The following is a 55,756-nucleotide window of genomic DNA, read 5'->3' on the forward strand; positions in this document are numbered from 1 at the left end:
TTCGGTTGCCAGGGCATGGGCCTCTCCTTGCGTTGATCGCAAGCAAGAAGTGTTTCCTATGTCCTCGCACACCTGTTTCCCATGTCTCCTGTCCATACAGCGACGCAAAAGAAAGTGAGTTGCCGCCGGGCAACCCCCGGCCAGCGAGCGCAGACGAACTAATGAAGCTTTAAAGAGAAACGCGTTCATATCTTCAACCACGGTCGGACCGCTCAGAACGACCTCGGCAACCCAAGCAGATGCTCCGCCACATAGGAGTAAATGAGGTTGGTGGAAATCGGCGCCACCTGGTACAACCGTGTCTCCCGGAACTTGCGCTCCACGTCATATTCACAGGCAAAGCCAAACCCGCCATGTGTCTGCAAGCACATGTTGGCCGCTTCCCACGAAGCCTTTGCGGCCAGGTACTTCGCCATGTTGGCTTCGGCGCCGCAGGGCTTGCCTGCATCAAACAGCTCGCAAGCCTTGAAGCGCATCAGGTTGGCCGCTTCGGTTTCTATGTAGGCGTCGGCCATCGGGAACTGCACGCCCTGGTTCTGGCCGATGGGCCGGTTGAAGACGACGCGGTCACTCGCGTAGCGGCGCGCCTTGTCGACAAACCAGTAGGCGTCGCCAATACATTCGGCGGCGATCAGCGTGCGTTCGGCATTCAGGCCGTCGAGGATGTACTTGAAACCCTTGCCTTCTTCGCCGATCAGGTTCTCCTCGGGGATCTCGAGGTTGTCGAAGAAAACTTCGTTGGTCTCGTGGTTCACCATGTTGAGGATGGGTTGCACCGTCATACCATGGCCGATGGCGTCTTTAAGATTGACGATGAAGATCGACATGCCTTCGGATTTTTTTTTCACGTCAGCCAGTGGCGTGGTGCGCGCCAGCAGGATCATCAGGTCCGAATGCTGGATGCGAGAAATCCAGACCTTCTGGCCGTTGACGATGTATTTACCGCCCTTCCTGACCGCAGTGGTCTTGAGTTGTGTGGTGTCGGTGCCGGTGGTCGGCTCGGTGACAGCCATGGATTGCAGACGCAATTCCCCTGTGGCTATCTTCGGCAAGTACAGTTTTTTCTGCGCGTCGGAGCCGTGGCGGAGCAGCGTGCCCATGTTGTACATCTGGCCGTGACAGGCACCGGCATTGCCGCCAGCGAAGTTGATCTCTTCCATGATGACGGACGCCTCGGCCAGGCCGAGGCCGGAGCCGCCGTACTCGGCAGGAATCAGCGCCGCCAGCCAGCCCGCTTCGGTCAGCGCGTTGACAAATGCCTCGGGGTAACCGCGCTCATGGTCGACTTTTTGCCAGTAGGCGGAATCGAAAGACGCGAGCATGCCGCGCAGGGCCTCGCGCATGTCCTGGTACGCGTCGGGAGTGGGGATTTGTGTTTTCATGAATGGTGTCTTTGGCAAACTTTAAAAGTTGTTGTCATCCCGAAGCGATTCCGGGCTCAGCGGGCGCTGAAAGGCTCAGGCCAGCGTGGCCGTGGCCTGCATGGTGAGCCAGCCTTCGTGATCTTCTGTCCAGAGGCTGATGGTCTTGCCATCGGCTGACGGCAGCCCGTGCAGCTTGAAGGGCCAGAGGTCGAACACCGGACGCACCGCGCGAAATTCGAACTTCAACAGGCGCGCGCCGGGCATGTTTCTGCGCAGCAGGTCGGCCAGCAATGTCGCAATCAGCGGGCCGTGCACGATCAGGCCGGGGTAGCCCTCGACCTCGGTCACATACTTGCGGTCATAGTGAATGCGGTGGCCGTTGAAGGTCAGCGCGGAATAACGGAACAGCAGCACGTCATCGGGCACGATCTCGCGGCTCCAGGCGGCGTTTTTGGCCGCGAGCTGCGGCGCCGGCACCGGGTCGCCGGGCTGGGGATTGGCGCGATAAACAATGTCGTGTTCTTCGGTCAGGGCCAAGCCCTGACGGCTGCGCACCGCATGCTTGACCAGCACAAACACCAGGTCACCGGTGCGTCCCGACTTGTGGGTGACTGACTCGATGCGCGAGGTGCGCGTCACTGCATCGCCGACCTGCAGCGGCTGCTGCTGCCACTGCAGGCGACCACCAGCCCACATTCGGCGCGGCAGCGGCACTGGCGGCAGGAAACCACCGCGTTGCGGATGCCCGTCGGGGCCCAGACCGGACTGCCGCGCGGCCGGCAAGAAATACAACCAGTGCCACAGCTCGGGAAGCGTGGTGCCCGGCACCGGATCGGCGTCGTCCCGGTCCAGCGTGGCGGACAGGGCGCGCACCGGAGCGGCGGTGACGCTGTCGCTGAAGGTTTCGGTCTTGCCGATCCAGCCCTGCAACGTTGTCAGCATGGCGGCATCCACAGTTCGACAGTCTGAATTCATGACGGCCATCGTCGGCCCATGCGCGCTGAAATGCAATCTGTCATTTCCACACCAAGACTTCTGAAATTTCGAAGGCTGAAAGCAGCTTCTTTGCAAGGGTTTATGGGTTCTCACCTCAGCAGCGAGTGGCGACAAGACTTCGTCAGGTCCGAAGACTCATGACTTTCGGTTAGCATGGTGCATGCAATTCGACCTGACGGACCTGCGCCTGTTCGTGGCCACCGCCGACGAGGGCAACATGACCCGGGCTGCCGGACGCCAGCACCTGTCGCTGGCGGCGGCAAGCGCGCGCATCAAGGCGCTGGAAACACAGTCTGGCCTGAGCCTGCTCTACCGCGAGGCCCGCGGCGTACGTTTGACGCCGCCGGGAGAAGCGTTTCTTTACCACGCTCGGGGTGTGTTGCGGCAGGCCGATCAGTTACGAACCGACCTGCAGGAGTACGGCGGCGGACTGCGCGGCCATTTGCGGGTGTTTGCCAACACCACGGCGGTGACCGACTTTCTACCCGAAATCCTGCCCGGCTTCCTGGCCGAAAACGCCCGAATCAACATCGACCTGCAGGAGAAACCCAACCCCGAAATTGCACGCGGCGTGCTGGACGGCAGGGCCGACATCGGCATCGTGGCCGGCAAGGTCGACACCCTGGGTCTGGAGTCCATCCACTTCAGCACCGACCGCCTGGTGCTGGCGACGGCGAAAAACCACCGCTTCGCACGCCGCAAAAAAATTACCTTTGCAGAAACCCTGGACGAGGACGCGGTAGGCATGCAGCCGGGCAGCACGCTGCAGACATTCCTGGGACAAGTGACCGATGCACTGGGCAAGCCGCTGAAACTGCGCATCCAGCTCTCCAGCTTCGATGCGATGTGCCGGATGATTGGCGCGGGGGTCGGGGTCGGCATCGTGCCGGAGTCGGCGGCGCGGCGCAACCAGGCCGCCATGGGTATCTCGTTGATTGAGCTGACCGATGCCTGGAGTGTGCGTGAGCGCTATATCCTGGTGCGCAACCGCGCAGCCCTGCCCCGCTACGCCGAGTCACTGATAGAGACGCTGTGTGCGCACTACCGCTGAGCTGAGGCGGGCTCTCGCGCCCGGCCTTCGTCCTCAGTTGCGCAGCTTGCCGTCGCGCGTGCCCCTGCCCAGCTCCACCTACTTGCGGCCATGGTGCCGGCTGGATGAATTGGCTACGGTGAAGCCGCCAGTGTCATAACTGCCCTCGGAATGTCACTGCTGCCACGCCGCGCGCACTTGCAAAAAATACATGGCCCGACTCTAGCCACCCTTCCAGAGAGGATGTCGTTTTTCAACAAAGGCCGATACGCCTTCATGAAAATCAGTACTGCCGTAACAGCGGCGAATTAGGTCCTCGTCCGGCGGCAGGTTGGCGCCCACCAGACGGCGCAGGCCTTCCTTGCTGACGCTTTGGGTCACCGGGGCCAGCGCGCTCAGTCGCTGGCAAAGCGCGCCCGCCAGCGCATCAATCTCGCTGGCGTCCACCCGCTCCAGCAGAAAGCCGCAGGCCAGCGCCTCATCGGCGGTCAGCACCTCGGCCAGCATCAACATGCGTTTGACACGCGGCGTGCCAAACACCGCGCAAAGCCGCGACAGATTGGCCACCGACAGGCAGTTGCCCAGGGTTTTGGCAATTGGCACGCCGAAACGCGAGCCGGCTGTGGCAATCCGGAAGTCGCAGGCGGTGGCAATCGCCAGGCCGCCGCCTATGGTCCAGCCCTCGATCACGGCGACCGTGGGCATGGGCAAGGACTCCAGCCGGGCGATGCACTGGTCGATCTGCTTTTCGTAAGCCACGCCGTCCTCGCCGCTGCTGAAGGTGGTGAACTGCTCAATGTCGGTGCCGGCCACAAAAGCCTGGCCACCGGCGCCGCGAAATGTCACGACCCGCACCGATACGTCGGCCTTGAGCTGCTCGCAGATGGCATTGAGTTGCTCGTACATGGCCCAGGTCATGGCGTTGCGCGCCGCAGGACGGTCAAACAGCACCGAGGCCACTCCGGCGCTGATGCTCAGGTGGACGCTACCCTTGGTGGCCGCCTCGGTCATGCTGCAAAAGCCCCCTGCTCGCCCAACGCGGCCTGCTCTTCGGCACTGATGCCCAGCTCGGCCAGCACCTCGGCCGTGTGTTCACCCAGGCGAGGCGGATGGCGCCGCACCTGCTGCGGCGTGCCGGACATCTTGACCGCAAAACCAATGTTGGGCACCTTGCCTTCGACCGGGTGGTCGATCTCCATGCGCATCTCGCGCGCCTTGGCATGGTCGCTCTCAAAGGCTTCGGGGTAGGTCAGGATCGGACCGGCAGGAATGCCGGCTTCCAGAAAAGTGCTGACCCAGTAGTCTTTGGGCTGGAGGCGAAAACTTTTCTCCAGCTCGACTTCCAGCGCATGGCGGTTGGCAAGCCGCAGCGAGATGGTAGAGAAGCGTTCATCGGCCAACAGCTCTTCGCGGCCCATCAGCTTGCACAACTGCAGCCAGAGCTTCTGGTTGTTGGCGCCCATCACAAAGTAGCCGTCGGAGCAGGCCATTGCCTGGTAAGGCGCGGTCATTTTGTTCGAGGTGCCCAGCGGCTCGGGCGGCTTGCCGGTGCCCCAGTAGTCGCAGATGTCCCAGACCGAAAACGCCAGCGCCGAGTCGAACAGCGACGCATCCACATGCTGTCCCTGCCCGCTGGTCTTCGCGCCGATGAACGCGGACAGCGTGGCATACACCGCGAACAGCGCGCAACCAATGTCGGCCACCGGCACGCCAGCCTTGACCGGTGGGCCACCCGGATACCCGGTGACACTCATCACGCCCGACATGGCCTGCGCCATCAGATCGAAACCGGGCCGGTCCGACCACGGCCCGGTCTGGCCGAAGCCCGAGATGCTGGTGTAGACCAGGCGCGGGTTGACTTCTTTCAGCACCTCGTAACCCAGCCCCAGTTTTTTCATCGCGCCGGGGCGGTAGTTCTCCAACAGGATGTCGGCATCTTTTGCCAGCCGCAGCAGCAAGGCCTTGCCTGCCGCCGACTTGAGGTTGAGCGCAACGCTGCGTTTGTTGCGGTTCATGTTCAGAAAGCCGAGGGAGTCCGGCCCCTTCATCTTGAAGCCCATGGCGCCGCGTGTCTGGTCGCCGCTGCCGGGCGGTTCGATCTTGATGACGTCGGCGCCCATGTCTGCCAGCAGCATGCAGGCATAGGGGCCAGCCATGACCTGACTGATGTCCAGCACGCGCACCCCCTCCAGGGGAAGTTCTCTCATGGTTGTCTGTGTCTTTCAAGGTCCAGGCCAGCGCGGAACCGGCTTAGCCGGGCCGCAGATGGCGCCCCCTGAGGGGGAAATGGCCGCCGGCCATATCGGGGGGGAGTCAAGACTCTGCCTTGACGCCGCCATCCTTGATGATCTTGGCCCACTTGATCTGCTCGGCGCGCATGAAGTCGCCGAACTTCTCGGTAGAGCCGCCGCCGTCCTGGGCGCCCGAGGCGGCCAGCTTCTCCATCACGTCCGGCATCTGCATGACCTTGTTGACATCCTCGTTCATGCGCTTGGCCAGGGCCAGCGGCATCTTTGCAGGGCCGGCCAGCCCGTACCAGGTGGTCGCCTCAAAGCCGGGGAAACCCGACTCGGCCATGGTCGGCACATTGGCATAGGCCGGCACGCGCTGCAGCCGCGTCTGCGCGATCGCGATGGCCTTGCCGCTTTTCACATGGGGCGTTGCCGCCGTCATGGTGTCGAAGCTGTACTGGATGGTGCCGCCTATCAGGTCAGTGAGCATGGGGCCCGAGCCCTTGTAGGGCACATGGATGGCATCAACCTTGGCGGCCAGCTTGAACATTTCAAGCGCCAGGTGCTGGGCAGAGCCGGTACCGGCCGAGCCGAAACTGACCTTGCCCGGATTGGCGCGGCACAGATCGACCAGGTCCTTCACGGTTTTGGCGGGCTGGTTTTCATTGCAGATCAGCAGATTGGGCGTGACACCGACCAGCACCACCGGCTGGAAGTCTTTTGCCGCGTCGTAGTTGACCTTCTGCAAGGCCGGCGTGATGGCCTGGCTGTTGATGTGGGCCATCAGCAGCGTGGCGCCGTCGCCGGGTTGCTTGGCCACGTAGTCGGCGGCGATGGTGCCCGAGGCGCCCGCCCTGTTCTCGACGATGACCTGCGTTTTCCACATCTCACCGAGCTTCTGGCCGATGACACGCGCCAGGATGTCGGTGCCGCCGCCGGGTGCGAAGCCGACGATGATGCGCACCGGCCCTGTGGGCAGGTTCTGCGCCAGGATCAATGAGGGAAAGGCAAGTGCCGCGGCGCCGGCGGTTACGAGGGTTCTGCGTTGCATGGTTTGTCTCCGGTGGGTGTTGAAAATCGTCAAGGAAGCGGAAAAACGCGGGAAAAGGGGAGAATAAAAACGGCGCTCAGGCTGCCTTGCGCAGCGGCACCACAGCGGCGTGGCTGGAAAAATAGTCCATCGCCGCCAGCACACCCGAGCCGGCCAGCTTGACGCCGGAGAGCTTAAGGCCCATCTCGCAGCCCGACAGCGCAGCCATCAGGGTGAGGTCGTTGCAGTCACCGAGGTGGCCGATGCGGAACATTTTTCCCTTGACCTTGCCCAGGCCGGTGCCCAGCGAGCAGTCAAAGCGCTCGTAAATGATCTTGCGCACCGCGTCGGCGTCCACGCCTTCGGGCGTCATCACGCCGGTCAGAATGGGCGAATACACGGCGGCATCGGCGCACTGGATCTGCAGACCCCAGGCCTTGACTGCCGCGCGCACACCTTCGGCCCAGCGCTGGTGGCGCGCAAACACCACATCCAGGCCATGCTCCAACAGCATGTCGCAGGCTTCGTTCAGGCCATAAAGCAAATTGGTGTTGGGCGTGGACGGCCAGTAGCCGGTCTTGTTCATCTCGATGATTTCGTCCCAGGCCCAGAAGGCCTTGGGCAGTTTGGCGGTCTTGCTGGCCTCCAGCGCCTTGACAGATACCGCATTGAAGCTGATACCGGGTGGCAGCATCAGGCCTTTTTGCGAGCCGCTGATGCTGACATCCACACCCCATTCGTCGTGTTTGTAGTCCGCGGAGGCCAGGCCGGAGATGGTGTCCACCAGCAGCAGGGCCGGGTGTTTGGCCGCATCCATGGCTTTTCGCACCGCAGCAATGTTGCTGGTCACGCCGGTGGAGGTTTCGTTGTGCACGACGCACACCGCCTTGATGCTGTGTTGGGTGTCGGCCTTCAGCCGTTCCTCGATCAGGTCGGCGCGCACGCCGTGGCGCCAGACTTCCTTGCCGGGATCGCTCATGACTTCGGTCTTCAGGCCGACACGCGCGGCCAGCTTTTGCCACAGCGCTGCAAAGTGGCCAGTCTCGTACATCAGCACATGGTCGCCGGCGCTCAGGGTGTTGACGAGGGCCGCTTCCCAGGCGCCGGTGCCGGATGCCGGGTAAATCATCACCGGCTGTTTTGTCTTGAAGATTTTCTTGATGTCAGCCAGCACCTTGAGCCCCAGCGCGCCGAACTCCGGGCCGCGGTGGTCGATGGTGGGCAGGCTCAAGGCCCGCAGGATGCGGTCGGGTACCGGCGAGGGCCCGGGGATTTGCAGAAAGTGGCGGCCAGTGGGGTGGTAGTCGAGCGTCAGCATAAGAAACACAATCAATGAAGGTTTGTCATTTTTTGCATACAAAATCTTTTTGTCAAGCGGCTCAACCCTGAACAGCAGGTTTGACACCTCATCTTTTTGCATACAAAATCAACCTATGACAGCCGAAATCATCAATATTCCGCGCGCCGCCCTGCATGAACAGGTAGCCCACCGCCTGCGCCAGATGCTGGTTGAAAACCGCATCGCGCCGGGTGCCAAGCTCAACGAGCGTGAGCTCAGCGAGGTGCTTCAGGTGTCGCGCACACCCCTGCGCGAGGCCATAAAAATGCTCGCCGCCGAGGGCCTGGTCGAGCTGCTGCCGAACCGCGGCGCCATTGCGGTGGAGCTGACAGAAACCGATGTGCTCAACACCTTTGAGGTCATGGCCGGGCTGGAAGCGCAATCGGGCGAGTTGGCCGCAGCACGCATCACCGACGCTGAATTGGTCGAGATCAAGGCCATGCATTACGAAATGCTGGCGGCCTTTACGCGGCGCGACCTTCCCGCTTACTACCAGCTCAATGCCGCGATTCACCGCGCCATCAACAGCGCCGCCAAAAACCCGGTACTCACCGCCACCTACAACCAGGTCAATGCCCGGTTGCAGGCCTTGCGCTTTCGCTCCAACCAGGATGGCGACAAATGGCGTGCCGCCGTACAGGAGCATGAGCAGATGATTGAAGCACTGGACCGGCGCGACCCGGTCGCCATGCGGGCTGTGCTGCTGGCACACCTGCACAACAAGCGCGCCGTGGTGATGGAACAACTGCGGGCCGGACAACAGGCGGCCAGCGCATGAGCGCCGCCCTGCCCCTGACGCTGACCGGAGACACAGCGGCCCACGCCTACGACAGTGTGGCGCGCATCAGCAATGAAGTGGCCGGCAGGCTGGCTGCGCGACTCGCCAGCGAAACCCAGGGCGAGGTACTTTTCTCGGCGCCTGACCGTGGCCGTTATGCCACCGATGCGTCGATCTACCAGGTGACACCGGTCGGTGTATTTGTGCCGCGCAGCGCACCCGACGTCAAAACCGCGCTCGACATCTGCCGCGACATGGGCGTACCCATGGTGCCGCGCGGCGCAGGCACCAGCCAGTGCGGCCAGACGGTGGGCACCGGCCTGGTGGTCGACTATGCCAAACACCTGCGCAACATCATTGATGTCGACGCGGTGGAGCGCACCGCAGAGGTAGAGCCCGGCATTGTGCTCGACCACCTCAACGCAGCCCTGAAAAAACATGGCCTCTGGTACCCGGTGGATGTGTCCACCAGCGCACAGGCCACGCTGGGCGGCATGGCGGGCAACAACTCTTGCGGCAGCCGCAGCATTGCCTACGGCAACATGGTGCATAACGTGCTGGGCGCGCAGGCCTGGACATCCGCCAGCCAGCTGCTGCAGCTGGGCTCCTACGCCACCAGCAGCGGCAAGGCACGAGAGCTGGGCAACTACGTGCGCTCGCTGGCCGAAGAGCTGCACCCCGCCATCAAGCAGATGTGGCCCAAGGTAATGCGCCGCGTGGGCGGCTACAACCTGGACATTTTTGACCCGCAGAGTGAGCGGCCCTACACCAGCGACGGCTCGGTCAACCTGGCGCACCTGCTGATCGGAAGCGAAGGCACGCTGGCCCTGACCAAATCTCTCACGCTGCGCCTGAGCGAGCTGCCGCGTGCCAAGGTGTTGGGCGTGGTGAACTTCCCGACCTTTTACCGCGCCATGGATGCGGCCCAGCACATCGTCAAGATCGGGGATGGCACGCTGACAGCCGTCGAGCTGGTGGACCGCACCATGATTGATCTGTCGCTGCAAAACCCGGCGTTTGCGCCCACCATACGCAGCGCGCTGATTGACCAGCCCGCTGCCATCTTGCTGGTCGAGTTTTCGGGTGCGAGCAAGGCCGAGTTGTTGCCCAAACTCAAACGCCTGGGCGAGCTGATGGGCGATTTGCTGCTGCCCAACTCGGTGGTTGAAATGACGGACGACGCACCGCAGAAAAACCTGTGGGAAGTGCGCAAGGCCGGGCTCAACATCATGATGAGCCTCAAGGGCGACGGCAAGCCGGTGAGTTTTATCGAAGACTGTGCCGTGCCCCTGGAGCATCTGGCCGAATACACCGACGCACTGACGGAAGTTTTCAGAAAATACGGCAGCAAGGGCACCTGGTACGCCCATGCCTCGGTGGGCACCCTGCATGTGCGGCCGATTCTGGACATGCGGCGCGAAGGTGCGCCCAAGATGCGCGCGATTGCCGAAGAGGCTTCAGAGCTGGTGCGCAAGTTCAAAGGGGCTTACAGCGGCGAACATGGCGACGGCCTGTGCCGGGGGGAGTGGATCGAGTGGCAGTTTGGCCCGAAGATCAACGAGGCCTTTGCAAAAATCAAGCAGGTCATGGACCCGATCAACCTGCTGAGCCCGGGCCGCATGGTCAACCCGCCGAAGATGGACGACACGCGGTTGATGCGGTTTGCACCTGGCTACAAAGTCATACCGATCCAGACCGCACTCGACTGGCGCGTCTGGGACGTACAGAACGACCCGGTCACCGAGCAAACCAGTGCGCCCGGCAGCGGCGGCGATCCGGCCCAGGGTTTTGCCAAGGCCGTGGAGATGTGCAACAACAACGGCCACTGCCGCAAGTTCGATGCCGGCACCATGTGCCCCAGCTACAGGGTCACGCGCGACGAAAAACACCTGACGCGGGGCCGCGCCAACACCTTGCGGCTGGCCTTGAGTGGCCAGCTCAGCGGCCTGGACGCAGCTGACGCCCTTGCCAGCGAGGAGGTCAAGGATGCGCTGGACCTGTGTGTGGGATGCAAGGGCTGCAAGCGCGACTGCCCCACAGGTGTGGACATGGCGAAGATGAAGGTGGAATTTTTGCACCACTACAAGGCCAGGCACGGCTACACATTGCGCGACAAGCTGGTGGCCCGGCTGCCCGACTACGCGCACTGGGCCAGCCGGCTGGCACCATTCCTGAACCTGCGCGACAAAATTCCGGGCCTGGCGGCGCTGAGCGAAAAGCTGACCGGTTTTTCAGCCAGACGCACGCTGCCGCAATGGAAAACGCAAACCTTCTTCAACACCGCACCGAGAGGCGCCACGCGCGCGGAAGTGCTGGCCGCCAGCAAGCCCGTGGTGCTGTTTGTAGATACCTTCAACGGCACGTTTGAATCACACAACGCCACTTCAGCATTAAAAGTGCTGCAAGCCGCTGGCTACACAGTGCATGTAGCTACCAAAACCATAGCAGATGGCAAACACCTGTGTTGCGGCCGCACCTACCTGGCCAGCGGCATGGTGGAAGAAGCGAAGGCCAAGGCGCGCGAGGTGGTCGATGCCCTGCTGCCCTTCGCCGAAAAAGGCATCAGCATCGTGGGTCTGGAGCCGTCCTGCCTGCTGACGCTGCGCGACGAGATGCTGGTGATGGGCCTGGGTGAAGACGCTCACACCATCAGTCAGCACGCCCTGCTGCTGGAAGAGTTTCTGGCCCGCGAAGCCGTTGCGGGCAAGCTGGAAGAACTCAAGGGCAAACTTCAGGCGGTGGACCAGCCCATCTTGCTGCACGGCCACTGCCACCAGAAAGCCTTTGGTGCGGTCAGCCCCATCATGGAGGTGCTCAAGCTGATTCCTGGTGCGAAACCAGCATTGATTGAATCGAGTTGCTGCGGCATGGCAGGCAGTTTTGGTTATGAATCCAGTCACTACGAGGTGTCCATGCAGATGGCTGAGTTAAGCCTGCTACCGGCGGTACGCCAGCAGCCTGATGCCATCGTGGTGGCCGATGGCACCAGCTGCCGGCACCAGATCCGCGACGGCGCGCAGCGCGAGGCGGTGCATGTGGCGGTGCTGCTGGCGCAGCAACTCAGGGCGTAACAGGCGTCGGGGCAGGCAGTGCCATGCCCCGACGCTTCATCTCTTCGCGCAGCAGGTCGGGCCGGTCGGTGACGATGCCGTTCACGCCCATGTCAAACACGGCCGCCATACGGGCCGGCTCATTGACGGTCCAGGCCAGCACCTGCAGACCCAGAGCCTGCGCTTCCTTGACCTTCTCAGCCGTCAGATCCAGATGAAAAGCCGACCAGGTGTGGCCACCAGCGGCCTTGATCATTTTGGGCACCGAGCGGTAGTCGCTGTAACGCAGGCCGGCGGTCCACGGTGAAGGCTCGGCCTTGTCGACACCAATGTTGTCCCCGTTGCCACGCTGGATAGTCAGGTACACGGTGGGAATCTCGGGCGCCTCGCGCTGAATCACTTGCAGGGTGCGCCAGTCAAACGACAGCACAGAGCTGCGGGAGGCCATGCCCGCCTCACGAATCGCGGCAACCACAGCGCGGGCGAAAGCCTCGGGCGCCAGGGTGTCTTGCGGCGCCAGCGGCGAGAGCTTGGTTTCAATCGCGAAACGAACCTGGTCGTTGCCCGATTTTTTGACCAGCGCAAACAGATCGGCCAGGCGCGGTATGCGTGTGCCGTCGATCGCTTTCTGATCCGAAAATTGCCGCGCGTAGTTGGTGCCGGGCTTGATGCGGCCCACGTCGTAACGAGCTACTTCTGCAAAGCTCAATGAAGACACCGCAGGGCCTGGTGCATCGATAAAGCGTCCGTCCGGACCGCGCGTGATGTCGGGGTTGAGTGCCCGGTCGTGCGTGACCACCAGCACACCGTCCTTGGTGATGGCGATGTCCAGCTCCAGCGTGGTCACGCCTATGCCAAGCGCCTGGGCAAACGAAGGCAGCGTGTTCTCGGGGGTCAGTGCGCGGGCACCGCGATGGCCCTGCAGGTCAAAACCGTGGCTGTGCAAGCTCGCCGCCAGCAAGGCGGCGGCGAGTGTGAAGTGGCGAATGGTCATAAGCATCGGTATCCCCTTTGACGGGCAGTGTAAGGCGTCGCAAAGGGGGGGCTGATCCTCAGATGGCGCGACCCAGCAAGGCGCTTTTCAGCTGCTCGTCCGCGGGCTTTGGACCCACCCACATGCCAAGCAAGGCCTCAAACAGGGCGGGCTGAGGGAAAGCCTCGCCCTGTTGCTTGCCATTGATGCTGATGACCGTGCCCTGACCCGGTTGCCAGGCGATCTGGAAGCTGTCGCCAGCCGCCAGCTTTTTCTGCTCGCCCAATATTTCCCCCAGGCGGAACAGCGCAGGGATCAGGGTGGCCAGCTGCGCATCGCTGGCGCTGGCCTGCATGCCACGCGCCAGCAGATCACCCATGTCAGAGGCGCTGATGTCTTTGAGCATGACCACGCGCAACTGCTTGGCGCCGGGGTTGCCCAGCACTGAGTCGGGTGTGGCGAGCTTTTGATCAAGGTACAGACCTGCGGTGTACAGGCCGCTGCCGCTGTGCTGCCGTACGCCTGCGCCATTGAGTTGCAGCGAGGTAGCACCGGTTTGCAGCACCCGGGGATGCGTCACGCCGCCCAGATCGAGCGCGATGGCAGGCGCCATGGCGGCCCACAGGGCCAAAGGCGTGAATGTGTTCAAAGCCAGTTTGGCGAAAGAGAAGGTTTTCATACATGCCTTTGAAGTGCAGAGCGGGAGTGCCCTGGACACAGGCTATCAGCGCAATGCCGGCAACATTAGGGTGTGCAGTCTGTCACGCGCCTGTCACGCGCCGGGTGCACCGATGTCGGGACAGCACGCACCAAAAGAGCCGTGCCTGCACCAGCCAGGCATGAAAATCAGCGCGCATTCAGGCCATCACCCCGGGGTGACGGCTTGTTCAATCGCGTCAGGCGCAGGCAATGGTTGAGCGGGTGCCCGCGCCCTGCGCTGCGACACCTTCCACCAGCCAGGAAGCAAGGCCTGCACCTTGGGCTGCGCGTAACGGTCGTCAATCAGGTACACCACACCCTGGTCTGACTCGGTGCGGATCACACGGCCTGCGGCCTGTACCACTTTTTGCAGGCCGGGGTAGAGGTAGGTGTAGTCATGGCCCTTGCCGAAGCTGGCCTCCATGCGGAGTTTGATCTGCTCGTTGACCGGGTTGATCTGCGGCAAGCCGAGCGTGGCGATAAAAGCGCCAATCAGGCGTTTGCCCGGCAGGTCTATGCCCTCTGAAAACGCGCCGCCAAGCACCGCAAAACCGATGCCGCGGGACTCCCCGGTGAAACGCGCGAGAAAATTTTTCTTCGCGGCCTCTTCCATGCCGCGCGATTGCTCCCAGACCGGAATCTCGGGGTGGCGTGCCTTGAACAGTTCGGCCAGTTGCTCCAGATAATCAAAGCTGCTGACAAAACTCAGGTAGTTGCCGGGCGCGGCAGTGAATTGCTGCGCCATCAGCGCCACCATCGGCGAGAGAGAGTTTTCACGATGCTGGTAACGCGTGGACACGTCCCTGACCACCTGCACCGACAGCTGCGCCGCAGTGAATGGCGAGGTCACGTCCATACAGACAGTGTCCTCCGGCAGGCCCAGCATGTCGCGGTAAAAATCCGTTGGGCTCAGGGTGGCCGAAAACAGCGCGGCTGAACGCGCCGCAGCAAAACGCGGTGACAGAAAAGGCGCCGGCACCACATTGCGCAGGCACAGCAGCGCCCCACCGTCCCCCTGCGTAATGTCAAACAGCGAATGATCGCCAAGTAGCTCGGCCATGCGCGAGAAATGCAGCACCTCGAAGAAAAAATCCTGCAGCCGTGCGTCAATACCTGCGGGGTGATCGGCCAGATGGTCCAGGATGGCGCTGGCGGTCTGCTGCAAGGCGCCGCGAAAGGCCTGCGGCACGTCTTCATACACCTGGTAGACCTCGACCTGATCGCGGTGCAGCTCGTACCAGCTGCGCGCAAGCCGGTCCAGCACGCCCTTGATCGCCGTGGGTGCCGCCTGCCGGGCCAGCGCCAGGTGGGCAGGGTCCAGCTCGGCCGAATACATTTTGCGGGCACGCTCAACAAGGTTGTGTGCTTCATCCACCAGCACACTGACACGCCACTGGGTGGCCTGGGTCTGCGCAAACAGCATGGCATTAACATCAAAATAGTAGTTGTAGTCGCCCACCACCACATCGCTCCAGTGCAGCAAGTCCTGGCTCAGGTAATAGGGGCAGACCTGATGTGCCAGCGCCACCTCGCGCAGCGCGTTTTTGTCCAGCGCGGCGGTGCTGGCGGCCGCCACATCAACCGCAGCTTGCCGCGCCGCCGGTAACCGGTCATAAAAACCCTGGGCCAGTGGGCAGGCGTCGCCGTGGCAGGCTTTGTCGGGGTGTTCACAGGCCTTGCCCTTGGCCACCAGCTCCAGCACCCGCACCGGCAGGCCCGGCGCAGCGGTCTTGATGAGGGCCATCGCATCCAGCGCCAGCTGCCGGCCCGGCGTTTTGGCCGCGAGGTAAAACACCTTGTCGAGTTGCTGCGTGGGGCAGGCCTTGAGCAAGGGAAACAAGGTACCGACGGTCTTGCCGATGCCGGTGGGGGCTTGCGCCATGAGGCAGCGACCGCTGCTGGCCGATTTGTACACCGCCTCGGCCAGATCGCGCTGGCCGGGGCGAAAGCTGTCGTGCGGAAAGGTCAGCGACGACAGGGCCTGATTGCGCGCAGCACGATGCGCCAGCTCTTGCTGCGCCCAGGCGCTGAAGCGCTCGCACTGATCTTCAAAAAATACCTGCAGGTCCGCAGCGCTGTGCGGCTCGACGATCAGCGTTTCTTCCTGCGTGGCCACGTTGAAATACACCAATGCCAGCTTGATGTGTGGCAAACCTTCTTTCTGGCACAGCAGGTGACCGTAGACCTTGAGCTGCGCCCAGTGCAGATGCCGGTGGTTCTCACGCATGGTCTCCAGGTTGCCGCGAAAGGTCTTGACCTCTTCAAGCTGGCCCAGCTCGGCATCGTAGCCATCGGCCCGGCCACGTACCCGCAGGTTTTTGTAATCGCCGCTCAGGCTGACTTCGGTCTGGTAGTGCGGCGGGCGCCGCATCGCCACCATGCGGTGACCGGCCATGCCTTCGAGCGCTGAGGGTGACGGTGTAAAACGCAGGTCGAGGTCACCGCGCTTGGCAGTGAAGTCACAAAGTGCACGCACGGCCACGACATACGGCTTGTCCGGGTCGTGGTGGGTGCTCATGGGAAAGTGTGGGTTGGTGGCGATACTGTATGAATAGCCAGTATTGTAGCCAGCACGCCGGTGCCCCTCGACGCCGCAGTCGGTTGACACGGTGTCAGCGTGCTGTCGGCACGCTACTTCGCGTTCCAGAACTTCTGCATCTCGACAAAAAGAAAGGACGCTGTCCAGGTGATCAACACCAGGCCCGTCAATGACTCGATGCCCGTCAGGAACCGCAGGTCACCTGTGGGCTGGATGTCGCCAAAACCCAGCGTGGTGAAGGTGGTGAAGGAAAAATACACGCAGTCCATCAGGCTGCCATCAAAACTTCCCGTCAGGTGGCCCCATGCCTTGGCCTGATTCATGAAGTAGTAGGCAAAGGCAAACACCCAGACCTCGACCGCATGAGCCACCAAGGCGCCGCCTACACCCAGCAGGATGCGCAGGCGATGCCTGATCTTCACCCGGGCCAGCAACAGGGTCAGCCGCAGCAGGAATTCGTAGTGAATGATCACGGCAATAGACACCACAGCAATATTGGCGAGTACAACAACGAACACAACGATCCTTCCGATACTTGTTTGAAAAATCGGAGGCCTACACCCCACCGGCGCGCGGAAGGTGTGCGCGGCAACTGGTGGAACTATAAGCCGCGTAGCGGTCCGTCAGGCGGCGCGGTCGGGCGCCGGTGCAATCAGTGCGTCCAGCACGCCCGCGTCGAAATGTTTGTCGATGTAATCGGCCAGTCCATCAAACACCGAATCCAGCGTGGGGGTGCTGGCACCAAACAGCGCTTGCAGCACCGCCGGGTCTTCAAACAGGCCATGCAGGTAAACACCCAATACATTGCCGCTGCCGTTTTGCCAGGCCAGGCCGTCCGACATGACGGCATGCGCCACATCGCCGGCTGCAGCCATGGCGCTGTGCGCTGCAGTCTGGCCGTGGTGGATTTCGTAGCCCTGCACGGTCACACCCGACAGCGCCGACCACGCACCGCCCACCGACGAAAAAAGCGCGCGCCTGTGCCGCACGGTCTTGTCGGCATCGAACAGCGTGACCACCGGCAGCAGCCCCAAGCCGGGGCCGTTGCCGTCGATGCCGTGCGGATCGATCAGCGCTTCGCCCAGCATCTGCAGGCCGCCACAGATACCGAGTACCGCCCCACCCCGCCCTGCATGTGCCGCAATCGCGCTGTCCAGGCCCTGCGCGCGCAGCCAGGCCAGGTCACCGCTGGTGTGTTTGGAGCCGGGCAGGATGATCCAGTCGGCGTCGATCAACTCTGCGGGGCTGCGTACCCACTTGAGGTGAATACCCGGCACGTTTTTGAGCGGCTGGAATTCGTCGAGGTTGCTGATGCGCGGATAGGCGATGACGGCCACAGTTCGCGTGACAGCGCCAGAGCGCACGCTGGTGGCATCAAACACACCATCCTCTTCCGGCAGGCCGTGTTGCCACCACATCGGCAGCGTTGCAACGGTGGGCACACCGGTCAGGTCCTGCAACATTTGCGGGCCGGGTGCCAGAAGCGTCGCATCGCCGCGAAACTTGTTCAACACAAAACCCCTGATCAGCTTTTGCTCTGCCTGATCCAGCATGGCCCAGGTGCCGTAGAGGTGCGCAAAGGCACCACCACGGTCGATGTCGGTGACCAGCAGGCAGGCCGCGTTGGCATGTTGCGCCACACGCATGTTGACGATGTCGCTGTCTTTCAGGTTGATCTCGGCCGGTGAGCCCGCGCCTTCCATCACCACCACATCGTTTTCTGCCAGCAACTCGTCCAGCGCCTGCGCCACCACCGGCCAGACCGAGGCGCTGCGGCCACGCCAGGCCATGCGCGAGAGTTCGGCATTCACCTGACCCATCAAGATCACCTGGCTTTGCGTGTCTTTTTCGGGCTTGAGCAACAGCGGGTTCATGCGCACCTCGGGCTCGGCGCGCGCCGCCAGCGCCTGAAAGTACTGCGCGCTGCCGATTTCACCCCCCGCCACCACTCTTGCGTTATTGCTCATGTTCTGCGCCTTGAAGGGCGCGACCTTGAGCCCCTGCCGCGCGTAATAACGACACAACGCGGTGGTCAGCCAGCTTTTTCCGGCGCCGCTGGTGGTGCCCAGAACCATGACACTTCTTGCGCTCATATTGCCTTGCCGATCAGGTGTTGCCACGCATTGTGCAGCGCATCCTGCGCGGCCGGCGACATGGCACTCATGCGCACATGGCCCGGCAGGCCGAAGGAAGTGGCGTCGCGCAGCTTGATGCCCTGCGACCGCAGCTGTGCCAGCGCCTGCGGCAGGCTGATGCCCTCAGGCAAGGCAGGCTGGGCGCAGAAGAAGTTGGTGTTGCTGAGTAGGACATTCCAGCCCAGCGATTCACACAGCGTGACTTGCCGCGTTTTCCAGTCGCGCAAGGTAGCAAGGCTTGCAAACAGCCAGCCTTGCACGTCGGGCGTGGTCCACGCGTGCAACATCGCCACCCCGTGTGCCCCCACAGGCCATGATGGTGCGAGCCCCTCCAGCTGCACCACCAGCTCTTCTGAGCCGGGAGGCGCAATCACGTAGGCCGCGCGCACACCGGTCAGGCCCAGGGCTTTGTTCGGTGTCCAGAGCTGCCAGAACTTTTGCAACACTTCCTGGCCCACCGCGAGCGCACCAGTTAGCCGCAGCGGCTCATAGGCGCGGTCCAGTACACACAATGCGCCGCCGCCCAGCAGTTGATCCAGCCCCGCATGTGCGACGCCCAGCGGGCTGGAGGGGTCACAGGCCCAGCGCAGTTGCGCCTGCCCTGCCCCGGTGGCCAACGGCAGCTTCCAGGCCTGCGCTGCGTGTGCATAGTCGCCATAACCGTGCGGCGGCAGCCAGACGGCACGTGCACCGCGCAGCACGGCAAGTGCTGTGATGCGAAAGATGAATTCGCTGGCGCTGCCGGCCAGCACCACGCGCTGCACATCAACATCATGAAAATCTGCAAGCTGCCCCCGCAGCGCCGTGTAAGTGGCGTCCGGGTAACACGTCGGATCGGCCCTCTGCACAGCGGCCAGCGCAAGGGGGCACGGTCCGCAGGTATTGCTGTTGCTGGAAAAATCGTGCAGGGGAACGCCCCCCTGATCGGTCCCGCCATGGCTGCGGGGTTTCACGCACCACCTCCATTTGCTATTAATACAATAGCTGTTGATGCAAGTACAGCAAGGGCTACAACCACTTTTAATGAGACAGCCAGAGCCAACGGCGTATCCGTGGCTTCAGGCGCCCTGCGGCCTGCATTCAGCGCATAGACGCCGGGTTTGCGCAGGTACACGCCCAGGGCGAGTGCCATGGCAGCCATGGGCCAGCCGCTGTTCGGCGAGGGCGTGCGCCGCGCCTCGGATCGCAGGTTAGCAAGGCAAAAGTTGCGCGTCACCGCCCAGATCAATAAAGCCGTGAGGCGCGCGGGCAGCCAGGACAAGACATCGTCCGCATATGCGGCCCACTTGCCGGCCCACTCCCAGCGCCCCCGGTAGCCCCACATCGCATCGGCGGTGTTGGCAAAGCGGTAGATCGCCGCACCGGGCAGGCCAAACAGCACAAACCAGAAAATGGGCGCAACGACTGAATCATTGAGGTTTTCAGCCAGGGATTCGATGGCGCTCTCTCGCACCTCGCTTTCGCTCAAGTACGTCGTGTCGCGGCTGACCAGCCAGGACAGGCGCTCGCGCCCGGCAGACAGCGAGTGTTCAAGTGCGGCTTCCACCGCGCGCACTTCGTCGTGCAGCATGCGCCAGGAGAACATGGGCTTGAGCAGGACAGCCAAGGCCAGCGCGGACAGAAATTCAGGCAATTGCGTCAACGCCAGGGCCTGTAGCCACCCCGCCAGCCAGCCCGTCGCCAGCATGCCCAAGCACCAGACCAGCATGCCGGCGCCAAATGCCGCTGCAGCGGGCAAGCCGGGCAAACGCTGGCCTGCTACCTTGAGATAAAACCCCATGGCCACCACCGGGTGTATGGCGGCAGGCGGTTCACCCCAGAGCCGGTCGATCAGCAGCGCCAGCAACAGGGCGGCAAGCAGGGCCATGGGCGCTCAGTCTTCAATGCCGCGTTGCGCCGGAATACCCGCATTGAAGGCGTGTTTGACCTTGGTCATTTCGGTCACGGTGTCGGCCAGCTCGATGATTTCGGGCGGGCAACGCCGGCCGGTGATGACCACATGCACATGCGTGGGGCGATCAAACAGGGTCTGCACCACTTCTTCAACGCCACCGATGGGCTCCATCCAGCCGTAAATCAACGGGTAGGTGAACTCGTCGAGCACCACCATGAAGTTGTCGCCGCTCATGATGGCGGCTTTTGCCCGCTGCCAGCCGTCGCGCGCCAGTTGCGCCGAGTGTTCCAGGTCCTGGCTTTTCCAGCTGAAGCCGTCACCCAGACCTTCGATCGGAATACCCAGTTGCTCGAACATGCGGTGTTCACCAAAACGCGCCGAAGGCACCTTCATGAACTGGAAAATTTTCACCGCCTTGCCGTGCACATGGTGGCGGCCATGGGCACGCAGCGCCAGGCCAAAAGCGGCGGTACTTTTGCCTTTGCCATCACCGGTGTTGACGATGAGCAGGCCACGACGTTCCCCCTCGGGCTTGGCATAGGGTTTGTCGGTGGGAGGTGTTTCGATTTGCATGCTGATCTCTTTCAAATTCTGGGCAGCGCCACCCATTGACCGGCCAGCTGGTGTACGCCTATGCGGTGGTCAAACACCAGCTCCAGTGCGCGGTGAGTCGCCGCATCATTGCAGGCGCCGTGGTGCGTGACCCGGCCTGCGGCCATGACCACCATGTCGTCGGCGTGCAGCGCAAATGAAATTTCGTGCAGCACGCTGACCACGGTTTTACCGCTGGCCACCAGTTGCCGCACGATCTGCAGCCAGTCGGTCTGGTGCGGCGGGTCGAGGTTGGCCAGCGGCTCGTCCATCAGCAGCACCTGCGCTTCGGTGGCCAGCGCCCGCGCCAGCAGCACACGCTGGCGCTCACCGCCCGAGAGCTGGCCCAGGGGGCGGTCACGCCCGTCCCAGGCGTGGGTGGCGCGCAAAGCACGCGCTACCGCCGCATGGTCGGCATCGCTGGGCGGTGCCAGCCAGGGCTGGTGTGGCAGCCGGCCCAGCATGGCTACGTCGTAGGCGGTCAGGTCGTCGGCAGAGCTTTCGTTCTGGCCGAGCCAGGACAGTTGCTGCGCACGTTCCCTGGCGCGCAGCGTGGCCAGCGGCTGGCCCAGCAGCAGCACCTCGCCCGCATGCGGCAGTAAATTTGCCAGTACCTTGAGGAGCGTTGATTTGCCCGCCCCGTTGGGGCCCACAATGCTGGTCCAGCGTCCCGCCGAAAAAGCCACGGAGATGTTGTGCAACACCTCGATGTTTCCGAGTTTTGCCCTTATCCCGCGGGCGCCAACAGCTACTGAATCAATAGCATTCATAACCCGGCTCCGCGCCCGGTGCGCCTGTGCATCAGCCACAGCAGGTAACCGCCACCCAGCACAGCAGTGAGCACACCTACCGGCAACTCCTGAGGCGCGATCAGGCCCCGGGCCAGAATGTCGGCCGCGGTCAGCAGTACCGCGCCAGTCAGGCTGGACAACACAATCAGCCGGCCGTGTGTGGTCTTGATGACCGAGCGCACCAGGTGCGGCGCGGCCAGGCCAACAAACGCAATCAGCCCGGTTTGCGCCACGGCCGTGCCAGTCGCCAGTGCCAGCACCGCCACCAGGGCCGCGCGCATTTGCGGCAGCCTCAAACCCAGGCTTTGCGCGGTGGCTTCACCCAGCGCCAGGCCGTCCAGCACATGGCTCATCATCCAGGCCGCCAGCAGGCAAAACACAAACACGCCAAGCATGATGGCGCAGGCGGTCCAGCCCACAAAAGCGGTACTGCCCAGCATGAAGGCCTGCATGGCCTGCATGATGTCGGGCGTGAGCAGCAATATCAGCGAGCTGAAAGCGCCCAACACCACCCCCACAATCACACCGGCCAGCAGCAGTCGCAAGGTATGCTGCACGCCCTTGGCCAGCAGCAGGGTCAGCAGCACCGCCGCGACCGCGCCAACAAAGGCCGCGCCCGTCAGGCCAATACGCGCCACCCAGTGTGTGGCCAGTGGCGACACGCCAAACAGCGCCATGGCCAGTGCCACGCCCAAGGCAGCACCCGAGGCGCTGCCTAACAAATAGGGGTCGGCCAGCGGGTTGCGAAACAGGCCTTGCGCCACGGCGCCAGCCAAGCCCAATAAGGCCCCAGCCAGCCAGGCGCCCGCCGTGCGTGGCAGGCGAATCTCCCAGATGATTTGCATCGCCTGCGGATCGCGCTGCATGTTCAGCACACTTTCAAAACCGGTGCTGCCCACACTGACACCCAGCAGCAACAGGCCAGCGCTGACCAGAAGCAGCACACCCATCAACCAGAAGGCGCGGTGCTGATAACGGGCAGCGGGATGATTCATCGCGCGCCCCCGCCCGCATATTTTTCAAGGCAATTGGCCATCAGCCGCGCGGCTTCGGCCATGCGCGGGCCGGGGCGCACCACCACATCGGACTCGTCAACGCCGAACACGCAGATGCGCTGTTCCCTGACCGCCTTGATGCCGCCCCAGCCCGGGTAAGTGGCCATGGCCTGCATGCTGCGGTTACCGACCATGATCACGTCCGGGTTGGCGCGCACCACAAACTCGGGGTTGAGCTTGGGAAAAGGGCCCAACGAGGCGGGCACCACGTTGTGCACACCGAGCCGCGTCAGGGTTTCGCCAATAAAGGAGGACTCGCCCGCCGCATACGGTCCGCGGCTGACTTCAAAATACACCCGTGCCTTGCGGGCCTGGGGCGACAGCGACTGCGCTGCTGCCGACACACTGGTATCGATAACGCGCCAGAGCCGCGCGGCGCCCTGCTCTTCGGGCACCTCCAGCAGCAGGCCCAGCTTGTGCAACACGCGCCGCACATCGGCATGGCTTTTGGGCTCCAGCGCCACCACCTTGATGCCCAGCGATTCCAGACGGGTGATGACACGCGACGAGGTCGCCAGCAAGACGACGTCGGGCTTGAGCGCCACAATCGCTTCGATGTTCGGGTCCAGCCCACCGCCCAACGCGGGCAGTTGCCGCACCAGCGCGGGATGGTTGGAATAACGGTCCCGTCCGACCAGCCGATGGCATTGCGCCATGGCGCAGACACTTTCTGTCAGCGAGGGCAACAGGCTGATGATGCGTTGTGGCGACTGGGAGAAATTGACTGTGACATTGCGGTCGTCGGTCAGTTGCAGGGCGTGTGCCTGGCTCGTGATCAGCCAAAAACAGGTCCACAACGCGGCAATACTTCTCACGACTGGCCCTTCAGCGAGAGCGGCAACCCGGCGGCCATGAAGGTCACGCGCGCGCAGACCTGTGCCACCTCCTGATTCAGGCGGCCCAGCGCGTCCACAAAGTCACGGGTCTCTCGCCCCATCGGAATCACGCCGAGACCAATCTCGTTGCCGACCAGCACCAGTGGCCCCGGCGCAGCCTCAATTGCTACTAAAAGCATAGCTGCCTGCATAGGTGCAGAAAGGGCTGGAGCCTGATTTGGCTTGAAGTTTTCAGCCGGCATCAGCAAATTGGTCAGCCAAAGTGTCAGGCAATCGACCACCAGCAAGGTCTGCGGCGCACTGTGCTGCGTGATGGCCTGTGCCAGTTGTATCGGCTCCTCCACCGTCACCATGCCTGGCACGCGCTCGGCCCGGTCTAGCTGGTGCCGGGTGATGCGTTGGCGCATTTCATCGTCCCAGGGCCGGGCGGTGGCAATCAGCACAGCACGGTGCTGCGCAGACTGCGCCAGCCAGTCTCTCGCCAGCAGCTCGGCACGGCGCGACTTGCCGCTGCGCTGGCCGCCGAGGATGAATTCGCTGTGCTGGAGCCTGTGCTGTTCACTCATGTTGTTCAGACCAGCCCATGATGATGCGGTGAATTTGCTCCACGCCCTCGGTCAAGGCCGCTGGCCCCGGCTGCAGAATTTCTGCCGACTTGATCTCAAACAGCTGCCTGTTTTTGACCGCGTTGACCTCGTCCCAGCCGGGCCGCGCCAGCACATGCGCTGGCCGGAATTTGCGGCCACACCAGGAGCCAAAAATAATGTCAGGGTTGCGCCGCACAATCTCACTGCCGTCGGCAATGATGCGGTCCTTGCCCATGGCCTGCGACGCCAGCTCCGGGAAGCAGTCGTCACCCCCGGCGATACCCATCAGCTCCGACACCCAGGCAATCGCGCTGATATGCGGGTCGTACCACTCTTCAAAAAATACGCGCGGCCGGCGCTTGAGGTTTGCAGCCGCCTGTTCAATTTCCAGCAGACGCCGCTGCATGCCCTGCATCAACTCCCGGCCACGCGCCTCCTGCCCCACCATGGCGGCAAGCTGGTACATCATCGAAAAAATCTCGGCCACGCTGCGCTGGTTGAAGATGGTGACCTGAATGCCCTTTTTGACCAGCTGTGCGGCAATGTCGGCCTGCAGGTCAGAAAAGCCAATCACGCAGTCGGGCTTCAGATCGACGATCTTGTCGATCTTCGCGTTCAGGAAAGCACTGACCTTGGGTTTTTCCTCGCGCGCACGCGGCGGCCGCACGGTGTAGCCGGATATGCCGACAATGCGCCGCTCTTCGCCCAGCAGGTAGAGCCATTCGGTGGGCTCCTCGGTCAGGCAAACGATGCGCTGCGGGCCATAGGCCGAGCTGTCCTGGCTGGCGGCCAGGGTGCGCCAGTTGCCGGAATTTTCAGTCATGGCTGTCCTTCATGAAAAGCCCGGCCGCAGCCACGGGATTGGACGCAAACCAGGCGTGGAAATAGCTGGCCCGGACGGCCCCTGATACATACAAGGCCTCGCCCTCGCCGCGCAGTTTGCGTCCGGACGCCGCTTGCGTGCGCGCTGCGACGGGCAAAGGCGTGGCACAGGTCGAGTAATGAAAGGCATGGCCGCGCAGAGCGCCACCCGCCACGCCGCTGGCTACGTCCAGTTGCTGTGGGCCCAGTGCGGCCAGCCGCTTTTGCATGGTGACGCTGCCGGGCAACACGCCCCACATCGGGTGGCTGCTGCCGTCCACCGTGGTGAGCTGGTCAAACAGCGCCATCATGCCGCCGCACTCGGCCCAGACTGGCTTGCCCGCCTGCACATGGCCCAAGATGGCGTTTTTCATGGCGCTGTTGGCGGTCAGTGTGTCGGCATGTAATTCGGGGTAGCCGCCGGGCAACCAGAGCGCATCACACACGGGCAGGGCACCGTCTGCGAGCGGTGAAAAGAAGGCTAACTGGGCACCCATAGCGTGCAGACAATCAAGATTGGCCGCGTATATAAAACAGAAGGCGGCATCACGCGCCACCGCAATGGTTTGGCCTTGCAACGCGCAGGCTGGAAAGTTGTCTGCCGCTGAATCAGGCGCCGCAAAATCCACAGCCCAGGCCTGTAGATCGGCCACGCCCATCTGGCCCAAGGGAGAGTCAGCCAGCGCATCAGCGGCCGCATCCAGCCGTGCCATCGCATCGTCCAGCTCGTGCGCCATGACCAGACCCAGATGCCGCTCAGGCAGGGTCACGGCCTCGCTTCGCATCAGCGCGCCCAGCCATTGCGCCGGGTCGCGCAGACTGTCGCGCAACATCGTGGCGTGTCCCTCAGAAGCAACCCGATTTGCCAGTACCCCCGCAAAGCGCAGGCCTTCGCGGTAATGCTGCAGCCCCCAGGTCAAGGCCCCAAAAGTGCCGGCCATGGCGCTGGCGTCTATCACCGTCAGCACTGGCAGGTCAAAGCGCTGTGCCAGATCGGCGGCGCCAGGCTCCCCGTCAAACAGGCCCATCACACCTTCAACAATGATCAGGTCGGCCTCTTGCGCGGCAGCGTGCAAACGTTGTGCGCAGTCCAGCTCGCCGGTCATCCATAAATCGAGTTGATACACAGGCGCGCCGCTGGCCAGACTTAACCAGTACGGGTCCAGAAAATCCGGCCCGCACTTGAACACCCGCACCCGCCTGCCCTGCCGTACATGCAGCCGCGCCAGGGCGCAGGCAAGCGTGGTTTTGCCCTGACCGGATGCCGGGGCGGCGATGAGTATGGCGGGACAGCGGGTTGAAGGCATGGCGGCTGTTTTACATCGCCCAGGACACGGACGCAAACACATTGCGGCCAGGCACCGAGAAGCCGTTGGCGAGCATGTACTGCTTGTCCGTCAGGTTGTTGATGCGGGCCAGCAAGGAGACGTTTTTCTGCACCTTCCAGGTCACGCCGGTATTGAGCACACCGTAGCCGGGGAGCGTATCGCGGCCTGCGCCCACCACCTTGGCATCCTCGCGATTGCTCGACAGCTTGAGCTCACCAAAGACACTGACATCGCCCATGCGGTGGGTGATGCGGGCATTCAGCACGTTCTGCGCGATACGCACCAGGCGCAAGTCATTGGAAGCCGGCACAGTCGAGTAAGAACGCGGGTCTGCGTAGTCGTAAGACAGCGAATAACTGGTCGCGCCAGACTGGACATCGGCGCTCAGGGTGACGCCGCGCAAGACAGCCAGCGAACTCTGCACATTGGTGGACGGGATGATGAAACCCTGGATATCGTTGTGGTAGGCCACCGCGCCCAACGCGACATTGCCCTGCTGGTATTTCAGGCCCACTTCGGTGGCCCGGTTGCGTTGCGGTACCAGCGCAGGATTGCCAAACCCCGGGAAGTACAGCTGGTTGAAGGTAGGCGCCTGAAAACTCGTGCCCACACTGGCCACGGCGCGCAGGCCGTCCACCAGGCGATAACCGGCGGAAAGTGCCCAGTTGTTGAAGCTGCCGAACTGGGAGTTCTTGTCGTTGCGGATCACGGCCAGCGCATTCCAGCGCTCACGGTTCAGCGCATACGACGCCAGCGCGCTGCGTACATCGCGCTGCTTGACCGTGTAGTTGGTGGTACTGTCCACCGCTTCAGAACGGTCCTCGAAGAGCACCGACAGCACATCCTTGCCCAGCGTGAAGTCGTTTTGCCAGGTCAGCTGCTGGCGGTTCGTATTGAACTGGCTGCTGCCGCCGAACCGTCCATCGGACACGCGGTAATACTCGCTGACCGATTCTTCGTCGCTGGTCCCCGCTGTGAGTGTGGATTTCCAGTGCGGCAGCCACTGCGCGTCCCACCGGAAGGTGGCGTTGTTGAGTTTTGGTTTGGCCCGCGCGTCTGAGGTGAGCCGGGTCAGGGCCAGCGGATTGGGCGTTGGCAAACCATCAAACTGGTATTCGGTATCGCTGTGCAGCAAGCTCAATGTCAGCGCATGTTCGCGGTTGATTTTGGCCGTGAGTTTGGCGTCCACACTGGCAGAGGTGAAGCCGTCTGCGTCCGGGCTGAAGCTGGTTGAGGCAGGGTTGGAAACAGAACTGATGCCCCGCGCTTTTTCGCGCGACACGCCCAGGCTGTAGCCAATCGCGCCGGTACTGCCGCGCACCGATGCATCCGCCTGCCGCTGGCCGGCTGAGCCAAACCCGGCACTGGCGCTGAGCGCAAGACCATCGGCGGGCTCTCGGGTAAAAATCTGGATCACGCCGCCCACGGCATCCGGCCCGTACAGCGCAGAAGCCGCACCGCGCAAAATTTCTATACGTTCTATTCGCGACAGCGGAAGGTTCTCAAACGACGCGCCGCCCGAAGTGGCTGAGCCCACCCGCACACCGTCTATCAGCACGATGGTTTGCGAGTTGCTGGCGCCGCGCAGGAAGATGCTCGAGTTCGAGCGGTAGCTGCCATTGCTGCCCATCTGAACGCCCGGTTGCTGCGCCAGAATGTCACGCAGCGACGACTGGCCCGCACGCTCCAGGGTCTCCCGGTCAATGATGGAAACGTCGGCAATCACATCGGTGACCGGCGTGGCCACACGCGAGGCGGTGACCACCGTCTCCTTGAGCTGCGGGGCCGCAGTGGATTGCGACAAGGCAGGAAAAGCCGCCGTCAGGGCAAGCGGGAGCACGGCAAGGCGTGCGCAAAAAACACAGGTTTTCATGGAAAAATACATTCAACAAAAGGCCCTCACCGGCTTCCCCGCCAGTGCATGAGCGTTACGATTGCGGCCTGTTGAAACAGACGTGCAACCACCTTGTTGGCCGGTATCCGGGCTGACGGAGCTGACCTCGTCGCCTTCCCAAGCGTGTGTTCAAACGCTCAGTGGCTAATGACGAGGGCTGAATGCACCCAAAGTTGAATTTCGGGAAGGCATTCGTCCGTTTTACCGTTGCGGGGGCAGCGCAGGTTAAAAAGTCACAGCGCTTTCGCACCGGATTGACCCGGTGCGGATGGCCAGGACTTCCTCCTGCTTCCCGTTGAACTGCGGCGTGTGAACCACACCGCGAGCACCAACAGGCAAGATTCTACGCGCCAAAAGCGTGCAAACCCTACAATTGGGCCTGCCATGGCCAACCCAACCCACATCGACCAGATCACCGAGCGCGTGGAGCGACTGCTGGTGCGCTACGAAGAGTTGCAGCGCACCAACGCGCTGCTCGATGAGCAGGTGCAGGTTTTGACACAAGAGCGCGACTCCCTGCGCTCACGCCTGAGCGCCGCGCGGGCCAGGGTCGATGCACTGCTTGAGCGGCTGCCCGATTCTTCCGCACCCATGATGGGCTCCGGCCAGTCCAACGGCAGAACAGCGGTGGGCTCTGACTCATGAAGCAGCTTGACGTACAGATCATGGGCCAGAGCTACCTGCTCGGTTGCCCCGAAGGCGGCGAGACACGTTTGCTGGAGGCAGTCGAAAAAGTCGATGCCGCCATGTGCAAGATCCGCGATGCCGGAAAAATCAAGGCGCGTGACCGCATCGCCGTGCTGGCCGCCCTGAACCTGGCGTTTGAGCTGTCCGAGCTGGAAGCCAATACGCTGAAAGACTCGCGCCACGCCGCAGCCAGCAGCCCGGCCCCGCTTGAGGCTGCGCCGCGAGCACGCGGTCCGGTCAGCGCTGCTGAAGCCCTGGCAGAGCCGCAATTGAGCGCGCTGCTGCAAAGGCTGGACAACGCCCTTGGGGTGGACGGCCGCCTGCTGTAAACAAACGCGCGCGGCGCGGCGTAAAGTCGCGCAGTTCATCAGCAAGAGCCGGCACAAGCGCCTACAATTAAACCGTCTGCGGTACGCACCGGGCTTTATATTTCCTTGTACCAATGCTCTTAGAGCACGGGCTTGGTAAATTGTCAGGCAGGCGTGATCGTCTCGCGTTAGACGAACCCGAAACCTGACTGCCCTCGCCCACCTGAACCCTGGTTCAGGATGACGGTCCGGTGGTATTCGCAGACACCTCTTTTTCATCACCCCGCCGCCGCTTTTTCAACCCGCTTGCCCCCCCTGCGAGCAGCCTCGCCACACGCCGCATGACCTTCGAACCCCTGCTTATCCTTGAACTTGCCCTGCTGGGCGTCGGCACCGGTTTTCTGGCGGGGTTGCTGGGCATAGGCGGGGGCATGCTGATGGTGCCTTTCATCACCATCATCATGGCGCAGCGAGGCGTGGCCCCGGACCTGGCGGTCAAGATGGCGATTGCCACCTCGATGGCCACCATCATCTTCACCTCGATCTCGAGCGTGCGTGCGCACCACCGGCGCGGCGCCGTGCGCTGGGACATCGTCAAACGCCTGGCACCGGGCATTGTGGTCGGCAGCATCATCGGCAGCCTGGGCGTGTTTGCGCTGCTCAAGGGCTCTTACCTGGCGATCTTTTTCGGGCTCTTCGTGAGCTTCTCCGCCACCCAGATGTTTCTGGACAAAAAACCCAAACCCACGCGCCAGATGCCGGGTGCAGCGGGTCAGTTTGCAGCCGGTGGCGTCATCGGTTTTCTGTCGGGGCTGGTAGGTGCTGGCGGCGGCTTTATCAGTGTGCCTTTCATGACCTGGTGCAATGTGGCGATCCACAGCGCGGTGGCCACATCTGCGGCACTGGGTTTTCCGATCGCCGTGGCCAATGTGCTCGGATATGTCGTCAGCGGCATGAATGTGCAGGACCTGCCTGCCGGCTCCTTCGGCTACATCTGGCTGCCGGCACTGGCGGTGATTGCCGTGTGCAGTTTCTTCACCGCGCCCCTGGGCGCCAAAGCCGCCCACAAGCTGCCAGTCGGCAGACTTAAACGTGTTTTTGCCAGCATTCTTTACGTGCTGGCGGCTTACATGCTCTGGAAGGGTCTGAGCAGCCTGTAAACCACCGGGGGCAGCCCGTCAGCCGTGTGCCTGGCGCGAGTCAGCCGGCGCCTCGTCCCGCTGCTTCAGGCCATAGTCGCGGATCACCTCGGCAATGCGCAGCCGGTAGTCCTTGAACATGGTGGACCGTCCCGCCGCCTGCGCAGCGCGGTGCGCCTCCAGGTTGCGCCAGGCCTGCAGACAGGACTCATCGCGCCAGAACTGCAGCGACAGCAGCTTGTCGGGCTCAGTCAGGCTCTGGAAGCGCTCAATGGAGATAAAGCCGTCCATCTTCAGCAGCTCGGTCTTGAGCTCGGCCGCCCAATTGAGGTAACCCTCGCGGTGGGCCGGGTCCGGCCAGACTTCAAAAATCACGGAGACCATGGTGTTTTCCTTTCTTGGTTTTCAGTTTTCAACTACCGGAATACGTGCGTTGGACAAGGGCCTGAAACTACTCTGCCGCCCGAAGCAAGCGTCAAATCGGCCTGTAGCCCTGGCGGCCCCAAGTCCGAAGGGCAACACCTGACGGCAAAGCCGGTAAGGTCAGCGCATGAAAGCACAAGCAAAGTACCAGCAGCTTGGAATTGAAGATCGCAGGGACCACCTGGGCGGTGCACTGGGCGAGGCGCTGGCCCGGCACTTCACCCAGCAAGGCTGGATCACCCGCAAAAAACATCTGCGTGTGGTGCCGATCACCGGCGGGGGCAGCGCGCAGTTCAAACGCCTGGGGATCCAGCTGCCGGGTTGCGCAACGCCCGCGTCAGGCCTGCAGCGGCGCCGGCATCACGAGGATGCCATCTTCATCGGCATACAGCCAGTCGCCCGGATAGACCCACACGCCCTGGATCTGCACCGCCACGTCGCGCTGGCCTTCACCGCGTTTTTCGGTCGGTAGCGGCATCGCGGCGAGCGCGCGTATGCCGACCTGGCACTGCGCCAGCTCGGCCACGTCACGCACACAGCCATCAATCACCACGCCGGCCCAGCCGTTTTTGGCGGCTGCTGCGCCCAGGTTGCCGCCCAGCAGCGCGCGCCGCAGCGAGGCGCCACCATCAACCACCAGCACCGCTGGCACACGCCCTGCGGGCGTTTCAAGCAGCCCGCTGCCATCCACCGCCGCCTTGACCAGCGAGTTGTCCTCAAAACATTTGACGGTGACCACGGGGCCGCAGAAGCGGGCGACCGCGCCAAACGGCTTGAAGACCGGGGGCAAGACACGGAAACGGCCTGAGCTGTCGTTTTTATGGGTGTCGCACAAGTCGCAGGTGGCAAAGGGCGCAGCAGGCGTCGGGGGGGTCATGGTCGGGGTTCCTTCAGAGAGCGGGGGGCACAAAAGCAATCGCTTGAAAAGTACCTGCAAGGATAACCCGGCGGCAACGCGTCACAGGCCAAATGCTGTGTGGTGGCGCGGTGTTAAGCCCGCTTCCTCGGGTGCTGGGTGAGCACGCGCGCAGCGGCGCAGCCAGCAATGGGCGGCGCATTTTCTCTCCTGTGCAAGCGCTCGCCACTGCGCTTCACCGACTCAGCGCCGGGCCGCAAGCGCTGCGATTTCCATCTCCCAGAGGGAAATCTGCAACATCCAGACCCAAAAAAATTGCATTTTCCCTATGAAACAGCTGTTTTCTCCAGTAGCATCCGCAGTGCCAGTGAAGAGTAGTTATCTGCATTGGTGATTTATCAACTTCTAGAAGGAAAATCAATCATGGCAACTGCAAAAAAAGCACCGGCTAAAAAAGCAGCCGCAAAAAAGGCTGCACCGGCAAAGAAAGTAGCTGCGAAGAAGGCAGCTCCAGCAAAGAAAGCCCCTGCGAAAAAAGCACCGGCTAAAAAAGTAGTGGCGAAGAAAGCCCCTGCAAAAAAAGTAGTGGCGAAGAAAGCTCCTGCGAAAAAAGCGCCCGCCAAAAAGCGTACGCCCAACGCAGCGTTCATGAAGCCACTGACATTGAGCCCTGCCCTGTCGGCCGTGGTTGGCGCTGCTGCGCTGCCCCGCACCGAGATCGTGCGCAAACTCTGGGTCTACATCAAGGCCAAGGGTCTGCAGGACAAGATCAACAAGCGCATGGTCAATGCCGACGAAAAACTGCGTGCCGTTTTCGGCAAGGCGCAGGTGTCGATGTTCGAGATGGCTGGCCTGATCGGCAAGCACGTCAAGTAAACGTCGCGAAGGACTTGCTCCGCGTTCGCGCGGAACAAGACCGGTAGAAGGGCCACGCAAGTGGCCCTTTTTTTATGTCTGTTGATAAAAGCGGGTGCAGCCCCCGACTCGCAAGCGCCGACCGCTACTTTTTCTGCAGCGCAGTGTTCGTGATGCCCGACAGCGTGCCGCGGGTGCTGATGACCTCCGGGTCCAGCATTATTTCGATCAGCGCCCCTTCCTTGCCCTGCAGCGCCTGCCGCAGCACGGCTTCAAACTCTTCGGTGTGGGTGATGCGGTTGGCGGTGTAGCCATAGGCGCGCGCCAGCGCGCAGAAATCAGGGTTCTGCAAATTCGAGCCGCTGACATGGCGCGGGTACTCGCGCTCCTGGTGCATACGAATGGTGCCGTACATGCCGTTGTTGAGCAGCAAGATGATGCTTTTGGCGCCGTGCTGCACGGCAGTGGCCAGTTCCTGGCCGTTCATCAAAAAGTCACCGTCGCCGGCAATCGTGAAGGCGGTACGGCCCGACACGATGTTCGCTGCAATACCGGCCGGCACCCCGTAACCCATGGCGCCCACGGTGGGCGCCAGCTGCGTCTTCAGGCCCTTGACCAGCCCGTGGTGCTGGAAGAAGCGGTGCACCCAGCTCGCAAAGTTGCCGGCGCCATTGGTCAGCACCGCGTCCGCTGGCAGCAGTTTTTTCAGCGTCGCCACGATGGCTGGCATGTCTATGCTGCCCGGCAGCACCACGCCGCCGTTGGCCGGGTCGATGTTGGCCAGGTAGTCTGCGTTGGCCGACTCGGCCCAGGCCAGCCAGGACACGGTCACCGGCGCGGTCAGCACCTCCAGCGAACGCGCTGCCGCGTTCATCGTTGCATTGATGGCCAGGTCGGCCTGGAACACGCGGTTCAACTCTTCGGCACTGGCATGGATGTGTACCAGCTTCTGCCTGGGCCGCGGCGCCTCGATCAGGGTGTAGCCGCCAGTGGTCATCTCACCGAGGCGCGGGCCGATGGCCAGGATCAGGTCGGCCTGCTTGACGCGTGCCGCGAGTTTCGGGTTCAGGCCAATGCCGACATCACCCGCGTACAGCGGGTGGTGGTTGTCAAAGGTGTCCTGGAAACGAAAGGCATTGCCGACCGGCAGCGACCAGTTCTCGGCAAATCGCTGCAGCGCCTGGGCCGCCTGCGGCGTCCAGCCGCCACCGCCGGCAATCACCAGCGGCCGCTCGGACTGCAGCAGCATCTCACGCAGCCGGCGCAATGAGCCGGGGTCGCTCCAGGCCTCCACCGCCTCCACGCGCGGCAGCGGCTCCAGGTCCACCATCTGCGTGAGCATGTCTTCCGGCAGCACCAGCACCACAGGGCCGGGGCGTCCGTTCATGGCGGTCGCAAATGCACGCGCCACGTATTCGGGGATGCGCCGCGCATCGTCGATGCGCTCTACCCGTTTGGCCATGCCTTTGGTGGACGGGCCAAAGAAGCTACTGTAGTCCACCTCCTGGAAAGCCTCACGGTCGCGGGTGTCGCTGGCGACGTCGCCGACGAACAGAATCATCGGCGTGGAATCCTGGAAAGCCGTGTGAACGCCGATGGAGGCGTTGGTGGCGCCGGGGCCACGTGTCACAAAACAGATGCCGGGCCGACCAGTCAGCTTGCCGTGGGCCTCGGCCATGAAGGCGGCGCCGCCCTCTTGACGGTTGATGATGAAGCGGATCTGGTCGTGATAGGCATGAAAGCCGTCGAGCACCGCCAGATAACTTTCACCGGGGACACCAAAGGCATGGGTAACGCCCTGGGCCACAAGGCATTGAACAAGAAGATGGCCAGCAAGTTGTTGAGTCATCTGGCTATTGTGCCGCTGGAACAGGGCCCCACGTTTGCTCACCGGGTCTAGCGTTGCGCCCGCTTGTTGCGCGGCGTGCTCCGCATCTCTGAGAGGACGCGAAACTATTCAGGGGTCTTGTTGTCGCCGTCCGCGCCACCTGCCTCCAGCGCCTGCCGGGCCAGCTCTTCGTCACTCAGCGGCGCTGCGTTTTCCAGCGCATTGAGCTCTTCCAGAAATTCCGGCGTGGGCTCTTCGTGCTCCAGCAGCACTTCCTCGAGTTTTTGCCGTCCGGTCTCGACGTGCACTGATGGAGAATGCAGCTCGGTCGGCGGAACCGGAAATTTTTCACCGAGTTCGAATTTCAGCGCCTCGGCCTGCGCATCTACCCAGTTTGCAAAGTCGCCATCTTTGGGAGTGTCTGAATTGTTCATGCCTGATTCCTTGCAGTTCGGCACTGGCGCGATTGGCCTGTGCATGCTTCATTATGGAGGGGCGCCCGCCACAGCGGTAGGGTTGGGTCGCCGGTTTTCAGAACGTTTCGGCACATCTTGCGTTAATTCACCAAACAGTTAAATTACCGACCATGTCAACCGCCAAAAAGAAACCCGCCGAACCCCGGTCCCGCGATGCCGACCGCTCGCAACTGGCCATTTTGCTGGCCGCGCGCGACGAGTTTGCGCAACACGGCCTGGGTGGCGCGCGCATGGACCGCATCGCAGAACGGGCCGCCCTGAACAAGCGCCTGATCTACTACTACTTCACCAGCAAGGACGAGCTGTTTCTGGCGGTGCTGGAACAGGCTTACGCCGACATCCGTGCGGCCGAGACGCAACTGCACCTGCGCGACATGGCGCCTGCGCAAGCCATACGCCGGCTCACCGAATTCACCTGGGATTACTACATTGCCCACCCCGAGTTCCTGACACTGCTCAACAGTGAAAACCTGCACCAGGGCAGGCATCTGGCCATGTCCGGGCGGGTACAAGAAATGAACTCGCCGCTGGTCCAGACACTGGCCGAAATTCTTGAACGCGGCCGCGCCGACGGGCTTTTTCGCGGCGGCATAGACCCGGTGCAGCTCTACGTCTCGATTGCCGGACTTTCCTACTTTTACCTTTCCAACAATTCGACCCTCTCGGCCATCTTCGGGCGCGACCTGATGGGGCCCAAGGCCCTGAACGAGCGACTCTCGCACATGTGTGATGTGATCCTAGGGTATGTCCTTAGAAACTGAAAGGCCGGCTTGATTGACCCCTGCACGGGCGTTTTCTACAATTCACCCTTTAGTGAATTATTAACGAAGGAGACGTCTGCATGAAATCTGCCCTGTCCACCCGCGGTCTGCTGATTGCGGGACTGCTGTCCATCACTGCCACGGGCGCCCTCGCCCAGTGGAAACCCACCAAACCCATCACACTGATCGTGCCCTGGGCGCCAGGGGGCTCTACCGACCAGGTCAGCCGCGTGACCGCGGCCGAACTGGAGAAGTTCCTGGGACAGAAAATTGTGATCATGAACCAGCCCGGCGCTTCCGGCTCGGTAGGTACCAAAAACGCGATGGAAGCCCCAAGGGACGGCTACACCTGGACAGCGGGCGGCGCCAAAGACCTCGGCACCTACAAAGTGCTGGGTATGCTGGACACATCGGCCCGGGACTGGAATCTCTATCTCAACGTGGCACACATCGCCGTGGTCGGGGTCAATGCGGATACGCCTTACAAAACGATGCCCGAGCTGCTGGCCGCCATGAAAGAAAAGCCCGGCGCCATTTCTGTCGCCACAGCCGGGGTCAATTCCAGCGGGCATTCGGCGATTGAATCGATTGCCCGCGCAGCGGGTGTGACTTACAAACATGTGACCTACGATGGCGGTGCGCCTGCTGCTGTTGCAGCCGCATCCGGCGAGACCCAGGTGACCACCCAGCTCGCGGCAGAACAGACCGACATGATCCGCGCCAAAAAGATCCGTCCGCTGGCGGTGGTGGGCGACAAGTCGATTGAAATCGAGGGTTACGGCACCATTCCGCCGCTGTCTCAGTTCATCCCCGGCTACAAGGACCCGATCAACTACTTTGGCATTTTTGTACCCAAGGGCGCACCGCCGGAAGTGGCGCAGACGCTGGACAAAATCTGGGCCACCGAGATGGTCAAAAATGAAGCGCTGAAAAAGTACGCGCAAGCACGCGGCGCCATGTTTGCGCCCATGGCCGGGGAAGACGCGCAGAAGGCGGTGTTTCCGGCGATCCAGTCTTACGCCTGGACGCAGCAAGCTGCCGGCAAAGCCAAGGTGTCGCCTGACACCATCGGCATTCCGAAACCCTGAGCACCCGGCACCCCATGACTGAGGGCGTCAATACCGCCCGCTCCGATCTGTGGGGTGGAGCGGGCTGGGTCGGGTTTGGCCTGTTGATTGTGGTGGAGTCGCTGCGCATGGACCGCTTCAAGGCCATGGGGGCAGAGCTTTACACCATGCCGGGTTTTGTGCCCGGCATGATAGGCGGTGTACTGATGCTGCTGGGCGCCATCCTCATGCTGCGCGGCTGGCGCCGCGGCAGCGTGCCACACACCGAGGTCGAGCCTGCAGGGCTGCTGCTCAACCGCCGGGTCATAGCGACGCTGCTGCTCACGCTGGTGTACGCCACCGGCCTGATCGGACGCCTGCCCTTCTGGCTGGCGACTGCGCTGTTTGTGGCCGCCTTTGTCGGCTATTTCGCCCCGCCGGAGAAAACGCCAGCCCGGCGCCTGATGGCCGCCGTGCTGGCCGGCGCCCTGACCGCATTGATCGTGACGCTGGTTTTCCAGTACGTCTTCCTGGTCCGCCTTCCATGAAACAAAACCAAATGAACAAGCGCCAACCCGTGCGTTTCGCAGTCACGCGGAGACACGGGCATGTTTGACGGCCTGATCCTGTTTGGCGAGTCCATCCTGCGCTTCAGCACGCCTGAGGCCATCTTCTACGCCCTGCTGTCGTCGCTGGTCGGCGTCATCATGGGCGCCCTGCCCGGACTCACGGCAACGATGGCGCTGGCGCTGATGACCACGCTGACGCTCAAACTGCCGCCCAGTGAGGCATTGCTGATCCTGATTTGTACCTACGTCGGTTCGATCTACGGCGGGTCGCGCTCAGCCATCTTGTTGAACATCCCGGGCACGCCCGCGTCTGCTGCGTCATGCCTGGACGGCTACGCCCTGGCGCGGCAAGGCATGGCAGGCCGCGCCATGGGTATTGCCACCTCGGGTTCTGTCCTTGGCACGCTGATTGGCATGGTTTTTCTGGCCGGTTTCACGCCCATTCTCGGCGGCCTGGCCCTGAAGTTTGGCGCCTACGAGTTTTTCTGGCTGGCCCTGTTCGGCGTCATCATTGCCGGTACGCTGACCGGCGATGACCCGCTCAAAGGCTGGATCGCCGGCATTGCAGGCCTGTTTATCGCCGGCATTGGCCAGGAGCCACAGTACGCCTATGAACGGTTTGCATGGGGCATACGCGATCTGGCTGGGGGTATCCAGCTGGTGCCTGCGCTGGTCGGTGCGTTCGGCTTTGCCGAGCTGCTGACCGCCATCAAGCAGCGCCAGCAGCCGGTGAAGATCAGCCGCTTCGACACCGTCATTCCCAAGTTGCGCGACATCACGAAATACTGGCGCACCATCCTGCGCTCGGGCCTGATCGGTACCGGCGTCGGCATTGTGCCGGGCGTGGGTGAAGACGTGGCGGCCTGGTCGTCTTACGCCGCCGCCAAACGCGCCAGCAAGGAACAGGAGATGTTTGGCAAAGGCTCTATCGAGGGCCTGATGGCCGCCGAAACCGGTGACAACGCCTGCGTCCCGGGCGCGATGATTCCGGTGCTCACGCTCGCCATTCCAGGCTCGGCCCCTGCGGCCGTGCTGATGGCCGCCATGATCATCCACGGCGTCAAGCCGGGCCCGCTGATCATGGTGGAGAACCCTCAATTTGTGTACGACGTGGTGGCCATGATGCTGTTTGCCACCGTTGGTATCCTGATCTACGGCCTGGTGCTGACCAAGGCACTGGTGCAGGTGCTGCGTGTGCCCCAGCATCTGATAGTGCCGATTATTTTTGTGCTTTGTGCGGTTGGCAGCTTTGCCATTTCAGGCCGGCTGTTTGACGTGTATGTGATGCTGGTCTTCGGCATCATCGGATTTTTTCTGCGTGGTTTTGGCTACCCGATGGCGCCGCTGGTGCTGGGCATTGTGCTGGGCGACCTGCTGGAAAAAAACCTGCGCCGTGCGTTGATCCTGTCCGATGGCAGCTTGGCCCCCTTCTTCACACGACCGATCTCTGGCGCGGTAGCAGCGCTGATCTTCGGCACCATAGGCTGGAAGCTCTACAGCCTGTATGGCCGCAAGAAGACCGCATGAAACTCGCACTCTGCAACGAAGTTCTGCACCCCCTGCCCTTTGCCCGGCAGTGCGCGCTGGCAGCTTCTTACGGCTACACCGGCCTGGAGCTGGCGCCTTTTACACTCGCCGACGACCCCCAAACCCTGAATGCAGACGCCGCCCGCCACTACCGCATGACGGCGCACAGCCACGGCCTGGGGATCTCCAGCCTGCACTGGCTGCTGGTCAAGCCCGATGGCTTGTCGCTGGTCATCGCGGACGCCGCCGTGCGGCAGCAAACCCTGTCACTGCTCAAACGCCTGATCGATTTTGCGACTGCCTGCGGCGCTGCCGTGCTGGTGCATGGCTCCCCCAGGCAGCGTTCACCCCTGCCCGGCCAGAGCCTTGCCGACGCCACCGAACGCCTGCACGACGCGCTGGCCGAACTCGCGCCCCACGCCGCAGCGGCGGGCGTGGTGTATTGCCTGGAGCCGCTGTCGCCTGCAGAAACACCGGTGATCAACACCGTGGCACAGGCTGCCGCCCTGGTTGACCGCATCGGCTCGCCAGCCCTGCGCACCATGCTCGATGTGAGCGCCGCGTCGCAGGCCGAAAGTGCACCGGTGCACCAGGTGCTGGCGCGGTACCTGGCCAGCGGTCACATTGCGCACGTGCAGCTCAACGACAAAAACCGCCGTGGCCCAGGCCAGGGTGACACGCCGCAACAACCAGTGCTGCAGGTGCTTAAAACCGCCGGCTACACCGGCTGGATGGCGGTCGAACCCTTTGACTACCAGGGCGACGGTCCCGGCTGCGCAGAATTCAGCGCCCGCCATGTGAAGGACATCTGGAGCGCACTGGCATGAGCGCTGTGACCGTCCGCTCCATTGCGCTGTTTGAACGGCCTGTGACCTTGCGCCTGCCTTTCCGTTTTGGTGCAGCCACCGTCACCCGTTGCCCGCAGGCCTTTGTGCGCGTCGAACTTGACATCGGAGGCCGGACTTTCGAAGGCGGCAGCGCCGAACTCATGGTGCCCAAGTGGTTCGACAAATCCCCCGACCTCACCCATGAGCAGAATTTCGAACAACTGCGCGAGGCCCTGCGCACCGCACGCGACGCCTATGCCGGTGCCGACGGCGGCCAGAGCCCGCATGGGTTGTCCCAGTCGGCAGGTGCTGCGGCCATCGCGACGGCGGTGGCGCGCGGCTTGCCTCGGCTGGCAGCGCAGTTTGGGCCGGCCCTGCTGGACAAGGCCATCGCCGACGCGGCCCTGCGCTGCGCCGGCCTGTCCTGGGTAGACGGTCTGCGCGCCGGCGTACTCGGCGACCCGTGGTCGCCCATTCTGGCGCTGGTCAAGCCGCGCGCCGTCACCTTGCGCCACACCGTCGGCCTGGCCGACCGCCTGACCGCCGCCGATGCAGGCACGGACCCCAACGACGGCCTGCCGGCCACGCTGGAAGCCGCCATCGCGGCTTATGGCCTGCACCATTTCAAACTCAAGCTGTCGGGCCGCCCGGACGCGGACATGGACCGTCTCTCGCAGATTGCCGCCGTGCTCGATGCGCGGGCAGCTGACTACCGCGTCACGCTGGACGGCAACGAAACCTTTGCCGATGCCGAGGCGCTGGGCGCCTTCTGGCCGACGCTGAAGCAGGCGCCGCAACTGGCCGGCCTGCTGCGCCGCACCCTGCTGCTCGAACAGCCACTGGCACGCCGTGTTGCGCTGGACCAGTCCATTGCCGGGCTGGGCATCGACGTGCCTGTGATCCTCGACGAATCCGACGACCAGGCCGAGGTGCTGGAACGCGGCATCGCGCTGGGTTATCGCGGCATTTCGAGCAAGGCCTGCAAGGGCATTTACCGCTCACTGGCCAATGCAGCGCGCATCGCCCAGGAGCCGCAGCGCCTGCTGCTGTCAGGCGAGGACCTGACCTGCCAGGCCGGGCTGGCTGTGCAACAGGACACCGTGCTGGCCGCCTGCCTGGGCGTGACACACATCGAGCGCAACGGCCATCACTATGTGGACGGTTTCGGTATCGCGCCCGATGCAGAAGCGCAGGCCTTTGCCAAAGCGCACCCCGGTTTTTACGACAGCCACGCCGGCCGCCCGCACCTGGCCGTGCATGGCGGCGAGCTGGACCTGTCATCGCTGCACGTTCCCGGCTTTGCCAGCGCTGCGATGCCACGATGGGACAGCCTGAAAGCCATTTCCTGATTCAACCCCACCCACCTCAAGAGAAGAAGAGAACTTTCATGGCTACACAACGACTCGGAATCATCATGCACGGCGTCACCGGACGCATGGGCATGAACCAGCATCTGATCCGTTCCATCGTCGCGATCCGTAAACAGGGCGGCGTGCTGCTTTCCAACGGTGACAAGGTCATGCCTGACCCGATTTTGATCGGCCGCAACGCCGAAAAAATCGAGGCCCTGGCCAAGACCTGGGGCATTGATCGCTGGGGCACCGACCTCGACGAAGCACTGAAGAACAAGGACGACACCCTCTTCTTCGACGCCGGCACCACGCGAATGCGCCCGACCCTGCTGGCCAAAGCCATCCGCGCCGGCAAACACGTGTACTGCGAGAAGCCCATTGCCACCAACCTCAACGAAGCCGTCGAGATCGCACGACTGGCCGAAAAATCGGGCCTCAAACACGGCGCAGTGCAGGACAAACTCTTTCTGCCCGGTCTGCGCAAGCTCGACATGCTGCGCCGCGCCGGCTTCTTCGGCAAGATGCTGTCGGTGCGTCTGGAGTTTGGCTACTGGGTGTTTGAGGGCGACCTGCAGCCTATCCAGCGCCCGAGCTGGAATTACCGCACCGAGGACGGTGGCGGCATGATTCTGGACATGATGTGCCACTGGCGCTACGTGCTGGACAACCTGTTCGGCGAAGTCAAGTCCATCTCCTGCATTGGTGCGACGCACATCCCCGAGCGCTGGGATGAAGCCGGCAAACCCTACAAGGCCACCGCCGACGATGCCGCCTATGCCACGGCCGAACTCATCGGCCACAACGGCGAGCCGGTGATTGCGCAAATGAACATGTCCTGGGCCACCCGCGTGAACCGCGAGGACCTGGTCACCTTCCACGTCGATGGCACCCACGGTTCGGCCGTCGCAGGCCTGTCTTCATGCAAGGCTCAGTCACGCGTCAACACGCCGCGCCCCGTCTGGAACCCGGATGAAAAACAGACAATGAATTTTTCAGCCCAGTGGCAGGAAGTACCGGACACCCAGACCTACGACAACGGTTTCAAGATCCAGTGGGAGCATTTCATCCGCCACGTGGTCGAAAACGAGCCCTACAAATGGACCCTGCCCGAAGGCGCCAAAGGCGTGCAACTGGTCGAAGCCGCACTCGTAAGCTGGAAAGAGCGGCGCTGGGTGGACGTCCCCGCGCTACAGGTTTGATAGCTGCTTACGCTCTCTGAACAAGGGCTAGAGGCATATTTGATGCATAAAAGGTAGATTTTTCATGGCTTTGACTCTCACATTGCCCGTCGCCACCGGCAAGCTTCAGCCCTATACGCTGCAAGGCACCACGCCCGTTCAACCCGCCAAGGGTCTGAAGTTCAACCGCATCGCCTACTCGGCAGCGCATGTGGTGGCCGACCCGCTGGCGGTGGTGGACCCCTGGGTCAATTGCGCCATCGACTGGGACGCCACCATCGCCTACCGCCAGCACCTGTGGTCGCTGGGCCTGGGCGTGGCAGAGGCGATGGACACCGCGCAGCGCGGCATGGGGCTGGACTGGCCGACTTCGCTGGAGTTGATTCGCCGCTCGCTCGATGCCGCCAAAGAAACCCCGGGCGCATTGGTCGCCTCCGGCTGCGGCACCGACCACCTGGTGCTTGAAAACGTCAAAACCGTTGACGAGGTGATTGCCGGTTATGAAGAGCAGATGGCCGCGATTGAAAAGCTCGGCGGCAAACTCATCGTCATGGCCAGCCGCGCGCTGGCCCGCGTCGCCAAATCACCCGCCGACTACGAACGCGTTTACGACCGCATCCTGAGCCAGGCCCAACAGCCGGTGGTGCTGCACTGGCTGGGCGAGATGTTCGACCCGGCACTCGCTGGCTACTGGGGCAGCAGCGATGTCGAGAAAGCCATGGACACGGCACTCGGCATCATTGCCGCGCATCCCGACAAGGTTGATGGCATCAAGATCTCGCTGCTCGACAAGGACAAGGAAATTGCGATGCGGCGGCGCCTGCCTGCCGGCGTGCGCATGTACACCGGCGACGACTTCAATTACGCCGAGTTGATCGCGGGCGACGGGCATGGCAGCGAACTGTTCCATGGCCAGAGCGATGCGCTGCTGGGCATCTTCGACGCGATTGCGCCGGCGGCCAGTGCCGCGCTCGGAGAGCTGGCACAGGGAAACACCGAAAAATTCCACGCCATCCTCGGCCCCACTGTCTCGCTGTCGCGCCATATCTTTGCCGCGCCCACGCGCTTTTACAAAACCGGTGTCGTGTTCATGGCCTGGCTCAACGGCCACCAGAAGCACTTCACCATGGTCGGCGGCCAGCAAAGCACACGTTCGCTGCAACACTTCGCCGAGCTGTTCCGGCTGGCCGATGCGGCGAATCTGCTGGAGCATCCCGAACTGGCCACGCAGCGCATGAAAACGCTGCTGGCCATGCACGGTGTCCAGGCATGAGGGACTTTTCGCAGGACCACCGCTGGCTCTCCATCAACACCGCGACCATCCGCAAGAGCCGTGGGGTGGAGCAGCCACTGACCGACATCATCGAAGCCTGCGTGCAGCGCGGCATCCGGGCCATCTCGCCCTGGCGCGACCAGGTTGCCGCCGCTGGCCTGCCAGCCATCTCCAAACTCGTCAAAGCCCACGGCCTTGAACTGTCGGGCTATTGCCGCGGGGGCATGTTCCCGGCCACGGACGCCGCGGGTCTGAAGGCCGCGCGTGATGACAACCGTCGCGCCGTGGACGAAGCCTGCGAACTGAACGCCACCTGCCTGGTGCTGGTGGTCGGCGCCCTGCCCGGCGCGCTGGCCGGCCAGGCCGTGCATAAGGACATCGCGCTGTCGCGCAGCCAGGTCACGGACGGCATTGCCGAACTGCTGGAGTATTCAAAGGCCAACAAGATGCCGCTGGCGATCGAGCCGCTGCACCCGATGTACGCCGCCGACCGGGCCTGCATCAACACCATGGAACAGGCGCTGGACGTTTGCGATGCGCTGGACCCTTCTCAAACGGGGGCCTTGGGGGTGGCCGTCGATGTGTACCACGTCTGGTGGGACCCGAAACTCGAAGCGCAAATCAAGCGCGCCGGCAAGGAGCGGCTGCTGGCTTTCCATGTCTGCGACTGGATGACCCCCACCACGCATTTGCTGGAAGACCGCGGCATGATGGGTGACGGCGTGATCGACATCCCGCGCATTCGCGGCTGGGTTGAGGCTGAAGGTTTCGCCGGTTACAGCGAGGTCGAGATTTTTTCGTCCGGCAACTGGTGGCAACGCGCGTCCGCCGAAGTGCTGGACACCTGCATCGCCAGGCACCGCAGCGCGGTGTAATCTGAAAAAACTGCGTCCCACCGGTCGTGGCAGAGCGCATTTTCTGCGTCGCTCGCTTCCTCAGGCTGCGACCAACGCCGTGCGCCGCACCCGCCGCACATGGAAGGCGCTGGCAATCAGCACGCCCTGCATCAGCGCCAGGCCCAGCAACACGCCACGGTACTGGCCGTGGTCCATCATCACGCCAAAAATCAGGGGCGAGATGGCCTGCCCGATATCCAGCCCTGCGTACACCACACCGTAAACGCGGCCCGAGGCGTTTTCCGGGGTTGAGCGTTTAACCAGCAGGTCACGCGACGGACCGGCAATGCCGGATGCAAAACCCATGGCACCAAACAACACCGGCACCATCCACGCGGACAAGCTGCCCAGAGCCAGCAGCAGCGCCATCACCGCCGCTACGCCAAAACCGGCGCCCACAATGCGCTCACAGCGCGCCGGGTCTGAAGCCAGAAAACCACCCAGCACCATGCCGCTTGCGCTGCAAACCATGTAAATGGTCAGGCACATCGCCACCAGCCCCAGGGGCACCGCATGTATCTGGCGCGCGGCCTCTGGCGCAAAGGCCTGCACCACGCTGAGCACAATCGCGTACCAGAAGAAAAACGCAAAACACATCCACACCGCAGGGATTTTCAGAAAATCCAGCGAGTTGTCGGTGGTCGCCGCGCCTTTGACACTGGCAGCCACCGGCAGGGTCAGCTTGTCACGGTGCAATAGCAGCACGGCCAGCACTGCAAAGGCCAGCACACCGGCGGCAGCCAGCGCCACGCGCCACGAGTACGCAAAAGTCAGCGACACCACCAGGGCCGGCGCCAGCGCCCAGCCCAGGCTGCCAGTGATGCCGTGCACGCTGTACGCATGGCCGAGTCGCGGGCCACTGACTTTGCGGTTGAGCAAGGTGTAGTCCACCGGGTGAAACACGCCGTTGCCCATGCCGGCCAGTGCGGCAAAAGCGGCCAGCATCCAGTAGCTGGTGCTCACCGAATACCCAAAAGCCGCGATACCGATCAGGCTCAGCCCGGCAAAAAGAATGGGGCGCGGGCCAAAGCGGTCCACCCAAAACCCCGATACGGCCTGAACCGTACAGGACACGACGAAAAAAATGGTCATCAGAAACCCCAGCTCGGCGTAACTGACGCTGAATTCGTCTTTCAGCCACGGAAACAGCGGCGCCAGCAACAACTGGCTGAAGTGACTGATCAGGTGGGCCAGACCCACCAGGCCAATCACACCGGCATCCGTGCGCAGGGGAACAAGGCCAGGGCCTGGCAGGGTGCTTGCTGTAGTCATGGCGCTATCGTAGTATCAGGCGTCAGGGCTGAAAAGCGACAAAAAGCCATCATTCAGCGAATTTCAGACAAACCACAAGAACGGCAACTCAACCCATGGCCCGCCAGCCACGCCTTCATTTCATGCCGGTCGGCGACACCGACCCTTTCACGCCCAGCCGCGACCGGCCGGTGCGGGTGCGTGCCCGCTCCATGCCAGTGGACACCCATTTCGAGCCCCATGCCCACGCCTGGGCGCAGCTGGCTTACTGCGCCACCGGGATCGTGCAGGTCACAGCCGAACAAAGCTGCGGACAGGCCGACGAGATCACCTACATCGTGCCGCCTTCGCGGGCGGTGTGGATTGCACCTGGCGCGCAGCATCACATCACCGTGCTGGAGGCAGCCGAGTTCCGCACGCTTTACATCGACGCGGGCGCCACGCCGCCGGGCTGGACCACCTGCCGCGTCATGGTGGTGTCTGCGCTGTTGCGCGAAGCCATCCACTCGCTGGACAAGACACCCCTGAGTCCATCGCGTGAGGAGCTGCTGACCCGCCTGGTGCTTGACGAGATCGCGCAAGCCGACATGCAGGCGCTTGGCGTGCCCATGCCACATCCGCAAAACGGCGACAAGCGCCTGCGTACGCTGTGCGAGGCGGTGCTGCGCGCGCCGTCCGACCGCGCCACGCTGGCCGAATGGGCTGCCGACACAGGCGCCAGCGAACGCACCATGGCGCGGCTGTTCCGCGACGAGCTGGGTACCAGCTACCAGCAGTGGCGCCAGCAGGCCATCCTGGCGCACGCGCTGCCGTTGCTGGCGCGCGGCACGCCGGTCAGCCAGGTGGCCGCCGCCAGCGGCTACGCCAGCGACAGCGCTTTTTCAGCCATGTTCAAGGCCGCCATGGGGCAGTCGCCGAGTTACTTCCAGAACAAAGCTGGCCTGTAGCCGGTCTAGGCACCCGACAGTCGCCGCGCCGACGGCGCACCTGCACGCGGCAGGCTGGCGCTGACCAACGCCGCAGCCAGTGTGACCAGCCACGAGTAATACACCCACACCAGAAAAGCCGCCAGGTCGCATGCCCAGCATTCCGCTGGAGGCCGCTAGAACTCCGGTCTGACAAACAAGCTTTTCCGCCTCCGAGACATCGCGTTCACCTGAAGATGAACGGAGCGGCTGCCAGCACTGCGCCAATGACAACGATCAGGTAGGTGTTCTGAATGGCGTACGGAAACAGCATCAGCGCAAGGCCGCTCAGAAAGGGAACAAGCGCGCGTTGCTTCTTGCCGTACAACGCGTAGCCGGCGCCAAGGGACCCAAACAACACGCCCCAGAGGATTGACGAAGTAGTCACGGTGGTTGCTGTGCGGGCTAGCGTAGACATGACCGGACAACAACACCGCGCGGCGAAACCGCCTTCTGCTGTTGTTGGTCCGCGTCGGTTGACATGTTGCCCCTCACGCGGCGACCTCCAGCGGCAACACAGGGTAGCCCTGCGATTGCGCGGAGTACGAAAACACCAAGTAGGCCGAGGAGATTTGCCTCATGGGCCCGAAGCGCTCATTCTTTAATTCTTCTCGAAGTTCCTCAAAGTCTAGGTCGAACTCGTCCGTGAACAGGCACGCGACGACTTCCTTGTACGGGCCGCCGAGGTATTGCTTCCCGTCCTTCTTCAGAAGTAACCCTCGAATGTGGGCAGCGGCATCACCGGGTTGCCACCGCCGCATGACGTTTTCGCCGCGCGCCGTTCGGGCTGCTGCTACCGAACAAACGACCTCGGCGACCTCAATAGCGATATGTGCTCCGGAGGGATCGGAGCAAATGCAATCGGGCGGATCGGGTTGCTGCGGCTTCAACGAATGCCAGCCGAACCCGCGTTCGCGGTTGATGTATGCCACTAGGTGCTCAGCGACGCCCACCTCCTTCTGAGGCTTGTCGGACCACTCGAAGAAAGGCGCGTACGACTTCATGAGGGATAACGTTTGAATTCAGTGGACGCCGAAGGCGGTCCGCTGGAATGATGGGTTGGGCGGCAAGTGCCTGGCAGATTCGCAATCAAGTGCTACTTGACAATGAAAGGCAGCGCTTGAAGCGCTGCATTTGATTTCGTACTGATTTTTATATTTGTGGTTGAACCTATCCCCGCAACCAGACCAGTGGATTTTTCAGCTATTTTTGTGGAAATTTCTTTGCCATCGAATGTGGATGACAGGACGTATGCGGTGTTCGGTTTTATGTCCGCATTGAACTCGTAGATGGCGTAGACGATGAAGCTGTTCGAAGGACTATCAAGGTTTGACGCCACTTTATACCGATGCTGCCCAGGCTTCAAGCTGTATGTATACGGTGAGAGGCACCCGTGCCCTGAGCCGATAAATGAACCATCGACTTCGACGAGTGTCACGTACGGCTTATACGTTTTGCCATCTGCTGCGGTAAAAGCTGGGGCATCGCACGGTACCGGCATGTAAGCGGCATCGCCTCCGCTATACCTGTTCATACTTGTGCAGCCAACCAACCCTGCGACCAGCATAAGGAGAACTGTTCTTGTCATACGAGACTCTTTTTCCTTTGCCGCTCAACTTTGATATATCCCGCAAAACTGCGGAATAACATGGCGGCCAATCAGATAACAACGGCAACTGTCGCTGGAAAAATTGTTCAAAGCCATAGACTTATCTCGCGATGTACTACAAATGCCTGGGTATAACAAAACCGACAAAGTCGCCAGCACTGTTTGACCCTCTCCCGCTTGCGGCCCCGGCGCAGAGCTTGATGACCTGACTATAACTTTCAAATCGGCCGCTACGGGCACGCCCACCAGCCGGCTGTCTCTGCCTGACTACACTCGTGCGGATGCGCCCCCCGCCCTCACCGTCCGGCCTCCTGGATCATTTGACCAGCTACTTCTGGAGCGGTGACCTTATCCGCAGCCGAAGTGTCAGTGACATCGTGTTGTCGGGCACGCTGGATGTACCTGCGCCACCAGCCTTGCTGCTCGCGGACTGGGAACGTGACATCGCGCAGCAACTGCAACTCGAACCCGGTGACGTCGAGCCCCTGCCGCTGGCGCGGGCGCGCATGCGCTGGCCGGACTACAAACACTGCGTGCTGGCGGTGGCGGATTGGACGCGTGGGCTGGGTCTGCAGAAGGTACTGGCCGACTCGGACGTGGCGCTGATGGCCTGCCGCGGGGCAAAGTACCACCATGACGGTGCGCAGTATGGCGGCGCGGCTTTTTGTAACCTCTTCCTCAGCGACGACAAGGGGCTGGACCTGCATTTCCCGGCCACTGGCCAGCGCATCCCGCTGAGCCGGGGCACGGTGGTGATCTTCGATACGGGGCAGCCGCACGCGGTGATCAGGCGCGGCAGCAGCGGCTTTGATGCGGCCCACTTTTTGCCGGGAACGGACTGCAGCCAGGTCTTTCTCAGTTGGGAGCTTCCCATCGAAGACGCCGATGTCGCACACGCACTTCGCGTCGCTTTCGACGTCGACCCTTCGACTTGCCTGTTGCTGGACGAAGAGCAGGTGTGGCCAGGCGGCGCACGGACCACGGTCTGCCCTGCCACCGGTCGCTGGCGCCGTGCGGAGTGAGCGTCAGCGCAGACCACCTTGAGATATTGCCAACGCGTACATCAAGAACAAAACAGGGCTTCAGCCCTTACCAGTCAAGCGCAAGCAGCTATCACAACGATAGCAAATCAGGCAGCCTTGACCGCCTTGCCAGCAGGGGTTCATGCGGGTGTTAGCATGAACAGCCCACCCAGCAACATGGCCTGCGCGTCATTAATGACCATGAACAAATATGCATCGGGCTTGCTGACAGCCCTTGTTTTTGCCGCCATCGGCGCAGGCGCCTGGTTCTGGTGGCAGCACAACCGGCCAGCCCCCTCTAGTGCCCCTGCCGCCACCGCTGCGGTAGCACCTGCGCCCTCACCGGCCGCATCTGCGCCGGCCCTTCCGGCGGTGCTGTACCCGATCAGCCCCGAAGGCACGGAAGAGACTACATCGCCCCTGCCCGCGCTGGCCGGGTCCGACACCTATGTGAGCCAGGCGCTGGTCGAGCTGCTGGGCCGCGACAAGGTTCAGCGCTTTCTGAATCTTGAAGGTTTTGCCCGCCGCGTGGTGGCCACCACCGACAACCTGGCGCGCGAACATGCGCCGCCGGTGTTGTGGCCCGTCGTTCCCACCCCTGGCCGCTTCACCACGCTGGCCAACGGCGGCCAGGCAGGCAACCCCAGCGCGGCAGTCACCCCCATCAGCCCCGACAACAGCTTGCGCTACACCCCCTTCGTGCTGTTTGTAGAGTCGGTGGACAACGCCGCCGCAGTCCGCCTGTATGCGCGCCTGTACCCGCTGTTTCAGCAGGCGTATGAAGAGCTGGGCTTTCCTGGCCGCTACTTCAACGACCGACTGGTCGCGGTGATTGACCTGCTGCTGTCGACCCCGGTGCAGTCCGGCCCGCTGGAGGTGGCGCTGGTCGAGGTCAAGGGCCCGGTGCCGTCGGTGCGGCCCTGGGTGCGTTATGAGTTCACCGACCCGGCGCTGCAGAAACTGTCAGCCGGCCAGAAGATGCTGCTGCGCAGCGGGCCCGTCAACCACAGGCGCCTGAATGCCAAACTGCAGGAAGTCCGGCGCCTGATCACTGGCGGCGCACTCCCAAAGCGTTGAATCGGTAACCGCTGCCCAGAGCGCGGCTTGACGCGGACACCCCTCGTCAGTTGGCCTCGCGGTAACTGCGCAGCAGCACATGGCGGGCGCCACCATTTTTGGCACCACAGGAAGAACACGACGGCGTCGTGCTGGCACCTGGCGCCAGGGTGGCGCAGCCTTCCTGCTCACGCCCGTTGTTGGTGACAATCGTGTAGCACAGCCGTGCCGTGCGCTTGCCATCGTTGGTGACTTCTGCGTACCCGGAACCGCCCGAGGTGTATGAGCAGGCCTTCATGCTGACCGGGTAAGCCTTGTGCGTCCACCCCTCACAGGTATCGGCCAGCGCGGGCAGGCCCAGGCTGCCCAGAAGCAGGAATGCCAGCAGAAACTTTGGATGTCTCATGAAAACGCCACGTGTGGATGCGAAGCAAAAATGTTATCCGGATGAGGCGCGGCGGCCCATCCCTGGTTCATGGGGTTTCCGGCAGTGCGATCCCGGGGGAGCAAGCGCCTGGCTATCATGGACGGATGCACACGCCAAGACCCTGTCCTGTTCGCCACGCCTTCTACGGCCTGGCGCTGGCACTGCTGTCGGCGGGCAGCCATGGCCAGACGGTCGCAGAGCACCCTGGCCTGCTCAACGCGCTGAACAACGTGCGCCAGCAGGGCTGCGAAACGGGTGCAAAACCCGCCGCCCCGCTGCGTGAAAACTCCACGCTTTCGCGTGCAGCGATGCTGATCGCCAACGGCGGCAACATGAACGATGCGCTGGGCGCCGTTGGGTACCGCGCGGTACGGGCTGCGCAAATCAATGTCAGCGGCGCATCGGGTGAAGCTGCGCTGGCGCGCAAGACGCTGGACAAATCGTGCAGTGTTGTCACGCAGCCGGAACTGGCGGAGGCCGGCTTCCACCAGCGCGGCAAGCTCACCTGGCTGCTTGTGGCGGCACGTTTTATGCCGCCGCTGGCGGAGCAGGCCGACGAGATGCAGGCCCGCATACTGGCGCTGGTGAACGAGGCACGCGCCAGGCCGCGCCGCTGCGGCAACGACGCCTTTGCGCCTGTGCAGCCCCTGCTGCTGAACAGCACCTTGCAGCAAGTCGCCGCGGTCCATGCCATCGACATGGCAACCCACGGCTACTTCAGCCACACCGGCCGCGACGGCAGCACCGCCGACTTGCGCGCCAACCGGCTGGGCTACCGCTGGCGCGCCATCGGCGAAAACATTGCCACCGGGTTGATGCAGGCCGACACGGCGGTTCTGGGCTGGCTGAACAGCCCCAGCCACTGCGCCACCATCATGTCGCCGAATTTTCAGGAGACGGGGGTCGCGTTTGCGCTGAGCAGCAGCACCACCGCCAGCAACGGCATTTACTGGGTACAGGTGTTTGGTACGCCACGTTAGCCGCCTGCACTGGGCTTACAGGTAAAAACGGCCTGTAGCCCTTACCCCACCTGCGTAAGCAGCTATCAAAACAGGAGCTATTCGGGTGGCCGGCGCCGCCGCGGAGCAGGCGGAAAGTAAAACCAGCTGGCAATCACCAGCAACCCAAACAGCGAATAGACCAGCACAAACACCCAGCTGGGCGCGTCGTAATACAGCAGCCGCTGCATCCAGTGTTCGATAAAACCACCGCCGTAGTTGCCGGTGCCGGCGCGGGCGCGCAGCCACATCTCCAGCGTGGTCAGGGGGCAGACCTGCCCCAGCCAGGACTGCAGCACCACAAACACAATCGCAGCCAGATGGGCCAGCCTGAACCACAGGGCATTGACCCAGTGCCAGCGCCGCAGATTGCCCGCCACCACCAGCAGCAGACCGCCCACCACAAAACCCACCACCGCCAGGTGCAAGGCCAACACAAGATTGGCGAGCAACTGAAAGACGGACGGGCTGCTCATGGGCTGATCACATTCACAACCAGCGCTTGAGCAACCCCATGATCTGGTCAAAACGTTTGCCGTAAGGCGGGTAGAACAAATCACCACGCGCCCATTTGGACGACACCAGCACCGGCTTTTGCTGGGTGAAGCGCAGGAAGCCAGCCTCACCGTGGTAGGCGCCCCAGCCACTGTCACCGACACCGCCAAAAGGCAGGTTTTCGTGCGCAATGTGCATCAACGTGTCGTTGACGGTCACGCCGCCGCTGACGGTGCGTGCCAGCACCGCGTCGCGGGCGGCGTTGTCGCTGCCAAACCAGTACAGCGCCAGGGGCCGTGGCCGGTCGTTGATGTATTGAATGGCTGCGTCCAGCGAGGTATAAGTCAGCACCGGCAGGATAGGGCCGAAAACTTCTTCCTCCATCAGCTTCATGGCCGGTGTGGTGTCAAACACCAGCACCGGCGCCATCTGCCGCGCGCTGTCGGCACTGTTGCCACCCGGGTTCAGTACCTGCAGGCGCGCCCCTGCACCTTCTGCCTGCGCCAGCAAAGCCTGCAGGCGCTCGTGGTGCCGCACACTGATGATGGCTGCGTAGTCGGGGTTGCCCGCAATCGTCGGGAAGAGTTGGGCCACCGCCAGCGCATACGCCTCGCCAAACGCGGTTTCACTACCCTCGGGCACCAGCACGTAGTCAGGGGCAATACAGGTCTGACCGGCGTTGAGCAACTTGCCATGTGCAATTTTCAGCGCAGCGCCGGCCAGGTCGCATGAGGCGTCCACAATACACGGCGACTTGCCGCCCAGCTCCAGCGTGGTGGGGGTGAGGTTGGCGGCGGCGGCCTCTGCCACCTTGCGGCCAGTGGCGGTGGAGCCGGTGAACACCAGGTGGTCAAACGGCAAGGCGGTGAAAGCTGCCGCCAGTGCGCCGTCGCCCTGCACCAGACAAAACTCGTCGGGTGCAAAATTTTGCGCAATCAACTCGGCCAGCAGCGCTGCGGTGCGCGGCGTCAGCTCGCTCGGTTTGAGCATCACGCGGTTGCCCGCTGCCAGCGCGGTAATGGCCGGTGCCAGGGCGAGTTGCACCGGGTAATTCCAGGGCGAGATCACGCCGACCACGCCCAGTGGCTGACGCTGCAGGTAGGCATGCGATGGCAGCAGGTAAATCGGCGTGGACACCTTCTGGGCCTTCATCCAGCCCGGGAGATGCTTGAGCGTGTGCGACAGCAGGGTGCGCAGCACAAACAAGTCGGCAATTTCGGTCAGCTGCGGCGAACGCACACCAAAGTCAGCCTGCACCGCCGCCGCAAGCGCGGAGCCATGCGCATCCAGCAGTGCCCGCACGCGCAGCAGGCGTTCGCGCCGCAAGGCCAGCGGCACGTCGATCTGCGCACGGCTGGCGCGGTGCTGGGCATCAAACAGGGGGCGAAGGTCGGTGGGGGTGTTCATGGTCATCGGGCGATGATAGGACGCAGGCTGCTTGTACATTAGGCAGACAACCTCAGGCCAAGCCAAAAACAAGGAATAAAACCCATGCACCGCAGACATCTCCTGGCAGGCGCGGCCGGAGCCGCCGCCCTTGCTGCCCTGCCGACGCTGGGGCAAACCGCAGACGCCTGGGGCGCCAGTGCGGGCTACCCGACCGGCTGGGGCGGCGGTTTTGAAAAGGGCCGGACCTTCCGCGTGGGCAACTATTCGGGCGGTTATGAGCAGATGTTCAAGCACCGCAGCATCGCCGCCGGCGCCCTTGTCAGCCCTTTGACCGAAGCCTTGCGCCCTGATTTCAAATACCGCTGGGGCCTGTTCCAGCGCAGCCCGCAGGATTATCTGGACCAGTGGCCAGTCACCGGCCTGCTGATCGCGCGCAAGGGCAATATCTGGCACGAGAGTTATCGCCACCAGCGCACGGCAGCCATGCGGCTGACCAGCTGGTCCATGGCCAAAAGTGTGACGTCGCTGTTGCTGGGCATCTGCCTGGACCGGCGCCTGATCGCCTCCTACGACGACCCGGCGCAGCGCTACCTGCCCGAGCTGCAGGGCACTCTCCATGGCGGTGTGACGCTCAGGCACCTGTCCAACATGTCCAGCGGCGCAGAGGTGCTGCATGACCGCGACAACGCGGTGATTTATCCCGCTGCTTTTCTGGGCGCCGACACCGACATCGCGCGCACCGTGGCCGGCTGGAACCAGCGGCGCGAGGACGCCGGGCGCAGCTTCAACTACAACGAGCTCTGTCCGCTCACTATCGGTATGGTGATACGCCGCGTCACCGGACAAAGCCTGTCGGAGTTTGCGCAAACAGCGCTGTGGCAGCCCATGGGCGCCGAAGCCGCTGCCACCTGGCTGACCGACTCGCGCCTCAACGAGTTCAATTGCATTGGCGTGGGTGCGCGGCTGCGTGACTGGGCCCGGCTGGGCCAGCTGGTGGCCCAGCGCGGCAACATGAATGGCACGCAGGTAGTCAGCACGGCCTGGATCGACGAATGCACCCGCTGGAGCGACAGCGACAAACAGGTCAGCTATGGCTCTGCGCGTCAGCGCCCTGCCCTGCTGGCGGGATACAAGGCCTTCATGTGGCACGCCAAGGCTGATGGCTCGCAGCCAGTCTTCGCCGGTCACCACGGGCAACGTGTGCTGGTGGACTTGCCAACACAGACGGTGGTGGTACAAACCGGTGTCGACCATGAAGGCGCCTGGCAGCCAGAGCTGCACGCCCTGTTCAATGCAGCCGCCGACATGAAAACATGAGCGCAGCGTCAGACCAGGCCGTCAGCCTGAATTCATGAGAAAAATGGGCCATCAGCCCTTTATCTGTATGCGTAAGCAGCTATGATTTCAGGAGCAACTTTCACCCACCTCTCAGAAGAAGATCTATGGAGTACTTCAAATCCGTGCGCCAAAATTCTGTGACCGAAAAACTTGAAGCCGCCCTTACCCTGATCGGCGACGCGGGTGACGAAGGGCGCCGTATTTTTACGCGCCTGTATGCAGAACCGGCACGCGCCTCCGCCCAGGCAGCCGACCAGCGCGCCCAGGCCGGCGCCAGCCTCGGTCCGCTGGATGGCCGCATCGTCTCGATCAAGGATTTGTTCGATGTGGCAGGCGAGGCCACCACCGCTGGCTCGGCCCTGCTGCGCGATGCCGCGCCGGCCCAGCGCGATGCGGTGGTTGTCAGCCGCCTGCGCGCGGCAGGCGCGGTCATCATCGGCAAAACCAACATGACCGAGTTCGCTTTTTCCGGCGTGGGCATCAACCCGCACTACGGCACACCCGGTAACGCGCTGGACAGCAGCCGCATTCCGGGTGGCTCGTCCTCGGGCGCGGGTGTGGCGGTGGCGCGCGGCCTGTGTGAAATTGCCATCGGCTCGGACACCGGCGGCTCCGTGCGTATTCCTTCGGCGCTGAACGGGCTGGTGGGTTTCAAGCCGACGCAGGCGCGGGTCCCGCGCGACGGCGCTTTTCCGCTGTCCTACACGCTGGATACGCTGGGTCCGCTGTGTCGCAGCGTGGCCGATGCCGCCGCAACGGACAGCGTGCTGGCTGGCAGTGTCGACGAAGCGCTGCAGCAGTGCGAAATACGCGGCCTGCGTCTGGGCGTGCCCCGCGGCCTGCTGTTCAGCCAGGCCGAAGACGCGGTGCTCGCAGCGGTGGAACAAGCCCTGGCACAACTCGCCAGCGCGGGTGCACAGCTCAGCGACGAAAGCCTGGATGATCTGCTGGTCCAGCCTTCCCGCCTGCAGGAGCGTGGCACCCTGGTGGCTGCTGAAGCGGCCTGGATACACCGCGAGTGGGTGGACAGCCAGCCAGGGGCGTATGACCCCATCGTGCTGGGCCGCATACGCCGTGGTCAGACGCTGGACGCTGCCAGTTATGTCGGCATTCAGCAGGCGCGGGCCGCGCTGTTGCCTTCGCTGGATGCCCGCATGGTCGGGCTGGATGCGCTGGTATTGCCCACCGTGCCGCTGCTGGCGCC

Annotated in this window: 54 protein-coding genes and 1 riboswitch (1 of these 55 cut by a window edge); of the genes, 22 read left to right on the plus strand and 32 right to left on the minus strand. The window is 62.9% G+C overall.

Annotated features, from left to right (window positions below; genetic code table 11):
• Positions 1 to 212: 212 nt before the first annotated feature.
• Complete coding sequence (locus Q8L50_RS06935; RefSeq protein WP_305347933.1) at positions 213 to 1,382, minus strand: acyl-CoA dehydrogenase family protein; 1,170 nt, start codon at positions 1,380 to 1,382, stop codon at positions 213 to 215.
• Positions 1,383 to 1,457: 75 nt separating this feature from the next.
• On the minus strand, positions 1,458 to 2,339 hold the full coding sequence (locus Q8L50_RS06940) for a MaoC family dehydratase N-terminal domain-containing protein (protein ID WP_305347934.1): 882 nt from the start codon (positions 2,337 to 2,339) through the stop codon (positions 1,458 to 1,460).
• Positions 2,340 to 2,520: 181 nt separating this feature from the next.
• Between Q8L50_RS06940 and Q8L50_RS06945 the strand changes: the two genes are divergently transcribed.
• Positions 2,521 to 3,411, plus strand: coding sequence for a LysR family transcriptional regulator (locus Q8L50_RS06945; protein ID WP_305347935.1), 891 nt, complete (start codon positions 2,521 to 2,523; stop codon positions 3,409 to 3,411).
• 201 nt (positions 3,412 to 3,612) lie between these two features.
• Here Q8L50_RS06945 and Q8L50_RS06950 read toward each other — a convergent pair whose 3' ends face one another.
• From Q8L50_RS06950 to Q8L50_RS06965, 4 genes are all read right to left on the minus strand, one after another.
• Complete coding sequence (locus Q8L50_RS06950; RefSeq protein WP_305347936.1) at positions 3,613 to 4,401, minus strand: enoyl-CoA hydratase/isomerase family protein; 789 nt, start codon at positions 4,399 to 4,401, stop codon at positions 3,613 to 3,615.
• On the minus strand, positions 4,398 to 5,597 hold the full coding sequence (locus Q8L50_RS06955; protein WP_305347937.1) for a CaiB/BaiF CoA-transferase family protein: 1,200 nt from the start codon (positions 5,595 to 5,597) through the stop codon (positions 4,398 to 4,400). Before Q8L50_RS06955 ends, Q8L50_RS06950 begins: the two co-directional genes overlap by 4 nt.
• A gap of 106 nt (positions 5,598 to 5,703) precedes the next feature.
• The gene (locus Q8L50_RS06960; RefSeq protein ID WP_305347938.1) at positions 5,704 to 6,672 is read right to left on the minus strand and encodes a tripartite tricarboxylate transporter substrate binding protein; all 969 of its coding nucleotides are present in this window, start codon (positions 6,670 to 6,672) and stop codon (positions 5,704 to 5,706) included.
• 76 nt (positions 6,673 to 6,748) lie between these two features.
• A complete protein-coding gene (locus Q8L50_RS06965; RefSeq protein WP_305348047.1) occupies positions 6,749 to 7,969 on the minus strand; it encodes an alanine--glyoxylate aminotransferase family protein in 1,221 nt (406 codons plus the stop codon).
• A gap of 115 nt (positions 7,970 to 8,084) precedes the next feature.
• On the opposite strand from Q8L50_RS06965, the gene Q8L50_RS06970 reads away from it, so the two are divergent.
• Complete coding sequence (locus Q8L50_RS06970; RefSeq protein ID WP_305347939.1) at positions 8,085 to 8,768, plus strand: GntR family transcriptional regulator; 684 nt, start codon at positions 8,085 to 8,087, stop codon at positions 8,766 to 8,768.
• A complete protein-coding gene (locus tag Q8L50_RS06975) occupies positions 8,765 to 11,839 on the plus strand; it encodes an FAD-binding and (Fe-S)-binding domain-containing protein (protein WP_305347940.1) in 3,075 nt (1,024 codons plus the stop codon). Before Q8L50_RS06970 ends, Q8L50_RS06975 begins: the two co-directional genes overlap by 4 nt.
• On the opposite strand, the gene Q8L50_RS06980 is transcribed toward Q8L50_RS06975, so the two are convergent.
• From Q8L50_RS06980 to Q8L50_RS07050, 15 genes are all read right to left on the minus strand, one after another.
• Positions 11,829 to 12,818 (minus strand): glycerophosphodiester phosphodiesterase, encoded by a 990-nt coding sequence (locus Q8L50_RS06980; RefSeq protein WP_305347941.1) that lies wholly within the window; start codon positions 12,816 to 12,818, stop codon positions 11,829 to 11,831. The genes Q8L50_RS06975 and Q8L50_RS06980 overlap by 11 nt on opposite strands.
• 52 nt (positions 12,819 to 12,870) lie before the next feature.
• On the minus strand, positions 12,871 to 13,470 hold the full coding sequence (locus Q8L50_RS06985; RefSeq protein WP_305347942.1) for a chalcone isomerase family protein: 600 nt from the start codon (positions 13,468 to 13,470) through the stop codon (positions 12,871 to 12,873).
• 186 nt (positions 13,471 to 13,656) lie between these two features.
• Positions 13,657 to 16,008, minus strand: a complete 2,352-nt coding sequence (locus tag Q8L50_RS06990) for an ATP-dependent DNA helicase (protein ID WP_305347943.1) — start codon at positions 16,006 to 16,008, stop codon at positions 13,657 to 13,659.
• Positions 16,009 to 16,121: 113 nt separating this feature from the next.
• On the minus strand, positions 16,122 to 16,547 hold the full coding sequence (locus tag Q8L50_RS06995) for a potassium channel family protein (protein WP_305347944.1): 426 nt from the start codon (positions 16,545 to 16,547) through the stop codon (positions 16,122 to 16,124).
• Positions 16,548 to 16,652: 105 nt separating this feature from the next.
• The gene (locus Q8L50_RS07000; protein WP_305347945.1) at positions 16,653 to 18,122 is read right to left on the minus strand and encodes a cobyric acid synthase; all 1,470 of its coding nucleotides are present in this window, start codon (positions 18,120 to 18,122) and stop codon (positions 16,653 to 16,655) included.
• Positions 18,119 to 19,117 carry an aminotransferase class I/II-fold pyridoxal phosphate-dependent enzyme gene (locus Q8L50_RS07005; protein WP_305347946.1) on the minus strand — a complete coding sequence of 333 codons (999 nt, stop codon included), beginning with the start codon at positions 19,115 to 19,117 and terminating at the stop codon, positions 18,119 to 18,121. The genes Q8L50_RS07000 and Q8L50_RS07005 overlap by 4 nt, the downstream gene beginning before the upstream one ends.
• Positions 19,114 to 20,031 carry an adenosylcobinamide-phosphate synthase CbiB gene (cbiB, locus tag Q8L50_RS07010; protein WP_305347947.1) on the minus strand — a complete coding sequence of 306 codons (918 nt, stop codon included), beginning with the start codon at positions 20,029 to 20,031 and terminating at the stop codon, positions 19,114 to 19,116. Before cbiB ends, Q8L50_RS07005 begins: the two co-directional genes overlap by 4 nt.
• A gap of 6 nt (positions 20,032 to 20,037) precedes the next feature.
• A complete protein-coding gene (gene cobO / locus Q8L50_RS07015; protein WP_305347948.1) occupies positions 20,038 to 20,631 on the minus strand; it encodes a cob(I)yrinic acid a,c-diamide adenosyltransferase in 594 nt (197 codons plus the stop codon).
• Positions 20,632 to 20,642: 11 nt separating this feature from the next.
• Positions 20,643 to 21,419: an ABC transporter ATP-binding protein gene (locus Q8L50_RS07020; protein WP_370869762.1), complete on the minus strand. Its 777-nt coding sequence runs from the start codon at positions 21,417 to 21,419 to the stop codon at positions 20,643 to 20,645.
• A complete protein-coding gene (locus tag Q8L50_RS07025; protein ID WP_305347949.1) occupies positions 21,416 to 22,435 on the minus strand; it encodes an iron ABC transporter permease in 1,020 nt (339 codons plus the stop codon). The genes Q8L50_RS07020 and Q8L50_RS07025 overlap by 4 nt, the downstream gene beginning before the upstream one ends.
• Positions 22,432 to 23,301, minus strand: a complete 870-nt coding sequence (locus Q8L50_RS07030; protein WP_370869763.1) for an ABC transporter substrate-binding protein — start codon at positions 23,299 to 23,301, stop codon at positions 22,432 to 22,434. Before Q8L50_RS07030 ends, Q8L50_RS07025 begins: the two co-directional genes overlap by 4 nt.
• Positions 23,302 to 23,306: 5 nt before the next feature.
• A complete protein-coding gene (locus Q8L50_RS07035; protein ID WP_305347951.1) occupies positions 23,307 to 23,897 on the minus strand; it encodes a bifunctional adenosylcobinamide kinase/adenosylcobinamide-phosphate guanylyltransferase in 591 nt (196 codons plus the stop codon).
• On the minus strand, positions 23,890 to 24,741 hold the full coding sequence (locus Q8L50_RS07040) for a cobalamin-binding protein (RefSeq protein ID WP_305347952.1): 852 nt from the start codon (positions 24,739 to 24,741) through the stop codon (positions 23,890 to 23,892). The genes Q8L50_RS07035 and Q8L50_RS07040 overlap by 8 nt, the downstream gene beginning before the upstream one ends.
• On the minus strand, positions 24,734 to 26,086 hold the full coding sequence (locus Q8L50_RS07045) for a cobyrinate a,c-diamide synthase (RefSeq protein ID WP_305347953.1): 1,353 nt from the start codon (positions 26,084 to 26,086) through the stop codon (positions 24,734 to 24,736). The genes Q8L50_RS07040 and Q8L50_RS07045 overlap by 8 nt, the downstream gene beginning before the upstream one ends.
• Before the next feature lie 10 nt (positions 26,087 to 26,096).
• On the minus strand, positions 26,097 to 27,980 hold the full coding sequence (locus tag Q8L50_RS07050; RefSeq protein WP_305347954.1) for a TonB-dependent receptor domain-containing protein: 1,884 nt from the start codon (positions 27,978 to 27,980) through the stop codon (positions 26,097 to 26,099).
• Positions 27,981 to 28,060: 80 nt separating this feature from the next.
• A riboswitch (cobalamin riboswitch) is annotated at positions 28,061 to 28,349 on the minus strand.
• A 36-nt stretch (positions 28,350 to 28,385) separates the two neighbouring features.
• Here Q8L50_RS07050 and Q8L50_RS07055 point away from each other — a divergent pair.
• The 3 genes from Q8L50_RS07055 (at position 28,386) to Q8L50_RS07065 (ending at position 30,156) form a co-directional block, all read left to right on the plus strand.
• On the plus strand, positions 28,386 to 28,646 hold the full coding sequence (locus Q8L50_RS07055) for a cell division protein ZapB (protein WP_305347955.1): 261 nt from the start codon (positions 28,386 to 28,388) through the stop codon (positions 28,644 to 28,646).
• A complete protein-coding gene (locus Q8L50_RS07060; protein ID WP_305347956.1) occupies positions 28,643 to 29,017 on the plus strand; it encodes a cell division protein ZapA in 375 nt (124 codons plus the stop codon). Before Q8L50_RS07055 ends, Q8L50_RS07060 begins: the two co-directional genes overlap by 4 nt.
• A 320-nt stretch (positions 29,018 to 29,337) precedes the next feature.
• Entirely contained in the window at positions 29,338 to 30,156 is an 819-nt protein-coding gene (locus tag Q8L50_RS07065) for a sulfite exporter TauE/SafE family protein (RefSeq protein WP_305347957.1), read from the plus strand.
• Positions 30,157 to 30,174: 18 nt separating this feature from the next.
• On the opposite strand, the gene Q8L50_RS07070 is transcribed toward Q8L50_RS07065, so the two are convergent.
• Together Q8L50_RS07070 and rraA are read right to left on the minus strand one after the other, a co-directional pair.
• Positions 30,175 to 30,519, minus strand: a complete 345-nt coding sequence (locus Q8L50_RS07070; protein ID WP_305347958.1) for an antibiotic biosynthesis monooxygenase — start codon at positions 30,517 to 30,519, stop codon at positions 30,175 to 30,177.
• Between the two features lie 376 nt (positions 30,520 to 30,895).
• On the minus strand, positions 30,896 to 31,435 hold the full coding sequence (rraA, locus tag Q8L50_RS07075; protein WP_305347959.1) for a ribonuclease E activity regulator RraA: 540 nt from the start codon (positions 31,433 to 31,435) through the stop codon (positions 30,896 to 30,898).
• A 402-nt stretch (positions 31,436 to 31,837) separates the two neighbouring features.
• On the opposite strand from rraA, the gene Q8L50_RS07080 reads away from it, so the two are divergent.
• Positions 31,838 to 32,290, plus strand: a complete 453-nt coding sequence (locus Q8L50_RS07080; protein WP_293594691.1) for an SWIB/MDM2 domain-containing protein — start codon at positions 31,838 to 31,840, stop codon at positions 32,288 to 32,290.
• 124 nt (positions 32,291 to 32,414) lie between these two features.
• On the opposite strand, the gene Q8L50_RS07085 is transcribed toward Q8L50_RS07080, so the two are convergent.
• Together Q8L50_RS07085 and Q8L50_RS07090 are read right to left on the minus strand one after the other, a co-directional pair.
• Positions 32,415 to 34,118 (minus strand): thiamine pyrophosphate-binding protein, encoded by a 1,704-nt coding sequence (locus tag Q8L50_RS07085; protein WP_305347960.1) that lies wholly within the window; start codon positions 34,116 to 34,118, stop codon positions 32,415 to 32,417.
• Between the two features lie 104 nt (positions 34,119 to 34,222).
• Entirely contained in the window at positions 34,223 to 34,531 is a 309-nt protein-coding gene (locus Q8L50_RS07090) for a hypothetical protein (RefSeq protein WP_305347961.1), read from the minus strand.
• 152 nt (positions 34,532 to 34,683) lie between these two features.
• Between Q8L50_RS07090 and Q8L50_RS07095 the strand changes: the two genes are divergently transcribed.
• From Q8L50_RS07095 to Q8L50_RS07135, 9 genes are all read left to right on the plus strand, one after another.
• Positions 34,684 to 35,334, plus strand: coding sequence for a TetR family transcriptional regulator (locus Q8L50_RS07095; protein WP_305347962.1), 651 nt, complete (start codon positions 34,684 to 34,686; stop codon positions 35,332 to 35,334).
• Positions 35,335 to 35,414: 80 nt separating this feature from the next.
• On the plus strand, positions 35,415 to 36,422 hold the full coding sequence (locus tag Q8L50_RS07100) for a tripartite tricarboxylate transporter substrate binding protein (protein WP_305347963.1): 1,008 nt from the start codon (positions 35,415 to 35,417) through the stop codon (positions 36,420 to 36,422).
• A gap of 14 nt (positions 36,423 to 36,436) precedes the next feature.
• A complete protein-coding gene (locus Q8L50_RS07105) occupies positions 36,437 to 36,928 on the plus strand; it encodes a tripartite tricarboxylate transporter TctB family protein (protein WP_305347964.1) in 492 nt (163 codons plus the stop codon).
• A gap of 60 nt (positions 36,929 to 36,988) precedes the next feature.
• Positions 36,989 to 38,476 (plus strand): tripartite tricarboxylate transporter permease, encoded by a 1,488-nt coding sequence (locus Q8L50_RS07110; protein ID WP_305347965.1) that lies wholly within the window; start codon positions 36,989 to 36,991, stop codon positions 38,474 to 38,476.
• On the plus strand, positions 38,473 to 39,303 hold the full coding sequence (locus Q8L50_RS07115; RefSeq protein ID WP_305347966.1) for a sugar phosphate isomerase/epimerase: 831 nt from the start codon (positions 38,473 to 38,475) through the stop codon (positions 39,301 to 39,303). Before Q8L50_RS07110 ends, Q8L50_RS07115 begins: the two co-directional genes overlap by 4 nt.
• Complete coding sequence (locus tag Q8L50_RS07120; protein WP_305347967.1) at positions 39,300 to 40,652, plus strand: enolase C-terminal domain-like protein; 1,353 nt, start codon at positions 39,300 to 39,302, stop codon at positions 40,650 to 40,652. Before Q8L50_RS07115 ends, Q8L50_RS07120 begins: the two co-directional genes overlap by 4 nt.
• A 38-nt stretch (positions 40,653 to 40,690) precedes the next feature.
• On the plus strand, positions 40,691 to 41,854 hold the full coding sequence (locus Q8L50_RS07125) for a Gfo/Idh/MocA family protein (RefSeq protein ID WP_305347968.1): 1,164 nt from the start codon (positions 40,691 to 40,693) through the stop codon (positions 41,852 to 41,854).
• Between the two features lie 64 nt (positions 41,855 to 41,918).
• Positions 41,919 to 43,106, plus strand: a complete 1,188-nt coding sequence (locus Q8L50_RS07130) for a dihydrodipicolinate synthase family protein (protein WP_305347969.1) — start codon at positions 41,919 to 41,921, stop codon at positions 43,104 to 43,106.
• Positions 43,103 to 43,981: a sugar phosphate isomerase/epimerase gene (locus Q8L50_RS07135; protein ID WP_305347970.1), complete on the plus strand. Its 879-nt coding sequence runs from the start codon at positions 43,103 to 43,105 to the stop codon at positions 43,979 to 43,981. The genes Q8L50_RS07130 and Q8L50_RS07135 overlap by 4 nt, the downstream gene beginning before the upstream one ends.
• 60 nt (positions 43,982 to 44,041) lie before the next feature.
• Here the strand turns inward: Q8L50_RS07135 and Q8L50_RS07140 are convergent, their stop codons facing one another.
• The gene (locus Q8L50_RS07140) at positions 44,042 to 45,274 is read right to left on the minus strand and encodes an MFS transporter (protein WP_305347971.1); all 1,233 of its coding nucleotides are present in this window, start codon (positions 45,272 to 45,274) and stop codon (positions 44,042 to 44,044) included.
• Between the two features lie 95 nt (positions 45,275 to 45,369).
• On the opposite strand from Q8L50_RS07140, the gene Q8L50_RS07145 reads away from it, so the two are divergent.
• Complete coding sequence (locus tag Q8L50_RS07145) at positions 45,370 to 46,200, plus strand: helix-turn-helix domain-containing protein (protein WP_305347972.1); 831 nt, start codon at positions 45,370 to 45,372, stop codon at positions 46,198 to 46,200.
• A 205-nt stretch (positions 46,201 to 46,405) separates the two neighbouring features.
• On the opposite strand, the gene Q8L50_RS07150 is transcribed toward Q8L50_RS07145, so the two are convergent.
• From Q8L50_RS07150 to Q8L50_RS07160, 3 genes are all read right to left on the minus strand, one after another.
• Positions 46,406 to 46,606: a hypothetical protein gene (locus Q8L50_RS07150; protein WP_305347973.1), complete on the minus strand. Its 201-nt coding sequence runs from the start codon at positions 46,604 to 46,606 to the stop codon at positions 46,406 to 46,408.
• 103 nt (positions 46,607 to 46,709) lie between these two features.
• The gene (locus Q8L50_RS07155) at positions 46,710 to 47,222 is read right to left on the minus strand and encodes a hypothetical protein (RefSeq protein ID WP_305347974.1); all 513 of its coding nucleotides are present in this window, start codon (positions 47,220 to 47,222) and stop codon (positions 46,710 to 46,712) included.
• A gap of 92 nt (positions 47,223 to 47,314) precedes the next feature.
• Positions 47,315 to 47,806 (minus strand): hypothetical protein, encoded by a 492-nt coding sequence (locus Q8L50_RS07160; RefSeq protein WP_305347975.1) that lies wholly within the window; start codon positions 47,804 to 47,806, stop codon positions 47,315 to 47,317.
• Positions 47,807 to 48,108: 302 nt separating this feature from the next.
• Between Q8L50_RS07160 and Q8L50_RS07165 the strand changes: the two genes are divergently transcribed.
• Together Q8L50_RS07165 and Q8L50_RS07170 are read left to right on the plus strand one after the other, a co-directional pair.
• The gene (locus tag Q8L50_RS07165) at positions 48,109 to 48,849 is read left to right on the plus strand and encodes a hypothetical protein (RefSeq protein ID WP_305347976.1); all 741 of its coding nucleotides are present in this window, start codon (positions 48,109 to 48,111) and stop codon (positions 48,847 to 48,849) included.
• A 156-nt stretch (positions 48,850 to 49,005) separates the two neighbouring features.
• Positions 49,006 to 49,926 carry a DUF3014 domain-containing protein gene (locus tag Q8L50_RS07170; protein WP_305347977.1) on the plus strand — a complete coding sequence of 307 codons (921 nt, stop codon included), beginning with the start codon at positions 49,006 to 49,008 and terminating at the stop codon, positions 49,924 to 49,926.
• Between the two features lie 46 nt (positions 49,927 to 49,972).
• Here Q8L50_RS07170 and Q8L50_RS07175 read toward each other — a convergent pair whose 3' ends face one another.
• Complete coding sequence (locus tag Q8L50_RS07175) at positions 49,973 to 50,311, minus strand: hypothetical protein (RefSeq protein WP_305347978.1); 339 nt, start codon at positions 50,309 to 50,311, stop codon at positions 49,973 to 49,975.
• Positions 50,312 to 50,436: 125 nt separating this feature from the next.
• On the opposite strand from Q8L50_RS07175, the gene Q8L50_RS07180 reads away from it, so the two are divergent.
• A complete protein-coding gene (locus Q8L50_RS07180; protein ID WP_305347979.1) occupies positions 50,437 to 51,312 on the plus strand; it encodes a CAP domain-containing protein in 876 nt (291 codons plus the stop codon).
• A gap of 77 nt (positions 51,313 to 51,389) precedes the next feature.
• On the opposite strand, the gene Q8L50_RS07185 is transcribed toward Q8L50_RS07180, so the two are convergent.
• The gene (locus Q8L50_RS07185; RefSeq protein ID WP_305347980.1) at positions 51,390 to 51,806 is read right to left on the minus strand and encodes a DUF2784 domain-containing protein; all 417 of its coding nucleotides are present in this window, start codon (positions 51,804 to 51,806) and stop codon (positions 51,390 to 51,392) included.
• Positions 51,807 to 51,819: 13 nt separating this feature from the next.
• Entirely contained in the window at positions 51,820 to 53,238 is a 1,419-nt protein-coding gene (locus Q8L50_RS07190; RefSeq protein WP_305347981.1) for a coniferyl aldehyde dehydrogenase, read from the minus strand.
• A 78-nt stretch (positions 53,239 to 53,316) separates the two neighbouring features.
• On the opposite strand from Q8L50_RS07190, the gene Q8L50_RS07195 reads away from it, so the two are divergent.
• Both Q8L50_RS07195 and Q8L50_RS07200 read left to right on the plus strand, forming a co-directional pair.
• Positions 53,317 to 54,531, plus strand: coding sequence for a serine hydrolase (locus Q8L50_RS07195; RefSeq protein ID WP_305347982.1), 1,215 nt, complete (start codon positions 53,317 to 53,319; stop codon positions 54,529 to 54,531).
• A gap of 158 nt (positions 54,532 to 54,689) precedes the next feature.
• Positions 54,690 to 55,756, plus strand: the 5' portion of a protein-coding gene (locus Q8L50_RS07200) for an amidase (RefSeq protein ID WP_305347983.1). Its footprint extends 223 nt past the window's final position; only the first 1,067 of its 1,290 coding nucleotides appear in the window; it begins with the start codon at positions 54,690 to 54,692; its stop codon lies beyond the right edge, outside the window.

Source organism: Polaromonas sp., from assembly GCF_030680935.1.
In the GTDB taxonomy this organism is placed as follows: domain Bacteria; phylum Pseudomonadota; class Gammaproteobacteria; order Burkholderiales; family Burkholderiaceae_C; genus Polaromonas.

Bases quoted from the DNA above. Each gene is read 5' to 3' on its own strand.
- Q8L50_RS06945 (WP_305347935.1), top strand. From the start codon at position 2,521: ATGCAATTCGACCTGACGGACCTGCGCCTGTTCGTGGCCACCGCCGAC.
- Q8L50_RS07125 (WP_305347968.1), top strand. From the start codon at position 40,691: ATGGCTACACAACGACTCGGAATCATCATGCACGGCGTCACCGGACGC.
- Q8L50_RS07175 (WP_305347978.1), bottom strand. From the start codon at position 50,311: ATGAGACATCCAAAGTTTCTGCTGGCATTCCTGCTTCTGGGCAGCCTG.
- Q8L50_RS07170 (WP_305347977.1), top strand. From the start codon at position 49,006: ATGAACAGCCCACCCAGCAACATGGCCTGCGCGTCATTAATGACCATG.
- Q8L50_RS07190 (WP_305347981.1), bottom strand. From the start codon at position 53,238: ATGACCATGAACACCCCCACCGACCTTCGCCCCCTGTTTGATGCCCAG.
- Q8L50_RS07140 (WP_305347971.1), bottom strand. From the start codon at position 45,274: ATGACTACAGCAAGCACCCTGCCAGGCCCTGGCCTTGTTCCCCTGCGC.
- rraA (WP_305347959.1), bottom strand. From the start codon at position 31,435: ATGACCCCCCCGACGCCTGCTGCGCCCTTTGCCACCTGCGACTTGTGC.
- Q8L50_RS07145 (WP_305347972.1), top strand. From the start codon at position 45,370: ATGGCCCGCCAGCCACGCCTTCATTTCATGCCGGTCGGCGACACCGAC.
- Q8L50_RS06960 (WP_305347938.1), bottom strand. From the start codon at position 6,672: ATGCAACGCAGAACCCTCGTAACCGCCGGCGCCGCGGCACTTGCCTTT.
- Q8L50_RS07120 (WP_305347967.1), top strand. From the start codon at position 39,300: ATGAGCGCTGTGACCGTCCGCTCCATTGCGCTGTTTGAACGGCCTGTG.
- Q8L50_RS07025 (WP_305347949.1), bottom strand. From the start codon at position 22,435: ATGAATCATCCCGCTGCCCGTTATCAGCACCGCGCCTTCTGGTTGATG.
- Q8L50_RS07100 (WP_305347963.1), top strand. From the start codon at position 35,415: ATGAAATCTGCCCTGTCCACCCGCGGTCTGCTGATTGCGGGACTGCTG.
- Q8L50_RS07185 (WP_305347980.1), bottom strand. From the start codon at position 51,806: ATGAGCAGCCCGTCCGTCTTTCAGTTGCTCGCCAATCTTGTGTTGGCC.
- Q8L50_RS07135 (WP_305347970.1), top strand. From the start codon at position 43,103: ATGAGGGACTTTTCGCAGGACCACCGCTGGCTCTCCATCAACACCGCG.
- Q8L50_RS07070 (WP_305347958.1), bottom strand. From the start codon at position 30,519: ATGGTCTCCGTGATTTTTGAAGTCTGGCCGGACCCGGCCCACCGCGAG.
- Q8L50_RS07065 (WP_305347957.1), top strand. From the start codon at position 29,338: ATGACCTTCGAACCCCTGCTTATCCTTGAACTTGCCCTGCTGGGCGTC.
- Q8L50_RS07040 (WP_305347952.1), bottom strand. From the start codon at position 24,741: ATGACTGAAAATTCCGGCAACTGGCGCACCCTGGCCGCCAGCCAGGAC.
- Q8L50_RS06955 (WP_305347937.1), bottom strand. From the start codon at position 5,597: ATGAGAGAACTTCCCCTGGAGGGGGTGCGCGTGCTGGACATCAGTCAG.
- Q8L50_RS06950 (WP_305347936.1), bottom strand. From the start codon at position 4,401: ATGACCGAGGCGGCCACCAAGGGTAGCGTCCACCTGAGCATCAGCGCC.
- Q8L50_RS06965 (WP_305348047.1), bottom strand. From the start codon at position 7,969: ATGCTGACGCTCGACTACCACCCCACTGGCCGCCACTTTCTGCAAATC.
- Q8L50_RS07090 (WP_305347961.1), bottom strand. From the start codon at position 34,531: ATGAACAATTCAGACACTCCCAAAGATGGCGACTTTGCAAACTGGGTA.
- Q8L50_RS07085 (WP_305347960.1), bottom strand. From the start codon at position 34,118: ATGACTCAACAACTTGCTGGCCATCTTCTTGTTCAATGCCTTGTGGCC.
- Q8L50_RS07060 (WP_305347956.1), top strand. From the start codon at position 28,643: ATGAAGCAGCTTGACGTACAGATCATGGGCCAGAGCTACCTGCTCGGT.
- Q8L50_RS06940 (WP_305347934.1), bottom strand. From the start codon at position 2,339: ATGAATTCAGACTGTCGAACTGTGGATGCCGCCATGCTGACAACGTTG.
- Q8L50_RS07080 (WP_293594691.1), top strand. From the start codon at position 31,838: ATGGCAACTGCAAAAAAAGCACCGGCTAAAAAAGCAGCCGCAAAAAAG.
- Q8L50_RS07195 (WP_305347982.1), top strand. From the start codon at position 53,317: ATGCACCGCAGACATCTCCTGGCAGGCGCGGCCGGAGCCGCCGCCCTT.
- Q8L50_RS07130 (WP_305347969.1), top strand. From the start codon at position 41,919: ATGGCTTTGACTCTCACATTGCCCGTCGCCACCGGCAAGCTTCAGCCC.
- Q8L50_RS07165 (WP_305347976.1), top strand. From the start codon at position 48,109: ATGCGCCCCCCGCCCTCACCGTCCGGCCTCCTGGATCATTTGACCAGC.
- Q8L50_RS06990 (WP_305347943.1), bottom strand. From the start codon at position 16,008: ATGAGCACCCACCACGACCCGGACAAGCCGTATGTCGTGGCCGTGCGT.
- Q8L50_RS06985 (WP_305347942.1), bottom strand. From the start codon at position 13,470: ATGAAAACCTTCTCTTTCGCCAAACTGGCTTTGAACACATTCACGCCT.
- cbiB (WP_305347947.1), bottom strand. From the start codon at position 20,031: ATGGCCCTGCTTGCCGCCCTGTTGCTGGCGCTGCTGATCGACCGGCTC.
- Q8L50_RS07105 (WP_305347964.1), top strand. From the start codon at position 36,437: ATGACTGAGGGCGTCAATACCGCCCGCTCCGATCTGTGGGGTGGAGCG.
- Q8L50_RS07110 (WP_305347965.1), top strand. From the start codon at position 36,989: ATGTTTGACGGCCTGATCCTGTTTGGCGAGTCCATCCTGCGCTTCAGC.
- Q8L50_RS07095 (WP_305347962.1), top strand. From the start codon at position 34,684: ATGTCAACCGCCAAAAAGAAACCCGCCGAACCCCGGTCCCGCGATGCC.
- Q8L50_RS07055 (WP_305347955.1), top strand. From the start codon at position 28,386: ATGGCCAACCCAACCCACATCGACCAGATCACCGAGCGCGTGGAGCGA.
- Q8L50_RS07115 (WP_305347966.1), top strand. From the start codon at position 38,473: ATGAAACTCGCACTCTGCAACGAAGTTCTGCACCCCCTGCCCTTTGCC.
- Q8L50_RS06935 (WP_305347933.1), bottom strand. From the start codon at position 1,382: ATGAAAACACAAATCCCCACTCCCGACGCGTACCAGGACATGCGCGAG.
- Q8L50_RS07155 (WP_305347974.1), bottom strand. From the start codon at position 47,222: ATGAAGTCGTACGCGCCTTTCTTCGAGTGGTCCGACAAGCCTCAGAAG.
- Q8L50_RS07045 (WP_305347953.1), bottom strand. From the start codon at position 26,086: ATGCCTTCAACCCGCTGTCCCGCCATACTCATCGCCGCCCCGGCATCC.
- Q8L50_RS06970 (WP_305347939.1), top strand. From the start codon at position 8,085: ATGACAGCCGAAATCATCAATATTCCGCGCGCCGCCCTGCATGAACAG.
- Q8L50_RS06980 (WP_305347941.1), bottom strand. From the start codon at position 12,818: ATGCTTATGACCATTCGCCACTTCACACTCGCCGCCGCCTTGCTGGCG.
- Q8L50_RS07160 (WP_305347975.1), bottom strand. From the start codon at position 47,806: ATGACAAGAACAGTTCTCCTTATGCTGGTCGCAGGGTTGGTTGGCTGC.
- Q8L50_RS07180 (WP_305347979.1), top strand. From the start codon at position 50,437: ATGCACACGCCAAGACCCTGTCCTGTTCGCCACGCCTTCTACGGCCTG.
- Q8L50_RS07050 (WP_305347954.1), bottom strand. From the start codon at position 27,980: ATGAAAACCTGTGTTTTTTGCGCACGCCTTGCCGTGCTCCCGCTTGCC.
- Q8L50_RS06975 (WP_305347940.1), top strand. From the start codon at position 8,765: ATGAGCGCCGCCCTGCCCCTGACGCTGACCGGAGACACAGCGGCCCAC.
- Q8L50_RS07020 (WP_370869762.1), bottom strand. From the start codon at position 21,419: ATGAATGCTATTGATTCAGTAGCTGTTGGCGCCCGCGGGATAAGGGCA.
- Q8L50_RS07000 (WP_305347945.1), bottom strand. From the start codon at position 18,122: ATGAGCGCAAGAAGTGTCATGGTTCTGGGCACCACCAGCGGCGCCGGA.
- Q8L50_RS07035 (WP_305347951.1), bottom strand. From the start codon at position 23,897: ATGAGTGAACAGCACAGGCTCCAGCACAGCGAATTCATCCTCGGCGGC.
- cobO (WP_305347948.1), bottom strand. From the start codon at position 20,631: ATGCAAATCGAAACACCTCCCACCGACAAACCCTATGCCAAGCCCGAG.